The organism is Paracholeplasma morum, assembly GCF_016907055.1.
Lineage (GTDB): Bacteria > Bacillota_I > Bacilli_A > Acholeplasmatales > UBA5453 > Paracholeplasma > Paracholeplasma morum.
In genome coordinates this window covers 1-57,671 of sequence record NZ_JAFBBG010000004.1, presented here as the reverse complement: position 1 = coordinate 57,671, position 57,671 = coordinate 1, and the positions used below count along the sequence as shown (strand labels likewise).

Sequence of the window (57,671 nt, the reverse complement as noted above, 5' to 3'; positions counted from 1 at the left end):
GCAATGGTTTAGAATGAATGGATGAAACATAAGGCGTTTCATAGAAGTGATAGAAAGGTTTTGACCAATCATCAAATCGGTTTTGATCAATACTTGATCGGAACTTAGAATGGATGAAAATCGAAGAACCACCACTTCTCCAAGGTCTTCCTAGGATGACTTTGAAATCCCCTTTTGATTGAAATATACAGTCATTAAATACCAGCCCGAACGATGATTTGGGATGTGTAGATGGTGCTGTAATATATCCGTTACCATTCGAAATGATCGTACAGTTGTCAAAGAAAGCATCGCTTGAACCAAAAATGAAATCAATATCACCTTCGATGGTTGAACGGAATACAAAGTGTTTAAGAGGTCGTAATGAAAGCTCTTCTTTGGCCAAAATGTGAGTATATCGTTTGCATAAATCTTCTGGAAGCGGACCGAAGAAAACCGTATCCTGAGTGGATTTAAGCACACAGTTATCAATTACCGTGTTATCACCATAGGATGAAAGCGCTATCGCTTGACCGATTTTCTCACCCTTGCCACTGGTGTTGAGAATGGTTAGATTTCTCAAGGTAATTGAGTCGCCTAATACTAAGACAGTTTGAGTTCTAAAAGTGTTCATTAATAGGCCATCTTGATGGAACTTAAGTGCATGGTCATCGTGAGTGATGATTGCATCGTGTGATTCACCTTCAATAATCATGTTTGGATGTCTTAAGGTTAGTTTTTGATAGTAGAAGCCATCAGCTAAGTATAGATGAATGGTTTCAGATAATGGAATTTGATCTAATAAGTTTTGAATGTTGTCATTTGGTGTAACAGAAAGTTTCATATAAATGTCCTCGTTTCAAACCTATTATATAAAGGAGCGGTTGGTTTGACAATAGCTAAGTACCGAAAACTAGATATCTTAGTTTGGAGCATCCTCTGTGTGCTCATCGATCTGATTGGTTTTTTTGCCAGTCAAAAAGAGTTAATATTCTTCTATGTCACCTTATCGACTCCAATCCTATTGATTGTTTACATAAGATGGGGGAAATGGGGGTTAATCCCAACTGCCGCAGTGGCTGTATTGCACACGATATTATTTAAGAATTTCGAGTTTTTACCGATGATATTGTATATCACTTCGATATTTGGATTAACATTATCAATGATTTGGTTTAAAATCACCCGAAGAAATTACATTAGGGATGAACCTTTATTAATTATCTTATACTTTATCACAGGGTATATCGGATTATTTGGGTTTCAGATACTCTCGCAATTTATACTGTTTGACAAAGTAGAGTGGAGTATTATGGCGACCAGACATGCGCTAAATATAGTATTAGGTCTAGTTGTATTAATGATTGCTAGACGACAAGAAGATTTTTTGGTAGATATGGAAAAATATCTGCTTAAGCAAATTAAAGAAAGACAACAAGAGGGACAAGTATGAGAGCAAATCGAGACGTACAATTGATGAGTCATGATGAGTTGAAACACGAATTATTACTCGAGGAACTTGAAAGAAAGAAATGGCATCGCTATTGGCAGGCAATTAAAAAAGACTGGCCACTATATGCAATGTTAGTTCCAGTGCTCATTTATTTCTTCATATTTAGGTACATGCCTATTTATGGGATAATGGCGGCTTTTAAGAACCAAACTGACTTAACACTAAGCGTAGGCGAAGCGCCATTCTCTGGGTTTTATGCATTTAGATCACTAATTGCTGGGGATTACGCTAAAGAATTCTGGCAAGCTTTTAGAAATACATTCGCGATTTCTATGTATGGGCTAATCTTTGGATTCCCAGTTCCAATCATTCTTGCATTGTTCTTCTCAGAAATTAAGAGTGATTTATACCGTAGTATTACACAAATTTTAACGTATCTACCTAAGTTTATATCAACAGTCGTTATCACTTCAATCATTACATTAATGTTATTTGAAGGTAACGAACCACACCAATCTGCTGGTATTCTAACGACACTCTTTCAAAATCTCGGGTTAGTTAAAGAAGGTACACGTATCATGCGTGAGCCACAATACTTTAGATCCATTTACATCATTTCTGGTATTTGGGAAGGCGCAGGTTATGGTTCTATCGTATACTTCGCAGCGATTATGGCAATTAGCCCAACTAACTATGAAGCCGCTCGTATCGATGGTGCGAATAAGTTAGCACAAATTCGTTATGTTACATTACCAGGTATGGCACCAACATTAACCATAATGTTAATTCTAAGAATAGGTGAAATTTTATCAGTTGGATATGAAAAAGTGTTATTGCTATATGACACAACAACTTATTCAACGGCTGACGTTATTTCAACATTCGTTACAAGAATTGGTGGGTTGATGGGTGGAGCTACCGTATCACTTAATACTGCAGCATCCGCCGATTTATTTAACTCAATTATCGCGATGTTCTTAGTACTTGGTGCTAACTTCATCTCAAGACGTGTTTCTGATACGTCATTGTTCTAAGGAGAATAACTATGCAAAGATTAGACAAAACCGAATTAATATTTAAAGTCATTGCTTATACGTTAGTCACCTTATTTGCAATTGCTGCACTATATCCGTTCATCTACACCGTTTCAGCCGCATTATCTAGTAAACATGCATTTGAACACGGATTAGTCGTCTTATTTCCAGTAGAGTTTCAATTGACTGCCTTGACAGCAGTAATGTCCGATAAAGGATTTTGGATTGCTTATACAAATACGCTATTCTACACATTCTTCGGAACATTATTCTCAATGGCAATGTCTATTATGGCAGCTTATGCACTGTCTAAACAACGATTGGTATTTAGAAGTCAAATCAACTTCCTAATCGTATTCACTATGTGGTTTAGCGCTGGAATGATTCCAACATTCTTAAACTATAAGATGTTCGGAGTTGATTTCAGATGGGGAATCATTTGGGGATTCGGCGTTCAAGCCTTTAACGTTATCCTGTTAAGAAACTACTTTAGTGGCGTTTCAAAGGAAATTGAAGAAGCAGCAATCGTTGATGGTGCGAATGAATTCCAAGTTTTATTCAACGTATACTTACCAATGTCAAAGAGTGCACTTGCAACCGTAACGTTATTCTATGCGTTATCCCGTTGGAACGGTTATTTCTGGAACATGATTCTAGTTAACTGGAATACTGAACATCCACTTCAAGTATTCTTAAGAAGATATTTAACTGAGTATTTAATGGATGAAAACGCATCTATCACTCAGTTACCATATTCACCATATTCATATATGTATGCAATGATTGTTATGTCCATTATCCCGATCATCATTGTCTATCCTTATCTGCAGAAGTATTTTGCAAAAGGTGTCAATGTCGGTGGGGTTAAAGAATAGGAAAGAGGAGGAAACAAAAGTATGAAAAAAATGTTTGGGATAGTACTAATGGTATTATCACTATTCGTTTTAGCGGGTTGTATTAAAGACAACGGCGGAACAAAAGAAGAAAAGAAACTTGTTTCGATCGCAGTTAAAGTAGTACCTACTAAAACATCTTATCTAGTTGGTGAATCACTAGACTTAGCTGGTATGCAAGTTGATGGCATCTATAATGATGGCTCAAGTGTCATTATCAATGCAGGAACCGGCGAAAATCAATACCAAGTATCTGGATTTAGTTCAGCTGCTGCAGGTTTGAAAACAGTAACTGTAACTGTAGGTTCATTAACAGCTTCATTTAGCGTTGTTGTTGCTGACCCAGAAGCTCCAGCTACATTATTAGCTATCCAAGTCGTATCACTACCTAACAAGACTACATATGGTCTAAATGGTGTGTTAAGCTTGAATGGTATGGTTGTTAAAGCACTTTATAGTGATGGCACAGAAGAAACTTTAACAACATCAGACTACACTGTTACTGGTTTTGATTCATTAACAGCAGGTCTTAAGACTTTAACAGTTACTCATGAAGGTAAATCAGCTACAATCTCTGTAATGATTAGCGATAAGTTCGTTGAAGATGATCCTTCTAAAGCGGTTACTGTTAACTTTGCATACAACTACCAAGGTAGAGGTATTAGTTTCCAAGAAACTACTCCATACAAATCATTAAATGGTAAAACATATAATGAAGGCGATTTACTACCTGTATGGGAAGCATTACAATCTAAATTAAACATTAAATTTGTTGACAAGAAACAATCAGACAACACTGATAACCAATTCAAAGCTTATCTAGCATCTTCATTTGATGGTGTTGATTTAATCAACTCAACAGGTGCTAACTTAACTGAGTATGGTATCAATGGTAACTTCGTTGATATTTCTAAATACTTAAACTCAATGCCAAACTTAAATGCATTCTTAACAGCTAATCCAGCTGTAAGAGCATCTATGACTGCGGCAGACGGTGGTATTTACTATACACCTTACTTCGATGGTTTCGGTGAAATCGAACAAATGTTCTTAGTTCGTATTGACTGGGTGCAAGATATTCTTGATGAAGTTTCTCCAACTTTCGATGCAGAAGCTTATGCAGGAACATTCACAGTTGAAACTACTACTCCAGAATCATTAGACGTTAACGTAACAGTTGCTAATGCTGATGGTACAACTAGAGTAGTTAAAAAAGCTCACACAGCAAACATTTTAACTACACTTGAAGCTATTCAAAACAAGACTGGTGCTTCATTAGCTGAAGCATTCAGAACTTACATGCAAGCAACTTATGGTAACCAAGGTTATGCAAAACTTTCTGACGTATTTGTTGGAACTGATGCAGCTTACGATGTAGATGAAATGTTAGCATTAATGCACGTTGTTAAAGCAAACCCTAAATACTTAACAAGAGAACACGCAACACCTAAAACAGCAGTTGAAGCTATGTTCCCAAGAACATCAGAAAACTCACGTATTAGAAACCTATTCCGTTCATTAGAAATGTTCGGTCTACGTGGTATGTTCTCAAGATACCAATGGGTATACTTCGATCAAGATGGATCTATTAAAGATGCAAGAGCTGAAGAAGCTACAATCGATGGTGTTACTCAATTATCAAATATGTTCAAAGATGGCCTAATTAACCAAAACTTCGACGCTTCAACTAAGACTGACCACAGACAAATCTTACTTGAAGGTTCATACGGGTTCATGACTTATGATTTCAACGCATCATCAACTCCACAAGGTTACATTAATAAAGCCAAAGAATTAGACCCAACATTCCGTTTTGAAGCAATTTTACCTCCAGTAAACAACTGGTTAGGTGATGGTCAATATTTCCACTTCTCAGAAGGTGTTAGATCCCTTAAGAATGAAGCTTGGGGTATTGTTAAATCAGTTGAGAATGATACAGCTAAACTAGCTAGAATATTAACTCTAGTTGATGGTATGTATGATTATTCTTCAAATGATTCAATCGGTAACGTTCATTTATATGGACCTGCTGGTTACATCGATGGTCAAATCTCATACAATGGCGAAATGATTCCAAAGATTTCTGATGCAGCAATGGCAGAAATGACTACATTAGCTAAAGGTAACATGATTAACTACCTAAGAAACTTTGTTGGTGCTACAATGGCAATTGGTCACATCCGTGGCTTAGGCTTAGAGTATCAAACATTATCTGATCAAGGTATTGCAGGTATTGAAAGAATTAACGTAGCAGTTAACGCTGGTACATTCAGACTTGCAGGTCAATACGAAAGTACAAACCCTTGGTACAGACTTGCTCCATCTCTATTTGCATTAACTAAAGACCAAAGCCAAGACATGGCAACATTAACATATGACGACCTATGGGCAGATGCTGAACTTAAGAAATTAGTTCGTAATGCATTCTCAGGTGAAGGATTATCAGTCACTAAAGAAGTCTATTTCTCAACTTATGTAAATAAGACAGTTGGCGATGCAACAGTTAATACGTACAAAGATATTTATCAAGCTGCTCTAGAAGAAGCTTACAATCGCGTTAATAAATAATTAATAAAAAGTCTCTATCGGAGGGGGTAACTCCTCCCTAGAGCAACATTAAACTGATGAAAGTAGAAGTGATTTTATGAAAAATATAGTTAAAACAATCGGACAAGTATTTAAACAAATTGGTCATTGGATTATTGATCACATACAAGGCATTACTTTTGCCGTCTTTATTGTTGTTATGGCAGGTTTTTATGTATACACATTAGGGTATTCTACAAACTGGGCAACCATTGTCTCTGAGACTAGAGAAAAGGAATTCTTCCTTGCTTCACAACAAGTAAACCGTACCTTGTCTCAAATCGGTTTTATTGGTGTAGTCTTAATGCTCTTAGGGATTGCCTCACAATCTCACAAGCGTAAGACGTATTTCTTAAGTAATATTGTTTTAAGTATATTTTCCAGTATTGTATTATTGGTATCATCAGCTCTAACACTTTATTACAATAGTGTTTTAGAACCTATGTACCGTAATGCTAATATTCCGGACACATTGTACATTATCAGACGAACCACAAAGAACTACAAAATATTTGATATTGGAAATACCTTATCAATCGTGATGATTGTAGTTGCAATATGGATGATTTTGTTCTTAGTATATAAACTAAAAGTTCAAAAAAATCGTGCAGTAGAAATTAAAAAGGCGGTAGAAAACTATGAACATTAAAAACATAAAAGCAGACAAAATGCGCTACCAAAATAATAGTTCTGCTTATTGGCTAGTGCTATTGGGTATGGCTATTTCTGTACATGCATTGTTTTCAATTATTACGCCTAAAGCGGTTGTGCCTGGTTTGACAACTGCTGTGGAAATTTTAGTGAATATTGTTTTACTATTATTTACATTCCTTGCTGCGGAAAAGTGCAAAACATATAATCGTGATTGGGGCATTTACTTATTTGTGATTGCTGGGATTCATGTCTTAAGAATATTCTTTGAACCATCCAATTTACTTAGAAATAAACAATTAACAGGCTTTCAATTTAGCGTCATTGTCACAGAACTTGTCGTGGTCGCTGTATTGTTTGTAATTGCGGGTATCATCACAATTAAAAAACATGATACATTAAAAGCTCACTTGAAGGAAATAGGTGAATAGTATGTCGACAATGGCACTGAGAAATGTAAATAAAATCTATGCTAATGGTGTTCAAGCCGTATTTGACTTTAATATAGAGGTTAAACATGGTGAGTTCATCGTTTTAGTAGGTCCATCAGGTTGTGGGAAATCAACCACACTTAGAATGATAGCAGGTCTAGAAGATATTTCTACTGGAGAGTTGATTATCGATGATAATGTCGTTAATACAATGGCTCCAAAAGATCGCGATATAGCAATGGTTTTTCAAAACTATGCATTATACGCACACATGACTGTATATCACAACATGGCATTCAGCTTAACATTAAGAAAAGAATCATCAGACTACATTCATGAACGTGTTATGTGGGCTGCTAATATTTTAGGGTTAACACCTTATTTAAACCGTAAACCAAAAGAATTATCTGGTGGACAAAGACAAAGAGTAGCTTTGGGCCGTGCAATTGTACGTGACCCTAAAATATTCTTGCTAGATGAACCACTATCAAACCTTGACGCTAAACTCCGTGGTGTTATGCGTAAAGAGTTAAAAGAACTACATCACCGCTTAGGTGCGACTATGGTCTATGTTACTCATGACCAAATTGAAGCACTAACTTTAGCTGATAGAGTCGTTGTTATGAAAGATGGTTATGTACAACAAATTGATAGACCAGTAGACTTATATCAAAGACCTAACAATCTATTTGTTGCAACCTTTATCGGTACGCCACCTATGAACGTATTTGGTGGGAAATTAGACTCTAAGGGACAACTTTTGATTGATGATGTCATTATTAACATCGAGGATAATAAGAGCTATAAAGCGTTAAAAGAGAAAAACTATTTTTGTAAAGAACTGGTTGTTGGCATTCGTCCAGAAAACTTTAAAGTTGCTTTAAAATGCGATAAAGAAGAATCAACCGGGTTTGTTACCACTGTTCAGTTATATGAATTACTTGGATCTGATGCACTTGTGCATGTGAAGATTTCGGATAAGAACGTTATTATGAAGATTAATGCTAGACAAGTATTCCATCCAGGAGATGAAGTAGTTGTTGAAGTTGATCAATCGCATATTTACTTCTTTGATAAAGAAACGGAGATTTGCATTTATGAATAAAAACAACGCGAACGAAGGAAAACAAAATAAGTTACGTACATGGATGATCCGTTGGTATGAATACAATAAGTACAAAATTCCTGTTATCTTTACATTAATCGGATCATTATTATTCACATTATTTCTTGACTTTAGAACTGATGGGTTCACCTTTAAGTCACATTTAGCTTCAATCCAACTTGTCACATCAAACATTATTGGTTTCTATCTATTTGCGATTTATTTGATTTCTATGGTACAACTGTTTAACAGTATTTCATTTTCAAGAAAAAGATCACCGGTGTCATTTTTCTTGTTCATCATTTTGAATATCATTCAAGCGCTGCTAGTGTATTCTTACACAGTGATTTTCTTTCAAGAAGCTGCAGCAAGACCAGATTATACCATCCCACAATTCACATATATGTCAATTGGAATTATGATTGCAGGTATTGTATTCTATGCGATTGCATCCATATTTGCGACCTGTTATGTTAACTGGAAATATGTCAAAATCGAAGAATAATCCTAATAAAAACGATGGTTTCAATCCATATGGTATTGATAAACTCTCGAACATTAAACCGGGTGTAAAAATAGGATTTATGAAGTTTTGGTTATCAGGTGCAGTATTCTTTATGTCTTTTACGGCATTGAGTGCTTCTGTATACGATGTATTAGACCGTATGTTGTTTCTATTCCTACTATTAGGATTAGGTATTGAATACATTCTAAACAAAGTCATCATATGGATGAACAATGATAATCAAAAAACACTTAAGTACTTACCATTTCATTTAAAAAGAAGCTCAATGTTATCATTGTTTGCTTCTATGGGCTACGCCGCAATTATGATACTTGCAAGTTATTTCTTTATCGAGTTCATCATGTCTATAGGCATTCCTTCCATTGGAATGATCATGTTTGGATTTGATTATAAAGCTGTAGATGCAATTTCATTTGGATTAGTCTATCTAGGGTTTGATTACATTTGGGTCCTAGCCAAGAATTACTTACTACTTAAATTAAAAAAATAGGGGGCATTATGTTTGAATTGATTTTTAGTTCATCCCGAAGTGCAACGTTTGAATTAGATAATAAAGAGATTTATTATTCAAAAGAACCGTTTGATGTATTTTTGAATGGCAAACTTACGTTAAAGGATGTCAAAACAAATGTGTTTTCTATCTATGACTTAACGCCAAATACAGCTTACACAGTGGAAGCATTTGGACATAAGCATACTTTTAAAACCGAGTTTGAATCTGTTTCCTTGAATGTCAAAGATTTTAACGCTAAAGGAGATGGTAAGCAAGATGATACCATGGCAATTCAAACTGCTATCTTATCTGCGCCAGATCATGCAAGAGTTTATATACCAAAAGGCACCTATTTAGTGGGGCCTATCTTTTTGAAAAGCAACATTACCATTGAGCTAGATAAGAATACAATACTACTTTATTTAACTGATAGAGAAGCTTATCCAATATTACCTGATCGTTTTGTAAAATCAGATGGTTCATTTTATGAATTAGCTTCATGGGAAGGTGTACCAGCTAAGCAATATGCCTCCATGATCACAGGAATTAACGTCGAAAACGTGAAAATAATTGGACAAGGTGTCTTTGATGGCAATGCACAAAATGGCGATTGGTGGGTAAACCATAAAGTCATGCGTGGGGCGTGGAGACCAAATGGATTATTCTTAGTTCACTCTAAGAATGTAGGTTTACAAGGTGTAACAGTTAAAAACACACCATCTTGGAACCTTCATCCATATTTCTCTGATGATCTAGCATTCATCGATATCAAAATCGAGTCTCCAAAAGATTCACCAAACACAGACGGTTGTGATCCAGAGTCATGCAAAAACGTTGATATCATTGGTGTAGATTTCTCAGTAGGCGATGACTGTATTGCGCTGAAATCTGGGAAATATGAAATGGGACGTCTCTATAAGAAGCCATGCGAAAATATTACAATTCGTAACTGTATAATGAAATATGGTCATGGAGCAGTAGTGTTGGGCTCAGAAATGTCAGGGGGCATGAAGGACATAAACGTGTCACAATGTTATTTCCTTGATACAGACCGTGGATTACGAATCAAAACACGACGTGGTCGTGGGAAAGATGCCGTTATTGATGGTATAGTCTTTGAAAACATTTATATGAAAGGTGTATTAACACCACTTGTTATGAATATGTATTATTACTGCGATGATGATGGAAAAACGGAATACGTTTGGTCAAAAGAAACATTACCAGTAGATGATAGAACACCGTATTTAGGCAGTTTCAAGTTTAAAGACATGGTTTGCGAAGATGCGCATGTTGCTGCAGGATTCTTTTATGGATTACCTGAACAAACGATAAAGTCTATTGAATTAGAAAACATTAAAGTCACATTTTCAGAAAAACCTGAAGCTGGAATTCCAGCCATGATGAGTTTCTTAGATCCAATGACGAATAAAGGATTCTATTTCAATCAAGTTGACCATGTATCTGTCAAGAATGTAGCAATCCATGGCCAAAAAGGCGAAGCATTTGAGTTCCATAATGTTAAAGATAAAAAAATTATATAGTAATTGAAAATTAAGTAAAAATAGCATAATATAGAATTAAGTGTCTATCATGCTGAACGATAGGAGGCTTTCAATGAAAAATCCAGTATTAAATAAGCTTGTTGAATCAGGGGTAGTGGCTGTTGTTCGTGCACAAACGAAAGACGAAGCTACAAAAATTGCTTTAGCCTGTATCGAAGGTGGTTTAAAAGCAATTGAACTAACGTTTACAGTTCCAAATGCTCATGAGGTTATTCGTCATTTACGTGACGCAATTCCTGAAGAAAAGTTGATTTTAGGTGCTGGTACTGTATTAGATAAACAAACCGCACAATTAGCGATTGAATCGGGTGCTACATACATTGTTAGCCCTGGATTCGATTTAGAAACAGCTCTTTACTGTAATGAGGTTAATGTACCTTATATGCCAGGCTGTTTAACCATAACTGAAATGTTGACTGCGCTTAAAGCAGGTGTAGAAGTTGTTAAACTATTTCCGGGATCCGCATTTGGACCTAGTTATGTGAAAGCTGTAAAAGGGCCACTTCCTAACATCAATATCATGCCTACTGGCGGTGTATCGCTAGATAACGTTGGCGAATGGATAAAAAATGGCGTTGTGGCTGTCGGTGTAGGTGGAGAATTAACTGCACCAGCTAAACATGGCGATTTTGATGGTGTTAGAGCGAATGCGAAAGCGTTTGTGGATGCTGTTAAGAAGGCAAGAGGATAAATATGATTGTTGATCATATCAAAAATCTGCACAAGTATACTGGACTGAATCGAAACATTCAAACTGTGATTGAGTTCATTGAAAGCAATGATTTAAGAAGTATCGCTGTTGGAAAACAAAAGCTTACAGACGAAATCAATTTATTAAGAGAAGATTATATTCCAAGACCACTAGACGAATGCTATTTTGAATCACATAAGGTATATGGTGATATTCAACTAGTAGTGGATGGAATTGAATATTTTGGTTATTTAGAAGCCAATGATCCAAAATTTATCGTAACATCCCCTTATGATTCTTCTAAAGATGTTACAAAAGGACAATCAACAGGTGATTTTTCGAAAGTACTTTTAACAAAAGGTATGTTCGCAATGGTTTTGGAAGATGAACTTCATATGCCGAAGCTCTCAGCCAATGAACCGGTTGAAGTTTTAAAAGCTGTATTCAAAATTAAATTATAAGGAGAATTAGTTATGAGCAAAATCGTTACACTAGGTGAAATTATGTTGCGTTTATCTCCAGCAGATAAGCAACGTTTTGTACAAGCAGATAGTTTTGATGTAGTTTATGGTGGCGGAGAAGCCAACGTAGCAGTTAGTTTAGCCAATTATGGTCACGAAGCGTACTTTGTAAGTAAACTTCCTAAACATGAAATTGGTCAATCTGCAGTGAATAGTTTACGTAAATATGGCGTTCATACCGACTTTATTGTTAGAGGCGGAGAACGCGTTGGTATATATTATTTAGAACATGGAGCATCCATGAGACCATCTAAAGTGATTTATGATAGAACTGACAGTGCAATCGCTTTAGCTAACCCAGAAGAGTTTAACTGGGATGAAATCTTCCAGGATGCAAAATGGTTCCATTTTTCTGGAATTACTCCTGCAATTTCTAAACAAGGCGCATTAATTACTAAAGCAGCTTGTATCGCAGCTAAAAAACATGGTGTTACAGTCTCAGTAGATTTGAACTACCGCAAGAAACTTTGGACACCTGCAGAAGCTCAAGCCGTTATGAAAGACTTAATGCAATATGTCGATGTATGTATCGGAAATGAAGAAGATGCAGAACTTACATTAGGATTCAAACCTGGTGGAGATGTTACTAAAGGTGAGTTAGATCATAAAGGTTATGAAAGAATATTTGCTGAAATGCAAAAGCAATTTGGTTTCAAATATGTTGCAACAACCTTAAGAGAATCTCATTCCGCATCTGACAATGGTTGGAGTGCATTAATCTATGATGGTAAAGAATTCTACTATTCGAAGAAATATGAAATTCGCATTGTAGACCGTGTTGGTGGCGGGGATTCATTTTCAGCTGGCCTAATTCATGGATTATTGACTAAGAAAACGCAAGGTGAAGCTCTAGAGTTTGCTGTTGCGGCAAGTGCATTAAAACACACAATCTTTGGTGATTATAATTTAGTTGATGAAAAAGAAGTTGAAACACTAGCTAAAGGGGACGCTTCAGGTAGAGTTCAACGTTAAAATAAGAAAGAGGTTTTATGTTATGAAAGATAATCGTTCTGTTAATCGTATTTTATCAATTCTCGAACTAATTTCTAAGCACCCAGATGGATTGACATTGGGAGAAATATATCGTGAGTTAGATATGCCAAAAGCAACTGCATATGATTTTTTGCAAACACTGTATAAGGCTGATGCCATTTATTACAAAGATCCATTTAGAAAGACGTACGTTATTGGATCCAAAATGTATGCTATAGGCTCTGTTTATACAAAAAATTCAAACTTTATTACGACGAGTGCGCCATTACTTAAGAGTTTCTCTGATGAAAATGGTTGTAATGCATTTGCGACAAAACGCATTAACGGCGACAAAATTGTCTTCGTACATACATACCAAGCCCCTCAAAGTCAAATTATGAGCCATTTCGAAGTTGGGATGGTTACCACTAATTTCTTAGATAATCCTATCGGAAAATGCTATGCGGCATTTGATAAAAAATTAGAAAACACAGTCAAACTAGACGAGAATGAACGTCAATCTATTATCAGTAGAGGGTATGCGTGTGACTTAAGTGGTGAGCTTAACCATGTTATGAACATTGCAATCCCAATTTACAACTTTGAAAATAGATGTTGTGGTGTGGTTTCAGTCGCTTCCTTACATACTTCTTCGGAAGATACTCAACGAATTGCAGAGAAGTTTATTGAGGTAGGGAAACAAATATCTGTTCGTTTAGGGTACTTAGGTGATTTATAATGATTAAAATTGGGATTAGAGCACATGATATGGGGAAAATGGATGCAAAATCATTGTTTGAAGAAGCAAACAACTTTGGTTTTGACGGCATTCAACTGGTCGTTAACAAGGCACTTGTGCCTGAACCCCAGTTAACTAAAGAAGCATTTGAAGAACTCAATGCTGTAAAAAACACGAATGTATTTTTACTTGGAAGCTATTTTAACCCAATTCATAGTGATTTACAGAAAATAGAAACGGGAATGAATCGATTTTTCAAGCAATTAGAACTTGCATCTATTTTGAACACTGAATATGTTGCAACCGAAACTGGTTCTTACAATGATGATCAATGGACTTATCATGTAAATAATCATACAGAGGAAGCCTATCAAAAAGTACTATCTAAGATGCGTATTTTAGTAAAGAAAGCTGAAGAAGTGAATAGGACCGTGTTAATTGAAGCAGCATTTGGTCATGTTATTTATAAAGCAAGTGTATTAAAACGACTTGTACTAGATTTAAATAGTAAGCATGTCGGTGTAATTGTAGACTTATACAACTTGCTCAATTTGGAAAACTATACCGAACACGAAAGTATTCTCGAAGATGCTTTAATAACCCTTAAACCCTACATCAAGGTATTTCACTTGAAGAACTATATTTATCAAGATAATAAATTGGTTCAAACCGGTTTACATAGGGGTGAAATGAATTATCAACGACTACTACCTTTGATGGTAAAATCAAATCCTAATGCCTACTATATTTTCGAAGGCATCACGGGAGAAGATATCAAAGATAGTTTATGTTATATCAAAAAAATATTGGAGGAAAAAAATGAAATTTAACGTAAGGTATGCAACAAGTCCAGAAGACTCAAAAAGCTATGATACGGAAAAACTCCGCGAATCTTATTTAATCGAAAGCGTGTTTGAAGCAGATGAAATTTGCTTAACATACTCACATTTCGATCGCATTATTGCCGGTGGCATCATGCCAATCCATGAAGTTCTGTCACTAGGCGCACCAAAAGAAGTTGCCTCAGATTTCTTTTTACAACGTAGAGAACTAGGGTTAATAAACGTTGGTGGTGCAGGCGTCATCCATGTGGATGGTGTTAAATACGATATGGCTCACAAGGATGGGTTATATTTAGGTAGAGGTGTTAAAGAAGTAACGTTTGAAACCGTGGATAAAGCAAATCCGGCTAAATTCTATATGAATTCAAGTCCTGCTCACAAAACTTATCCTAACAAACACATTCCATTTAGCATCACAAACCCACGTGCAATAGGATCGGTAGAAACGATGAATAAACGCGTAATCTATCAATATTTACATCCAGCTGTACTGGAAACTTGCCAACTTCAAATGGGATTAACTGAACTTGCAGAAGGATCAGGTTGGAATACAATGCCATGCCATACGCATGAAAGAAGAATGGAAGTATATTTCTACTTCAACTTAAAAGAAGAACATCGTGTATTCCATATGATGGGTCAACCACAAGAAACTAGACACATTGTAATGGCTAATGAACAAGCAGTCATTTCACCAAGCTGGAGCATCCATGCAGGTATCGGAACATCTAATTATACGTTCATTTGGGGTATGTGTGGCGAAAACCAAGCATATGACGATATGGACTTTGTAGAAACAAAAAATCTTAAATAGGAGAGAAGAAAAATGTCAATTTTAGATAAATTCAGTTTAGCTGGTAAAGTAGCAATCGTAACAGGTGCGTCCACAGGCTTAGGTCAAGGAATGTGCTATGGTTTAGCAGAAGCTGGCGCTAATGTTGTCGGTGTCGATTATGTTGATATGCCTGAAACAAAGAAAAACGTTGAAGCAATGGGTAAAAAATTCCATGGCATCAAGATGGATCTCATTCACGCTTCACAAGAAGATTTAGTAAATTTGGTTGCTGAAGCAGTTAAAGTTATGGGTCATGTAGACATTCTCGTTAATAACGCAGGGATCATTAAACGTCAAGATGCATTGGAATTCTCAGAACAAAACTGGGATGATGTTATGGCAATTAACTCACGTACTGTTTTCTTCTTGTCACAAGCAGCTGCAAATCAATTTGTGAAACAACAAACAGGCGGGAAAATCATTTCTGTAGCCTCTATGTTATCGTATCAAGGCGGCATTCGTGTCCCTTCATATACAGCATCTAAATCAGCTGTTAAGGGTATTACAATGGCTATGGCAAACGAATGGGCTAAGTATAACATTAATGTTAATGCGATTGCACCAGGCTATATGGCTACAAACAATACACAACAACTAAGAGACGATGAATCAAGAGCCGGTCAAATCCTAGAAAGAATTCCTGCAAATCGTTGGGGATTACCTTCAGATATGATGGGAACTGTTGTATTCTTAGCAAGTGAAGCATCATCTTACATCAATGGCTTTACAATCGCTGTTGATGGTGGATGGTTAGCAAGATAATTATTGGAACCTTAGGGTTCCTTTTTTCTTGCATATAGAAACGAAAAGTTTTATAATAAAAACGTACTTATGGGACCCTTAGTGGCCTAAAAAGGAGAAAATATGAGAGATAAAAGAATTTTTCAACTTACACTTACTGCTGTGTTTGTGACAATTGTATTAGTAATGTCGCTTTTACCACAAGTTGGCTTCATTACAATCATGCCTGGTGTATCGGTTACACTGGTTCACATTCCTGTTTTAGTTGGTGTTTTTTTATTGGATCGAAGAAACTCGATCATTTTGGGATTATTCATGGGTTTGGGCTCAATGATAGCTTCGTATATCTATGGTGCAACGCCATTTGACCTTGCATTTCAAATGCCATGGATTTCGGTACTACCAAGAATACTATTTGCATGGTTAGCATTTGAAATTGCACATGTATTCAAAAAAATAGACCAATTGAAAGTTGGTAAACTGATATTATTCGCAATAGTATCGTTATTGTCTTCATTTGCATTATTTTATGGAACAAAATCTATTGTTCATGCAAATGCGTTCAGTACTTATCAAGAAACACAAACAAAAATACAAAAACTAACTGCTGAAGCAGATAACCCAGATACGGATCCTTTGACGGCAATTGCAAAAAGATTAGAAGCTACCGGACTAGAGCTTACATTACCCGGTTTATATGATGACGCCGTAGCCAAAGAAACAAATGTGCTAAAGGTAGTTACGCCAATCGTATTGTTGCTAATTGTTGGGTTTATTGTTGTTTATTATTGGTATATCGAAAAGAACAAAGGACAATTCGTCTATATACCATCTGTTTTAATTGTTTCAACCGTTGTTCATACAATTTTGGTTCTATCGACAGTTGCATTATTCAAACCAGCAATATTCAGTGCTGGGTTCACGGATACAATTTCCATCATTTATGGGATTGCGATGTCAAATGGGTTAATCGAAGCTTTAGTTGCTGTGCTGGTTGGATCGCCAATATTGGTTGGTATTCTTAACTTCACAAGAAAGGAAATCGCATGATTCTCTTATTTGATGTAGGAAACACGGAAATTAAATTGGCATTTAGTGATGGTGTAGATATACTTGAGAAGTATCGTATTTCAACGGATAAGAACTTATCCTCAGATGCTTATTTTTTACAAATCAAGCCATTTATCGACAGATATGCTTTTGAAAGAGTCGCGATTGCAAGTGTTGTTCCGATTGTCACAAAAGCTTTAAAAGACCTTTCTGTCAAATATTTGAAGATGACACCATTAATCGTTGGCCCAGGCATTAAAACGGGTGTTAACGTTAAAACTGACTATCCAAAGGAAGTTGGTGCAGATTTAATTTGTGCAGTAGCAGGTGCAGCTAAATATGAACAACCTGTATTGGTCGTCGATTTAGGGACTGCTACCAAATATATCTATACAGAGAAAAATACCATTAAAGGCGTCATTATTACCCCAGGTGTAATGATCTCTATGCGTGCAATGGTATCTAATACGGCATTGTTACCGGAGTTTGATCTAGAAGTACCGCAAAATGTATTAGGTACTAATACGATTGCTTGCATGCAATCTGGCGTTACCTACGGGGTTGCTGCACAAGTAGATGGCCTTGTAAAACGCGTGCACGATGAAGTTAATAAAGAACTTCTAGTCATCATGACTGGTGGATTATCTGAGATCATTAAGCCGCTTTGTGAAACAAAAGTGATTAAGGATGAAAATCTTGTAGTCCGTGGTTTACTTGAGATATTGCTTAAAAACTAACAGCGAAAGCTGTTTTTTTGATGGTCATAAGGGCTTAAATGCGTTATAATGGATACTGTAGGGGGTATTAAAATGACATATAAAACACAGTATAACAAATGGATGAACTATCCTAATCTAGATAATGATGTAAAAAACGAATTATTAAGCATGGACGAAAATCAAATTAAAGAATCCTTTTACATGGATATAGAGTTTGGAACAGGTGGAATTAGAGGATTAATGGGACCTGGAACAAACCGTATGAATGTATATACGATTATGCGTTCAACCTTAGGTTTCGGACAGTATATTTTAAGCCTTAATGGCACAAGGAAAATTGCTATATCCTATGATAATAGACATAATTCATATGTATTTGCGAAAAGAGCTGCTGGAGTTCTTGCCAAACTTGGCATTAAAGTATATATTACCAAAAACCTTAGACCAACCCCGTATTTATCCTTTATGACACGTCATTTTGGGTGTGATGGAGGCATCATGATTACAGCCTCTCATAATCCGAAAGAATATAACGGGTACAAGGTATACGATAAAGAAGGATGTCAATTGGTTCCTGATTTAGCGAATATCGTCATCGATAACATCTCCAATATCCATGATTTCTTTGAGATTGCATTTGATGAATCCTCTTCACTTATTGAGTGGATAGATGAGAGTTTTGATCAAATATACTTAGATAAAGTCAGAACAATAGAACTAGAAAATATCGCTAACAAGCCATTAAAGCTTGTGTATTCACCATTGCACGGTGCTGGTGGAACATTAATCCCGAATTTACTTTCAGGAATGGGCTATCAAGTTTTCCCACTAGAATCTCAAATGACTGTTGATCCTGATTTTTCAAATACTAAGTCATCAAATCCAGAAGAACCAATCGCATATGAAAAATCGCTAGAATATGCTAAAGACATTAACGCAGATTTGATTTTGGTCACTGACCCAGATGCCGATAGATTGGGTGTAATGGTAAAACACAAAGGAAAATATCAGTTCTTAACAGGAAACCAAACCGCAAGCTTAACGGTACACTACGTTCTATCTCGTAGAAAAGCTCAAAACATCTTGCCGGATAATGGGTATGTATTTTTGACAAACGTTACTACACCATTAATCAAAAAAATCGCATTAGGTTTTGGTGCACAAGTAGTAGAAACACTTACCGGGTTTAAGTTTATTGGTGAACAAGCAAAGAAAATTGAATCTACGGGTGTTTATCTGTTTGGCTGTGAAGAGTCCTATGGGTCGCTGATTTCAGATTTTGTTAGAGATAAAGATGCCGTTCAAGCAGTATACATGCTAGCAGAAATGGCTACTTATTATAATCAATTTGGCAAAACTCTAATAGATGCACTTAATGATGTGTACGCTGAATATGGCTTCTTTGTTGAAGAAACCTTAAACCTTAATTTAAAAGGTATTGAAGGCAAGGAAAAAATTGAAGCAATCATGTCTCATTTTAGACGTTACCGTCTGTCGATAAAGAACAAAGAACTCGTCCAAATCGATGATTGCTTACAATCTACAAGATGGACTAAAGTAGAAACCACTTCTTTAGATTTACCAAAATCCAATGTTATAAAATTTTATTATAGAGATGGCTCTTGGGTTGTCTTTAGACCAAGTGGTACTGAACCAAAACTTAAAATATACATCTCTGTAAAGGGAGAGTCGAAAGAAGACTCATTGTCCATTATTGATAACTATAAGATTATTATTAATGGGTTGGTTTCACAAATATAAGGGTTAATCCCAGTGAGGAAGATATTATGTACAAAATGAATCGCAAAAACCTATTTAACCACATGGAAAATCAAAGTTTTGCCTGCTTCTTTAGTGGCACTTCACCAGTTCGCACGGCTGATCAAACTTATCCATTTGAAGTCAACAAGAATTTTTTCTATTTGACTGGCATTAAGGAAGAAAATGTCGCCTTAGTGATGATTAAAGGTGCTAACATGGAAAAGAGTTTCTTATTTATTGAAAAGACTGATCCAGTAACTGCGTTATGGGTCGGCGAAACGATGTCCATGGAAGAGGCTAAAGCCATTTCGATGGTTGATGAGGTATTCGAAAGAAAAGACTTTAGAACCGTTCTATCCAAGTTTTTACAGGATTCACGTCAAGCAGTTTTTGGAGCACTTAATGCTTTATACTTAGATTTAGATCGTAGAAGTATGGATGCTTTAGAAACCGAATCAGATCGTTTTGGCAATGAAATGCGTAATTTGTATCCAAATCTAGTAATTGCATCATTACATCCTAAATTAGGTGAATTACGTTCAGTTAAACATACTCATGAAGTTAAAATGATGCAAGAAGCCATTGAAGTAACCAGACTCGGTATTGAAGCATTAATGTCAAATGCCAAAGCTGGCATTAGAGAATATCAACTTGAAGCGTATTATCATTTCGTTTTAAACTCAAATGGTGTAACTACCTCCTTTAATACGATTGCTGCAAGTGGCAAGAATGCGACCATTCTACACTATGAGAAAAATAACGCAGTCATTCAAGATAATGACTTAATCTTATTCGATTTAGGTGTGAGAAAAAATGAGTATTGCTCAGATATTTCAAGAACGTTCCCAGTATCAGGTAAGTTTACAGAAAGACAAAAAGCTTATTATGAACTGGTATTAGAAACCAATAAGAAATCGATTGAAATGCTTAAACCAGGCGTTACATTCCAAGAATTTAATGAATTTGGTAAGAAAATCTTAGCAGAGGGACTGGTTAAGATGGGCAAAATTAAAGATGTAAGTGAAGTCTCAAAATATTATTATCATTCATTAGGCCACTTCTTAGGACTAGATGTTCATGATGTTGGAAACTACACAAAACCATTTGAAAAAGGCCAAGTCATTACAGTTGAACCTGGATTATACATTGCTGATGAAGCAATCGGCATTCGCATTGAGGATAACATTCTATTAACCGATAACGGACATGTTAATCTATCAGAATCAATCATAAAAGAAGTTAAAGATATCGAAAACTTCATGAGTAAGAAATAATTAAGTAACTTATAAATCAAAGACTAGAGATTATTTTGATATGATCTTAGTCTTTTTTTTCATCATTTCAAAGTAAATTTGCGTTATACCGGTATGTATAAAGTGGAGGTATTAAGATGAAAAAATACATGATTGTGCTTTTAGTACTGATAACAGTAAGTTTTAGAGGTGTCACACTTAACGCTGATGCAGATTATGAATCGTTTGAATCTATAGAAATGCCTGAGGGTATATTTCTAAAAGATTATACAAAAGAAAACTATAAAGAATATTATAAAAAAGTCACGAAAAGGCGGTTTGCAGGCTGGAATGTTTTTATTGTCACAGAAGATGCCAAAGTAATCTATAGGACGGAAACCATTTTTTCCTATCATAATGATGGTTCGACAGCCATTGATTATGAATATAAGTACGATGGTACTAAGTCTACTTCAAGAAGCATTACCGCTTCAGGAACCATCGGAATCAATGCTTCAGGGACAGTGAAGAAATTCAAAGGGGGGCTAGAATCGTCCATTAAAAAAACATCTAATGTAGAGACCTCATCCAAAGAAAATGAGACATGGAAGATCAAAATGCAAGTTGATCCAGGAACCATGGCCAATCTATACATCCATGGAGAGGGGAAAATTACCAATGGGGTTGCTGCAAAATATGCATTTTGGATTCTACTAGAAAAAGGTGGATTCGAAGTATTTGTTGTCACAACCCAATATTATCGACTTGAGAAGGTGAAAATATGAAAAAAATAGTCCTAGCAGTATTCATTGTCTTGTGTGGAGTAATTGTCTATGTGAATATAAGATCCTATGATGAAGAGACATCCAAAAAAATACTTGTTGTACAAACGCTTTTCAGTAAGACCACCAAAGATGATGCTCTTGAAGTAAGAGTTCACCTTAATCAATCACATGCAATTGTCGATGCTGATGCAATTAAGTCCATTCATCTAATCAATGAAACAGAAACAAATAAACTCTCCATTCAATCATTTGATATAGAGAAGAAGTCACCTAAAACATATTTGAATGAAACATATCAGGAATATGCATTCATATTAAGGATTCCTGAACTCACTATGGATTATAAGATGTCTGAGTGTTATATGGTTGTCATATTAAAAAATGACCAAAAATACAGTCTTAAGATAGGGTCCCTGTCGATCATGTTTTACGAGGACACACAAAAGGTCAATATCATCAATCAATATGGTAATAATCCGGTAAGTGAGACGTTTTTGTCGAGTATTACACTTGAATATCAAGCTTCGGAGGCGCTAAATGTAATCGATGTTTATTACGCAGCGGATCGCTTTACTAAAATAGAGACATCCTACGATAGTCTTACAAATACTGGTACAATCCATATCAATGTTCCGATTGAATCTTTTGATTATAATGAAACCGCTTTAAGACTTATTTTTGATAACAATGGCACGACAGAATCGATAACACTTCATACTTTTAAATACTTTGAGAGAATGACAATGTCTCTTGATGAAAGTAGGCATATGATTTATGTCCTTGATTGAGATTAAAGAGGCCAGTAAGCGCTATGGAGACAAGATAATTATCGATAATTTTACCAAAAGCTTTCAAAGAGGGTCACTTACAGTCTTAAGAGGAAAAAACGGTTCTGGTAAAACCACTTTTTTGAAAATATGTATGGAGCGAGTAAAACTTGATAAAGGCTATATCAAAACTGCTGGTAGACTTAAATGTAGATATATGCCAGACTATGTGGAATTGCCTTATCAAGAAAAACCAATGAAGTTTATCGAATGGATGCTATCTATTTTAAAGATAGAATTGGATTTAAAGTTTCTTTCAGAGTTAGAAATCGATTTAACACATACTGTGGATATCCTTTCTAAGGGTAATAAACAAAAGATATTACTCTATTTCGCATTAGTGGGATGCCCAGATCTCGTTTTTTTAGACGAGCCCTTCACAGCATTAGATGCCAAAAGTATTAAATGCATCGAAAAAAGATTAGGGGAATTAATAAAACAAGGGGCTTGCATCATTGTCTCGTCACACGAAAAGAACTTGTTTAAAAGCATCGATCATGAGGTGATTAACATTGATGAGTTTAACGCTTTATGACTTCCTAAAAGAGTCAAAGAAAAAGGATTACTTGATGATAGTAATCACTTTACTGATATATGTCTTGTTACTGTTGATGTTATCCGGTTATTTTGAGCCTAGAGTTGAACGGATGCTTAATCACATAAATAATCAAAGTCATTATATTAATGAGACAAAAATGGTTTTATGGTATTTCTCTGTGATTCTATTGATTCATAGGGTTCAACAACTAATAAACGACCATGAACTATTTTTAGTAATTGGACTGAAGACAAAATACTACATATCAAAGTGGATTTCGCTTATGATTTCCTTAAGCATAATTTCTATCACAGGGTATGGAATTTTTCAAATAGTATTTTGGATTGCCTTTGATTCATACGTAAAGATAAGTGTTTCTTTTGGAATATATTTGACAAATGCTTTTGTTTACGCGAGTTTTATGGTATTATTAATGAGTGTTAAAAGTAAGTTCAAATGGATATTTCTGTTGATGTTGGCTGTGTTTTTACCAATGATGCAGACGGATACGAATCCATTATATTACTTAATTCCACATTTATTTGATTTTAGTATCACCCGTTTTGTTTATACCATTTCGTTAGCATTGCTATATAATGCGATTGGTTTGACTGGGTTGTTATTTAAATCAAAGTAATTTATACTTTTGGGTTGACAATAGATTGCCCATTAGGTATAATACATAAGGAACTAGAAATAGTGAAAAGAAGAAGTACCTACTTCTCGCCTGATTGATAAGTCAGTAGGCAAACAGTCACGTATTTAATATGCATATATTAATAACGTTAAGTGGGTACAATGTACACACTTTTTCTTTTATAAAAACACTTAGGAGGTGGAGCATATAAAGAGCCCCGTAAAAGGTAATAAAACAGATGCTTTAGTCAATGAAGGCATCATGGCTAGAGAATTATTGGTTATCGACGATCAAGGTGAAAACTTGGGTGTGATTAAAATCCAACAAGCACTAACTGAAGCTAGAAGAAGAGAACTAGATTTAGTTGTCGTATCACCAGATTCAAAACCAGTAGTAGCGAAAATAATGGATTACTCAAAATTCCGCTACGATCAACAACGTAAAGCACGTGAAATGAAGAAAAACCAACATGTCGTTGAAATCAAAGAAATTCGTTTGTCTCCAGTAATTGACAAACACGACTTAGAGACTAAAGTAAAGAGTGCTACTAAGTTCATTAGTAAAGGCGACAAGGTAAAAATCAGTTTGCGTTTTAGAGGAAGAATGATTGTTCATAGCTCACAAGGCTACAAAGTTATGGAAGATTTCATTCAAGCCTTAGGTGATTCAATTGTGGTTGAATCAAGCATTAAAATGGAAGGTCGTCAATTAAGTGCGACTGTAGCCCCAAAAACGAAATCATAAGGAGACTATATAAATGCCAAAACAAAAGACTCATAGTGGTTTAAAGAAAAGAATTAAAGTAACTGGTACTGGTAAATTACAAAGAGGCCATGCTTACTCAAACCACTTAGCTGCAAGCAAAACAACAAAACAAAATAGACAATTAAGAGGCGAAACAGGTGTGTCTGCATCAGACTACAAACGTATCAAACAACTGATTTCGAATCTTAAGTAGGAGGATAACATGCCAAGAGTTAAAGGAAGCGTACAAACACGCGCAAGACGTAAAAAAATCTTAAAATTAGCCAAAGGTTACTTTGGATCCAAACGTACTCTTTTCCGTACTGCACATGAACAAGTAATGCGTTCATTAGCATACGCTTACAGAGATAGAAAACAAACAAAGAGAAACTTCAGAAAAATCTGGATTTCAAGAATCAATGCTGCATGCAAACAAAATAACTTCAAATATTCATTGCTAATCAATGGACTATTAAAAGCTGGTGTAGTAATTAACAGAAAAATGTTAGCTGATTTAGCTGTTAACGATCCAAAAGGATTCGCTAACATCGTTGAAGTAGCTAAAAAAGGCTTAGCTGGCGAAGTTAAACCAGTAGTTGCTGAAGTTGCTGTTAAGGCTCCAAAAGCAGAAGTTAAAGAAGCTCCAAAAGCAGTAGAAGTTGATTTGGGAAAATTAACTGTTGCACAACTTAAAGAAATGGCACAAGAATTAGGCTTATCAGGTCTTTCAGGCATGAAAAAAGCTGACCTTGTAGAAGCTATAAGAGCTGCACAAACTAAATAATTATTAATGAATAAAGAATGGACTTACCATTCTTTTTTTTGTATAATGAGACTAGAAGAGGATGAAATATGTCTAGACGTTTATTAATCGCAATGATTATGGCCTCAAGTATTATTGTAGCTTTGGTCATTGCTTCTAGCTTTTTACAACCGAATCATCAAACCATTTATGCGCTAGTGAGCGTTTTATTTTTACTGTATCTGGCACTGTATGTGTTTGGCGGACTTGCAAAACTAATCGTATTCTTTATATACGGTGTTTTAATTGCGATTGTATTGGCATTAATCCCCGAACGATTCAGTCTAGTTGTCATATTCATTGGGTCACTAATCTTCGTTTCTAATCCGTTAGCAGAGTTTGAAACATATTTGGCTAATACTTTAAGTGACGCTGAAATAGAGCCGTTTAGACTAAAAATGATAGGTAAATATGAAACTTTTTATCAATATCGTCGTGAGATGAAAGATCATTATCATTTGCCTCAAACTCGAAAACTCTACACAAAAGCTTGGTATCATAGAGCACGTACGCTTACTGTATTAGTTTTATTTGGGATAGATATATTCATTTTATTATTCGTAGCTAACGATATTGCCTATTTCCAAGTAGTATCCTTAAGTAACATCTTAGGTATTTATTTCTTAACAATTGTGTTCATCATGATGATTCTGCTTCAAAAAAAGGGATTTACTACTATGATGAGAGCAGTAAGATTATCTGTATTTATCCCGATTATCTATATTATTGCATTAATAGATGATGTCGATCCGATGATAAAAGGGCTCTTCATGGCACTGGTTGGAGTATTTGGTTTATCAGTTGCTATCGTTGAATATGTAAAGTACTTTTCACGCGTAAGCTATAGTGCATACACTTATTATGATAGCGATAGACAGGAAATAGTATATGCGAATGCCTTATTTGAATCTCTAGTATATAATGAACAAACCACTGAAATTGGCCACTATGGAATCGAAGTACCATTGGAGACATTCCAAAGTCACTTTGATGAAATACTTGTCTATGCGAACTTTCATAAGTTTATTATCACTGCTTACACACATAATAAAAAGTATACATACGTTTTTGCTGAATTCATTAAGGGCCAGGAAAAACGAATGGAGAAATTCAAAATCTTTTTAGAAGGGCTATTTAAAACCCACGTTGGTCTGAGAGAATATAATGATTCTAGTCGAAAGTTTTATGAAACTAGATTCTTTCATAATCCGGAATACATTGTTGCTAGAGCCCTCAATTTAGCTCATTTACTGAATGAGTTAGAAATAAGAGGCGAAGTTATCATTAGTGTGGTATTATATTTTAAAACCATGGTGGACTTACAAAACTATCAGAAGAAGTATACATCAAGACGACTAGAAGAATTGGATCAAGAAGGCGTATACACAATTCAGACAAATCTGAAATGCCGTAATCTCGATTACTTAATTGAGACATCGGTTAGAGATATATTACTAGAGTCTATGCGTAATAATGGCACGTTTGTTCGCATCATGCTCTATTATTAGAAGGGAGAAGCTTTTATAAAAAAGCTAACAGAAAATATGATAAAGAAGGCAGTTATTCCAGCTGCAGGGTATGGCACAAGATTTTTACCTGCAACAAAAGCATTAGCAAAAGAAATGTTTCCAATTATTGATACCCCTACAATCCAATATATTGTAGAAGAAGCCATTGCTTCAGGTATTGAAGAAATTTTGATTATTGTTAGTGCTAATAAAAATGCCATTATGGATCACTTTGATCGCAACTTAGAATTAGAAGGCATCTTAAAAGAAAAAAACAAAACTGAGGAACTCAATATTGTCACAAGAGTATCTAATTTGGCTAATATTCACTATATTCGTCAAAAAGAACAACTGGGCTTAGGCCATGCGGTATTGTGTGCTAAAGCATTCATCGGTAATGAACCATTCGCACTCCTTTTAGGAGACGATTTGTATGTAGGCAATGAAAAACCCGTACTACGACAATTAATCGATAAATATGACCAATATGGCGGATCTTTCTTGGGAACGCTGGAAGTGGATTTACAAGATACCTCTAAATACGGTATATGTAAGCCAGAATCTGTGTTAGAACCAGGTTTATCACTATTAAGCAGTGTTGTTGAAAAACCAAAACCTGAAGTAGCTCCATCAAGAAGTGCAATCGGTGGGAGATATGTCTTATCACCAACGATATTTAAATACTTGGAGAACCAAGAACGTGGAGCTGGTGGAGAAATACAACTGACTGATGCAATAAAACGTATGATGACTGAAGAAAAGGTGTTTTCATACGATGTTGATGGTAAACGTTATGATATCGGATCGAGAATCGGATACATCGAAGCTACACTGGATTTTGGGTTGAAACGTGATGACGTTAGACCACAGGTTATTGAACTACTAAACAAGAAACTTAAAGAGTTAGATCAAAAGTAGTCAATTTGACAAACAACGTTTTCTAATGATAAAATATAAGTGCCTAGAAGGTAAGCTGTGGAACCCAACCATCCGAAACGGGATTTGAGAGTATGTGGGGTTGAAAGCCTAAATTATAGTTAGGAATCACAAAACATCACTTGATTATACCCACTGTAACAATTTTTTGTTCTCACACCTTTCTAGGTATTATTATGTATTTTAAGTCCATTTTTTGGACTTTTTTTAATGATTGCTAGGCTTTTTGTGAATGTTATGAATTCATTTTGCTTGAAAGCACTTTTATTCACATATATAGGCAAAATGATTAGGAAATAAGATATATCTATGATATAGTATTTAAGTATTAATTAAGAATTGAGGAAAAACATTGATTACATTTAAAGACTTAGATTTACTACCTGATGTTCAAAAGGCGATTGACCAATTAGAGTTCACGCATCCAACTGAAATTCAGGCAGCATCCATTCCAGTCGTAAGAGCTGGGAAAGATATGATTGGACAAGCGCAAACCGGGACAGGCAAGACATTTTCATTCGCGATTCCAATTGTAGAGAAAATTGATTTGGACAACCCAAATATTCAAGCGCTGATATTATTACCTACCAGAGAACTGTCTCTGCAAGTATATGCAGAGTTCTTAAAACTTATAAGATATTCGCGCAAAATCAGAGCTACCGTGGTTTACGGTGGACAGTCTATCGACAGACAAATTAGAAGTCTAAAAGATAGACCACAAATTATTATCGGAACACCTGGTCGTATTATCGATCACATGAACAGAGGCACATTGAACTTCAGTGATTTGCAAATGCTTGTTATGGATGAAGCCGATGAAATGCTTAAAATGGGCTTCCAAGAAGACTTAGAAACTATTTTAAAAGATACACCAAGAGAAAGACAGACTGTTTTATTCTCGGCTACTATGCCACCATTTATCAAAAAGGTTGCTTCAAGCTACCAAAAAGATCCAGTACACATTAAGATCGAAGCTAAGACATTAACCGTTGAAAAGATCAAACAAGTGTATTATGAAGTGAAAAAAGACTACAAAGATGACCTACTAGTCAGATTACTAGATTTTTATCATTTTAGATCGATTATCATTTTCGCTAATACCAAGAAAGGTGTCGACGATTTAGTCAGCTACCTTCAAAACCTTGGTTATAATGCTGATGCTTTACATGGAGATTTGAAACAACTTCAAAGAGACCGTGTAATGAACGCGTTTAGAAATAATCAAGTGAAAATCTTAGTTGCTACTGACGTTGCAGCACGTGGGCTTGACATCAATGATGTTGAAGCCATCATAAACTACGATATTCCACAAGAATTAGAAGTTTACGTTCACAGAATTGGTAGAACTGGACGTGCAGGGAAGAGCGGTTATGCAATCACTTTATCTAATGCATGGAACAGACGCAGAATCAAAGAACTTGAGTACTTCACAAAACAGCCGCTAGAATTGAAGGAAATTCCTTCAATCGACGATATTCATGCAGTGAAAATCAAAGGTATTTACAATCAAATCGTAGATATGATTACTGCAAAACGTGAAAATCGTTATGAAATAGTAATTCAAAAGCTATTATCCGATGGATACGATGGCATTGACATCATCAATGCGTTAATGACTTTAACGATTGATGAAACTGAAAAAGTTTACCGTGAAATTCCAGCAGATGTTAAGCCAAGACGTGAATTTGATTCTAAATCCAATGGACGTAGAGAGCAAAATGGTGCACCAAGAAGACCACAATCTTCAAATGGAACCTCAGGAAGTGGAAGAGTACGCGACTTTGTCGAATATGAAATCAACTTCGGTAAGCAAGATCAAATTAGAGCAGTTAGTCTAATTGATTTATTCAAGAAAGAAGCCGACTTATACTCAGGAAATATTGGCGATATCACGATTGGAGATACTAAAACAGTATTCCAATTAAACAGAATGGCTTCGAATAGAATCCTTCAGTTAGCTGGTAAAAAGTATAAAAACAAAGCAATCAAACTACGTAAACTATAAAAGGCATATTTATGCCTTTTTTGTTTGTTTTCTTTGCTTTTTTAAGCCATTTTATGTATAATTTTTATAGGTGATAATATGCTTGGAAATTACGAAAAAAAACCTTATGGACTAAAACAAATCAATGTGTTTATACCTTATACCTTAAACGGGTTATTAATAACATCCAAAAAAGATGAATCATGCGACGCCTTAGTAAAGGATATTGAAGCGGCTTTACCTGTTGAAACGCCTGTAAATAGATCTTTCTATAGACTGATTCAAGATAAAGAAATGCTCGATAGCATGAAATATACGATAGGTGATTATTCACTTTCGGATTTATATGCACCAAGCGGATTCAACCTTTTTTATTCGGATTTATTGCATTTTCAAGAAGTATATGACGAAGCACCTAACCATATTAAAAAAATTGGCTATGCTAATAGATTCTTAAAGGATCTTCATTTTGCATTATTTCAAAAACACCAAAATCACTATCCAGGTGAGTTCAGACGTACTCAGTCTTTTGTCGGAAATTCAATAGAACAAGCGACATATATCCCACCTGATGCAGAATCCATGAATATTTTAATGGAAGAAATGGAACTGTTTATGTATAGGGACGATGTATCTGTATACATAAGAAGTGCCTTATTGTATTTTCAGATAGCTACATCCTTACCATTCTTAATAGGTAATCTTGAACTTGCTAGATTAGCCTCAATTTTGTATCTAATAGAGTTTGATGGTATTAAACACTATATACCACTTTCAAAACATTTAGAAAACATTGAGGGAATCAGAGTAAAGGCTATTCAAGATGGAGATATCAATTTGTTTGTAATAGCGTTTCTAAAAGCCATTTTGCACGCAATTAAAGATACTAAAGAAATGATTAATGGCTATAACAAGCTTAAACGTAAACAAGAAGATAAGATTGAGAAAAGCGATCATACCATTTATCAAAAAAGACGCCTAACAGAAATGTTACACGTCAGTCACCGAATAATCTATTTGGAAAGTGAACCGCTTCAAGCACAATTTAATGTATTGCCGAAGACAATTATGAAGCGATATCGAGATTTAATGGATCTGGATATTGTTGGAAAGAAAAGCACGTATTTCTCTAACATCTTCTATAATAAAGCGATGTTGAAATTATTCGAATGAAAAACATCCAAGTAAAAATCATCTCAGGCAAATACAAGAACCAATCTCTAGTTAGTTTGAGTGAGCAAACAAGAGAAACCTCTCACGTCGTGAGGGGAGCAGTTTTTAATATGCTTTACAGCCTCTCAGGTAGTGGGCTTGATCTGTTTGCTGGTTCAGGCGCATATGGGTTTGAAGCTTTATCTAGAGGGTTAGATAAAATCACGCTAAACGATGTAGATAAACTTGCATTTCAGTCACTTAAACAAAACAATCTCAAGCTTAAAACAGACGCAAGACTTTACAATATGGATTACCAAGAACTGATTATAACACTGGTTGCTTCAAAAGAGGAATTTAATTATATCTTCTTAGATCCTCCTTATCATCTAGATATCAATCCAATCATTGAACTCGTTTCACCTTTACTGGCTTCAAATGGCGTTATTATCGCAGAAATGGATAAAAGTACTAATGTGAGTTTAAGTACGAATGATCTTTCTATTTTGAAAGAAAGAGTTCATGGTATTAAGAAAATAGTCATTATAAAAAATGTTAAATAACTCTAATAAAAAAAGCACTTAATGTGCTTTTTTTATCTTTCTGAAATTGCTCCTACAGGGCAAACTTCTTGACAAGCGCCGCAATCGATGCAAACATCTTCATCGATAACGTAGATATCCCCTTCAGAGATACAATCAACTGGACAAACTGCTTGACATGACCCGCATGCAATACAAGTGTCATCAATCCATCTTGGCATATTATCACTCCTTATGTTTATTTTATAATATGTCAAGCAAAATGTAAACACACAATCTAACTTAAACATGATTTATTGTTGCATTTGATGTATTTTTTTAGTACAATGAGATTGATATTAAAGGAGTGATTTAAATGGGAACATTAGGCGAAATTTTATCCATTGTTGGTGCCTTAGTATTAGGACTTATATTGGGTTTCTTCCTAGCAAGAGCGTGGTTTAAGAAGTATTTAAAGAAAAATCCACCAGTTAACGAACGAATGATTCGTGAAATGATGAGACAAATGGGCAGAACTCCATCTGAAAAACAAGTAAGACAAGTCATGAGTTCAATGAACCAAACAAAATAGTAAGGTGTAAATACACCTTTTTATTTTATTGTGTTAAAATAAAAATAAGTGAGGTATACTATGAAAAATTTCTTGAAAATATTAATCGGATTAAGTATATTATCCTATTTCAACGTCTTATTGATAACATATCAAATTAGAACTGATGGTCTTGATTCTATACAGCCGATTTGGATTATTACTATAGCTATTCCTGTGTTACTCTCCTTAGTGGGCTTTTCAGAAACATTTAAGCAGTATAAACGCTACACGTTCTTGGATATCCTTTTAAAGGTCACAATCATCGTCATTGTGCTTAGATCCAGTGGCTTAGCAGAAAAGTGGTATTTGGTTTTCAACTTATTGACCATTCCGTTGTTTATTGCCAATATCATGACTGAATTATTCCTTTATGCAGATTATAAACGCTATTTGACGGACCACAAAGAAATAGAGGTTTCATATTATCAATTGTTTGAAGAGAGCCTTAAAAACCCTGAAGAAAGCCTTGAGATTCAAGAAAAGTTTATCCATGCGATAAGGTATTCAAGGACATTACTGCAGTTCTTAATTGCAGGTGTGTTTTATATGTTATCGATTATATCCGTACTTACTGTTCTTCAAAAACATAGTACGCTCGAGGGCGTTATATTTGGCATTCTTGCGATTGCATCGATGTTAACTTTTGCTTTTTTGGTTATTCATACCGTAAGAATCCATTGGCGTCTTGGAAATCAAGTAACTCATAAACGTAAAATGATCAATACAATTTCCATCGTTATATTATTCTTAGGTATCGCAGTCACTACTGTATTGATATCTGTATTTGAGTTATCGATTGAACTATACGTTCTAGTACCGTTTTTCTACGTATTTGCAATTCCGATGGTCGTTTCAAACAACCACTTTGCTCAAATATGGACGGATAGTCTTTCGACAATCATCACAAAGAGAAAATTAAAGTAATGATAATAAAAAGGTAAACCGAGCGGTTTACCTTTTTGATTAGTTATTGCGTTTTCTTCTTGAAAGACATCTTATTTTCAGTACCGTTAAACAAACGCTTGTAGTTTTCTATGTGTCTATAAAAGATGAATAGAATCATTAAAGCATAGATAATGATTACAAACAAATTATCTAGAAGCGATTTATCAGGAAGATAAAATTCAATGAGTGATACGATGAAAACCGTTAGAGCAGCAAAAGTAGAACCAAGCGAGGCATACTTTGTAATAGCAACCACTGCAATGTACACAAGTATGCATGCAATACCAGCAAATGGTGTTAATGATAATACGATTCCAGCAGATGAAGCAACTGCTTTTCCACCTTTTAATTGATTAAAAATCGGGAATGTATGACCAATAACAGCCACTACACCAAACAATATCGCATAGTCATAAGCGCGGTTAAAGATCTCAATAGTAGTCTCTAAGTCATTTGTTCTTCTCAATAAATAAACGAGTAGAATTGGTAATGCACCTTTCAATGCATCCAATAAAAATGTCAGTATTCCATACTTCAAGCCCATTACTCTAATGGCATTTGAAGTTCCAATGTTTTTTGAACCGAGTTGTCTAATATCAATTCCTAAAAACACTTTACCTATCCATAGTCCATTCGGTATAGAACCGACAAGATAAGCAACAATAATTAAACCTAATTGTAATAACATATTCTCCATTTTGTCACCTCGGTACTAAAATATTATATCACAAGTCATTAAAAAGCAAATAAAATACGGCAAATTTAAAATCTGACTATATTTTTCATTGTGTAACCGTTAAAATGTTGATATAATATAGTTACAAGTAGGGACTGATTTAATGGAAGAAAATGAAAAAAAATATTCCGAAGACTCGATTCAAATATTAGAGGGTCTGGATGCTGTAAGAAAGCGTCCTGGAATGTACATCGGATCAACCGATACGAGAGGATTACATCATCTGGTTTGGGAAATCATCGATAACTCAATTGATGAAGCATTATCTGGATATGGTAACGAAATAATCGTAACGATAAAAAATGATAATAGCGTTGAAATTTGCGATTTTGGCCGTGGATTACCTTATAAGACACATAAGTCAGGTAAACCAACGACGGAAATCATTTTTACTGTTTTACACGCTGGCGGTAAGTTCTCAGCAGAAGGCGGATACAAAGTTTCTGGGGGATTACATGGTGTCGGCGCATCCGTTGTTAACGCCTTATCACAGTTTTTAGAAGTAACGATTTCAAGAGATGGTTCTATATTTAGACAACGTTTTAGTGAAGGCGGGAAAGTCATTAGCCCACTCGAAGAGATCGGAAAAACTAAGAAGACTGGGACAACAGTATGGTTTAAACCTGATCCAAAAATCTTCTCTACAACTCTTTTTAACTATGACACTATCAAAGATAGATTACGCGAAAGTGCATTTTTAATTCGAAATCTAAAAATAACTCTAAAGGATGAAAGAACGAACACTCAAGATATATTCCAATATGAACGTGGTATTTCTGAATACGTAGAGTATATAAATAAAGGCAAACAAGAATACCATGCGGTTAAGGACTTAATCGGCGTTTATAACATCAATAGTACTAATGCAATCGAGGTTGAAACGGCATTTCAATTCACTCAGAGCTATAGCGAAACAGTAGTTTCTTTCGTCAATAACGTACGTACACGTGATGGTGGTACGCATGAAACGGGCTTTAAATCTTCGATGACAAGAGCTGTAAATGATTATGCACGAAAATATGGATTCCTTAAAGATAAAGACGGTAACCTCGATGGGGTTGATATCCGCGAAGGTATCACCGCAATTATCTCCCTCCGAATTCCGGAAGCTTTCTTAGAATTTGAAGGACAAACTAAATCAAAACTAGGGTCTCCTGAAGCTAGAAACGCGATGGAATCTGTTATTTATGATCAACTTACTTATTACCTTGAAGAAAATCAAGAGTTCTCAAGTGGTCTTATTAAGCGTTCTTTGGATGCTTATAAAGCTAGAGAAGCTGCTAGAAAAGCCCGTGACGAGGCAAGAAGTGATAAGAAACGTAATAAGAAAGAAGTTACTTTATCTGGGAAGTTAACCCCTGCACAAGGCAAGGATAAAACTAAGAATGAACTGTTTTTAGTAGAAGGTGACTCTGCAGGAGGATCTGCAAAACAAGGTAGGGATCGTCGATTCCAAGCCATTCTTCCACTTAGAGGTAAAGTTATTAATACAGAAAAAGCCAATGTAGATGCTATTTTGAAAAACGAAGAAATCAATACAATTATCCATACGATAGGCGCGGAATTTGGCGCTGATTTTGACATCGAAAAATGTAATTATGACAAAATCATTATCATGACCGATGCCGATACCGATGGGGCACATATTCAAGTATTACTAATCACCTTTTTCTTTAGATACATGAAGCCACTTGTAGAAGCTGGTAAACTTTATATTGCATTACCACCACTTTACAAAGTATCCTACAAAAAATCAGGCAAGATTATCTCGCAATACGCGTGGACTGATGAGCAACTTAAGGAATATACACAATCCGGATCTTACACGCTTCAACGTTATAAAGGTCTTGGGGAAATGAACTATGATCAACTATGGGAAACAACCATGAACCCTGAAACTAGAACGCTTATAAGAGTCCAAATCGAAGATGAAGGCGAAGCAGAAAAACGCGTTTCTATACTAATGGGGGATCAAGTCGCGCCTCGTAGAGAATGGATTGAACATAACGTGGACTTCGTAGACGAAGATGACTTCCAAATTAAGGAGGCAAGCTATGAGTAAAAAAACGATTGACAAAAAAATAGATGCCTTTATTGAAGAAAAAATTAAAACTGAAAAACTTGAAGACATTATTGGAGAACGTTTTGGTAGATATTCCAAATATATCATCCAAGACCGTGCACTTCCAGATGCAAGAGATGGCTTAAAACCTGTTCAAAGACGTATTTTGTACGCTATGTATAAAATGGGTATGTTTAACGATAAACCATTTAAGAAGAGCGCTCGTATCGCTGGAGAAGTAATGGGGAAATACCATCCACACGGGGACTCCTCGATTTATGATGCGATGGTTAGAATGAGCCAAGGCTTTAAAGTTGGGGTAACGCTCATTGAAATGCATGGAAACAACGGTTCAATTGATGGCGACTCTGCCGCTGCAATGCGTTATACAGAAGCCAGATTATCAAAAGAAGCTGAATACTTAATCGCAGACATAGACAAAAGAACAGTTCCTTTCGTTCCAAACTTTGACGATGAAGAACTAGAACCTACCGTTTTACCAGCCAAGTTTCCTAACTTACTTGTTAACGGTGCTAATGGTATATCTGCAGGTTATGCAACGAAAATCCCACCACATAATTTGAAAGAGGTTATCAAAGCCACTATTGAGCGAATTGATAAACCTGATTTAACCATAGACAGATTGATGAAAATAATTCCTGGTCCAGATTTCCCTACTGGAGGAATCGTACAAGGTAAAGAAGGCATTAAACAAGCTTTTGAAACAGGCTCAGGAAAAGTTATTATCAGATCAAAAACATCCTTTGAAACGTTTAATAAAGATCAAACAAGAATTGTTATTAACGAGATTCCATATGAGGTCAACAAGGCTGAACTTGTTAAATCTATAGACTTACTGAGAATTGACAAGAAATTAGAAGATATTCAAGAAGTAAGAGATGAGTCTGACCGTGAAGGGCTTAGAATCTCAATTGAGTTAAAGAAGGACGCCAATCCTGATATTTGTTTAGCTTATTTACTTAAAAACACAGATCTTCAAGTAAACTACAACTACAATATGGTTGCAATTCATCATCAAAGACCAGTTCAAATGGGTGTTATTGAGATTATTGACGCTTATATTAATCACCAAAAGGAAGTTATCACTAACCGCTCAAACTTTGATTTAGATAAGGCAGAGAAGAGACTTCACATTGTTTCTGGCTTAATTAAGATGGTCGATGTCATCGATGAAGTTATTCATATCATTAGACAATCCAAAAACAAGCAAACCTCTAAAGAAAACATCATCAAGAAGTTTGGCTTTAGTGAACTTCAAGCTGAAGCGATTGTAACACTTCAACTCTATCGTTTAAGTTCGACTGATATCAACTTATTAATTAAGGAATCGAATGAGTTAGAAGAAAAAATCGAATGGCTAAAACAAGTATTATCTGATGAGCAAATGCTGCTTGGCGTGATTAAGAAGGAACTCAAGGAAGTATCTTCAAAAGTCGGAACACCAAGAAAGACTGTTATCGAAGAAGAAATCGAAACCATAAAGATTGAGAAAGCAGATCTTATTAGCGATGAACGTGTTCGCGTTGGCGTTACTAAAGATGGCTATATTAAGCGTTCAAACTTAAGAAGCTATACTGCCTCAAAACAACCAGGGCTAAAAGACCAAGACGGAATGTTATTTGATCAAGAAGTTTCTACAAAAGATGTCTTGCTAATGTTTACCACATTGGGAAATTACATATACTTACCAGTGTTCGAACTTGAAGAAATGAAGTGGAAAGACTTGGGTGCGTTTATCAATAATATCGTCCCAATAGAAAAGAATGAGTTTATCATAAAAATATATGCTATCTCAAACTTTAATGTGGATACGAATGTGTTATTAACCACTGAACAAGCCAGAATTAAGCAAACTAAGCTAATGGATTTTGAAGTATCTCGTTATTCAAAGACCATTCGTGCAATGAAGATTCAAGAAAATGATGAATTAACCAGTGTTGATCTATATACAAAGAATAATATCATTGTCTTTACGAAAGAAGGCAAAGCCCTTCGTTTCCACCAAAACGATGTACCCGTTTATGGTACTCAATCGAATGGTATATCTTCAGTGAAATTAGATCCTACAGATAAAGTGGTTAAAGCAATCTATGCTAAATCAAGTGATGATATCCTTATTCTTACTTCACTAGGCAATATTAAACGTGATAAAGTGGATAATATTCCGATGTCAAAACGTTTAAAAGCAACCACAGAGTTGATTAAGCTGAGAAAACGCAATCCACACTTCATTCGTGACGTTTCGAGGGTATCAATTGAACAATTTAAAGAAAACGTCGATGTTTTAGTAACTGCAAAACAAGGGTCTTTATTGCTCAAAATTGAAGACTTAAAGAGTAATGCTGAATATGGTAAACCATTCTTAGATACAGCAGTTTTTGGTAAATCTCTATTCATCACTCTTAATCCTGCAAGCACTGAAGCAGACGATGAAGAATTAATTGAAAAGGGCTCAGTTGTGCTAACAACACCTAAAAAACAACCTGTTGTTAAGACACCAAAAACTATAAAAATTGTAGAAACCAAAGAAGAACCGGCAAAAACAGTAGAAATAAGTACGCCAGTCGTTTCTGAAACTAAAGAAACGGCTGATTTAGAGCACACAGACGACAAGAAAATACATATTAAAAAATTGTCTCTATTTGAAGATGACGATTGGAAGGAGTAATATGATAAAAATAGTAGTAAACAAAAAGCAGTACGAAGTTGAGTCTGGTACAACACTAGAACAACTAAAAAAGCAGCTTAATCTTGAAGCTTATGCCGCAACTGTCAATAACAGAATTCGTGAATTGACTTTCCCTCTAACAAAGAACTCAGAGGTTCAATTCTTGGATTTAACCGACAGAGATGCCGTAAGAATCTATGAGTCGACATTAAGATATGTCATATCTATGGCTGTAAAAAACTTGTATCCTGAAGTGAGTGTTAAATTCAACTACAGCGTTTCAAGAGCGATTCTTGGTATATTAGATAATTTAGATCATAAATTAGACCGAAATACCATCAAATCCATTGATTCTGAAATTCAAAGAATCATTGAGCAAGATTTACCGATTGAAAGAAAAACAATCGATTTAGATGAAGCAATCGAGATGTATAGATCTCATGGCTATCTAGACAAAGTGAATATCTTAAAATACCGTGATGAAGACAAAGTAAACATGTACACATGTGAAGAATACTTCAACTATATGTTTGGTTACATGTTACCTTCTACAGGCTATCTAAAAGAATATGCACTATCGCTTTACCACCCAGGTTTTATTATTCAATACCCAAGAAGTGAATTGGGAGGTATCATCCCACCATTTGATGATGCACCAATCTTCTCAAAAACCATTAAAGAAGCAACCAAATGGGGGAAGAATATTGATGGCGACTACATTCATAAGTTAAACCAATACGTTGAAAAAGGCTTAACTGTTGAACTTATTAACATGTGTGAAACAAAGCATAACAGACAAATGGCTGAGCTCGGAGAACGCATTTATCAAGACATCGATTCAATCCGTTTAATCGCAATCGCAGGCCCTTCTTCAAGCGGCAAAACAACATTTAGTACACGTTTGAGAATTGAACTGTTATCTCGCGGTATTAAGCCATTAATGATTTCAATTGACGATTATTATCAACCAAAAGATCAAGCTCCGAAAGACCAATTTGGTAATCCGGATTTAGAACACATCGAAGCACTAGATATTAGCTTATTCGATGAACAAATGTTGGCACTTATTCAAGGTGAAGAGGTTACATTACCACACTTCAACTTCAAAACAGGCCGCAGAGAAGCTGGTAGAAAAGTTAAAATTAGTGAAGCTACACCAATCATCATTGAAGGTATTCATGCCTTGAACGACAGATTGACTTCATCTATTCCACAACATCAAAAATTCAAAGTATTCATTGCGCCACAAACTCAATTACACATTGATGACCAAAATCCAATTAGCTTTACAGATTTAAGATTATTAAGACGTATTGTTAGGGATCAAAAGTTCAGAAACTCACCTGCAGATGAAACCATCTCAATGTGGGCAAGCGTAAGACGCGGAGAATTCAAGTGGATTTATCCATATCAAGAAACCGCAAACTACGTATTCAACTCAGAATTAACTTATGAATTGGCTGTATTAAAGAAACATGCATATAGAACTCTAAACAATATCTCTAGAGAGTCTGAGCATTTCATCACAGCTAACAGATTACTGAAGTTCTTAAAGTACTTCATTGATATTGAAGATGATTTAGTTCCAAACAACTCATTATTAAGAGAATTTATCGGTGGATCAGTATTCCACGTATAACCCTTTAAGGAGGTGCTAATTTGAAGTGTCTAGAATCCTTAGAACGAAGAGCTCAAATACCCAATGATTTAATGTTAAAACTGTTTAAATTATACGAGTCTAAAGGTCAATCGTTCTATTATAAAGATTTGTTTTCAAGAGATGACGAAGTCATGTCACGAAACACGTTAGAACAGGATACACAGGCATTGGCCCAGTATTTGGACCTAAAATTAACTCTGCCAAGAATCAAGCTTCTAAGTGATCCAAAAAAGGACTTTGCTGCAAAAAACAAAGACGAAGTCCTACTAAAGAACTTAAAAGACATACTACAAAGGATTCAGTTGTTAGGAGATACGTTCTACCTTTCAACTAACGAAGTAAAAGATTTAGCATTTAGCCTTGCTAGAGATTACTCTGACATCAGATTAGTCAAGAAAAACAATGCTAAATCCCCAAAAGTAACTGATAATTTTGATGATTTTCCTACTGAAGAGAAACTCATTAAGCTTGTAGAAGCTTTTAATAAGACCTTTAGAAGCAAGAAATATGAGACCATTCAAATCATATCTAACTTCTATATCGACTTTATTAAGCTTGAGTTATTTACTAGTCATAACGAATTATTAGGCTTAATACTTATCTATACGGTCATTTCTAATCAATTTAAAGTATGTAGATATGATTCATTCTTTAAGGCCTTATTACCACTAAAAGAACAGTTCTCAAATGCATTTATTCAAGCAGGATACAACTGGAGTGAAGGCTATTCACAAACAGAATCCATCGCAAGAGTGTTTGTTGCAGTATTAGATGAACTTCATAGAAATGTAGAGATAAAGGCTCATGAATATGAGTTTGATCGTAAGATGAATAAATCAGATAGTATCGAAGGTACAATCTTGAAAGGGTCAACTACCTTCAGCAAAAATGATATTAGAGATAAGCATCCATACTCAAGTGATGCAACCATCAATCGTACATTAATGAGTATGAAGGAACGAGGATTAATCAGACCACTTGGAAATGGTCGTAGTGCAAAGTGGCAGAGAATTGCTCCTAAGAGTGAAAAATTCAATCCACAGCAACTCGAATTATTTCCAACTAATAATGACTAGATTTATAAAACCAATCTAAGCACAGTCTAAAACGGCTGCGCTTTTTTTATACATAAAATCTGAATTAATATTCATATTATAGAATTGAATTTAGATGTTAAATAGATTTCATACGGTCTGGTCGATTACGAGAAGTTGATGATTATAGAAACTTAAAACGATTAGATGCAAGACTACTTTGATACACACCCCATGAATGAAAGAAGAAGAGGAAGTAGTAGCCTTATGATCGAAACTCTGTCTTGGAAGGTCAAAAGCAACGAAAAATGTCCCAGATAGAGAAAGTATAAGCATCTTCGTAGCCGTTTTGTCTACAAACTTCTCTCGAGATGCTTTAAATACATAATAATCATTTTATGAGTACGATTAAAACAGTTAATAAAAGCTCTTATGGTTCAATAAACACACCAATGATTGTTTTATTGATATAATTTAACCCGAAGAAGATGACTATTTTATTTCTACGTTTGTTCCTATAATGTATATTATGTTAACCGTTTATAATTGCGATAGTGATGAGATGATAGGGTTTTGTGTGGGTATGTTGGTATGTTGGTAACTGTAAACTTTGGCCTTCTTCAAGTATGGTGTGTCGTTTTTATCGTTTTTAAGAAACGTATTGTGCCTTCACAACCTTATTAACGAGCCATTGATTTTTCTGTTCGTTTGTTTACTCACATTTGGCATTTCCATGATAAAATATTTCCGGAGATGATCTTATGATGCAAAAAATACTTATCTTATTTACTGGCGGTACGATTTCAATGACTACTGACCTCTCTACAAAAAAAACTGTCTTAGATGATTCAAATATAGATTTGATATCATCAATTAGTAAGCGCTTTCAAAATAATGAGTTAGTTCCATTAGTTTTCTCTATGAAACCTTCTCCCGCAATGACTCCTAATGATATGTGTCGTATTGGCCAGTTGATTGATGAAAAACTTTCACAAGATGATTACGCAGGTTGTGTCGTTACTCACGGTACAGATACCTTAGAGGAAACTTCCTACTTCTTGGATTTATTTTTACAAACTCGTAAGCCTGTCGTTGTAACGGGTTCTATGCGAAACTATTCTGAACTTGGGTATGATGGATTCTCAAACCTTGTTAGTTCAATTTTGGTTGCCGGAAATCCTGCTTCAATTAATCGTGGGGTTCTCGTATGTTTGAATGATGAAATTAATTCTGCCTCTGAAGTTACTAAGACACATACATTAGCTTTAGATACATTTAAGTCTATGGAGTTTGGTCCTTTAGGGATTGTCGATGAACAAGATGTGATCTATTATCGCGAATCGGTTAAGCATAAATACCACTTAACACCTTCTCAATTGACCGCACGTGTGGACATTATTAAGGTTACAACTGGAATGGATTCATCTTTGCTAAATTATTATGTGGAATCTAAGCTTGTTAATGGGATTGTCCTAGAGGCCTTTGGTCGTGGAAATGTACCTCCAACAATGGTCGATGGTATTAAAAATGCAATCAATCATGGCATAAAAGTTGTTGTTACTTCTAGATGTCCGAAAGGTCGAGTTAGAGATACATATGCATATGCAGGTGGTGGAGCTCATTTAAAGGAGCTTGGCGTATTGTTTTCTGGGGATCTATCAAGTCAAAAATCAAGAATCAAATTACTATTGGCATTGAGCCTAAATAACGACAATATAGACCAATATTTTGAAATTGCATAAATTCAGTCTAGATATTCTAGGCTTTTTTTATTATGAATTTTTCGGTTCTAAAATCATTTTAGTATAATTTGATAAGAAAGCCATTTAAAAGATATTTATTAATGCGTTTTCATTGATTGAAAATGAAAAAAGCATACGCTTACATATCGCATTTCATACTTTTTGTGGTAATATAGTATTGTATGTTTATTCTTATTACACGTGATTTAAAATTAGAGTTGGAGGGATGTTTGTGAAAAGAAAAACAAAGATTGTATGTACAATTGGTCCATCAAGTGAAAGTGAAATTATGATCGAAAAAATGATCGAAGCTGGAATGAATGTAGCTCGATTGAACTTTTCACATGGTTCACATGAAGAACATAAAGCGCGTATTGAAACAATTAGAAAAGTCGCCAAGAGAATGGAACGCTTCGTTGGTATTCTTGCCGATACAAAAGGTCCTGAGATTAGAACAGGCGTATTCGAAAATGGCTTTGCCACTTTCAAAAAGGGCGATATTGTAAGAGTTCACAAAGAACCTATTTTAGGTACTAAAGAAGCTTTTCATATCGATTGTAATGAACTGTATGACGATATTAAAGTTGGTGATTTCTTATTAATTGATGACGGCAAAATGCGTCTTAATATCATTGAATCAACTCCAACCATTTTAACATGTGAGATTGTTAATAATGGGATTATCAAAACCAAAAAAGGTGTGAATGTACCTAACGTAAAACTATCAATGCCATTTGTATCTAAAAAGGACAGAGAAGATATCGAGTTCTGTGCTCAAATGGAAGTTGATATGATTGCTTTATCCTTTGTTAGACGTAAAGACGACGTATTGGAAATTAAGAAAGTATTAAAAGACTTAAATGCACCTAAAATTGAATTAATCGCGAAGATTGAATCTCAAGAAGGTGTTGATGAGTTAGATGGCATCTTAGAAGCTTCTGATGGCGTAATGGTCGCAAGAGGTGACTTAGGTGTTGAAGTATCAACTCAACTAGTTCCATTATATCAAAAGAGAATTATTGCGAAAGCAAATGAAAAAGGAAAACCAGTCATTACAGCAACACATATGTTAGAGTCAATGATGAGCAACCCAAGACCTACTCGCGCTGAAGCTTCTGACGTCGCAAACGCGATTTTAGACGGTTCTGATGCTATTATGTTATCAGGTGAATCAGCTGCAGGTGAATATCCAGTTGAATCGGTTCAAACAATGGACATTATTGCAACTGCAATTGAAGAAAACATTCCTTACTATGACAAGTTACAAAAAGCAATTACTACTTCTCAACCTACAGTAAACGATGCGATTGGTATCTCAGTTAGCCAAAGTGCACTAATCCTTCCTGAGGTAAAAGCTATTGTGGCATTTACTGAAACAGGTGGAACACCTAAACGTCTATGCAAATTTAGACCATCGGTTCCAATCATCGGCGTTGCAAACAATAAAAAGACTTGTACTCAACTAACTTATTATTGGGGAGTTATACCTGCTTACCGCAAAGACTTCACTGATATGGGTTCATATGACAGAGTGGCTGTTGAAGTTGCTCAAGAATTCGGATTAGTTAAAGGTGACAAAATCATCATCACATCTGGTTGGGCTCAAAAACATGGATCAACCAATACACTTCGTATTATTGAAATATAAGACAAAAAAAACTATCAAAATTTGATAGTTTTTTTTATAGTTGTTTATTGAATTGCATCCTCAGGTTGATCGATTGAATCCGTTGTTTCTACGACGGGTTCATTTACCTCAATTTGAGATTTTTTCTTGCGATTTTTCTTTGGCTTATCCATTACTTCAGGTTCTAGAGTGACCTCTTCAGTTGACTCATCAACTGGTTCTGACACTTTGATAGAATTTGATGCTGTAGTTTCAACTACTGGATGATGCTCATGCTCAGTTTTCTTTGATTTCTTAGAATGTTCCACAACATTTTCTGACTTTAGTTGCTCTTTTGCAACTTTATCAGTATTGATTGATTCAACTTCTGAAATTGCATTTGTGAATTCAGCTTTAATTGTTTGAAGTTTGATTCGTTCGATTTCCAGTTCTTTGGCTTTCTTCAACGCTTCAAGTTCTAATTCTCTAGTACGGTTTTCCTTGATCGCTTGTTCACGGATACGAATCTCGTTAAGTTTAAACTCATCTTGATCGAGTTTATATCTAATCGCATCGTGTTCTTTCTTTTGTTGTCTTCGAATTTCTGATTCCCTCAATGCTTTATTGGTTGATAAAGCCATATGACGTTTGAGTTTTGCAAATGGTCTGAACAGTAATCCAATGATAAGTCCTGTACGCTCAATAAGATTATATTGGCCGCTTTCAAAACGTTTTTTCTTGCGATCTAGTTTTTCAGCATGCATAATCTTCCTAAACTCTTTACGCATAAATTTGTTGTTTACACGAGGTTTAATGGCTTTCCTTAGACCTATTTCGTTTTCTACATAAATCTTGAATTTACGATATTTTTTGCGATTATTGAAGACGAACGGCTTAATCTCATTTAAATCAAAACGAGTTTGATATTTACTTCTAGGAGCAATCATAACAACTTTTTCTTCAATTGGGTGTGAAATATTCCCCAGTTCGACACCAACCACATTGATATGGTTAGTTGAGAAGGCTTTGTTGATAATGGTTAAATTGATGTATTGAATCCCATCAATTTCTAGCAACGATTCGTTGATGTAAAACTCTTGTTCACCTACACGGCTCGCTATACGTTTTAGTTGGTTAATAATTACCAAAAGTAACACTAAAAGTAGGAAAAGTGCGGAGAAGATGATGATTGTTTCAGGGGTTAATTCTTTTAACCATTCAAGCATATTATGCCTCCTTTAGATTTTTGAGGAATGACTTACCATATTCGGTTTTATCGACTTTAAAGTTTTCAGAAATTGTAGCAGCGATATCAGCAAATGTGAACATTGCTGGTAGAGCTTTACCTGGTTTACCTTTTTGGTAAGCAAGTAGTGGAACATATTCACGAGTATGGTCGGTTCCATGATGGATTGGATCGTTTCCATGGTCCGCTGTAATCATTAATAAGTCGTTTTCATTTAAATTAGCAATTAAATCTGGTAATTGACGGTCAAAATCCTCAATAGCTTTTCCGTATCCAATTGGATCTCTTCGATGGCCATATAATGCATCAAAATCGACTAGATTTAAGAAGCAAAGCCCTTTAAATGGATGATTTTTTGCAATTTTTGTGATTTTATCCATGCCATCATCGTTTGAAACAGTACGTTCATAATTATTGATACCTTCGCCAACGAATATGTCATTAATCTTTCCTAAGGCGATAACATCGAATCCAGCTTCATCAAGATAGTTCAGTGTTGTCTTTCCAGTAGGTTTTAATGCATAATCATGTCTGTTAGGTGTACGTTTAAAGCTATTCTTGTCTTTTCCAACAAATGGACGTGCAATAACTCTAGCTACTTTCCATTCTTCTTTCATTGTAATTTCACGAGCAATTTCACAAATACGATATTGTTCTTCGATTGGAATGATATCTTCGTGCATTGCGATTTGTAATACTGAATCAGCAGAGGTATAGACAATTAAGTCACCCGTCTTCATGTGTTGTTCACCAAGTTCAACAAGGATTTCAGTACCTGAAGCAGATTTGTTACCAATAATTCCTCTACCTGTTTGTCTAGAAAGTTCGTCTAATAGCTCTTTTGGAAAACCAGTATCAGTGAACGTTTGGAAAGGTTCAGTGATATAAAGACCCATCATTTCCCAGTGACCAGTCATAGTGTCTTTTCCTTTAGAAGCCTCCTGAATCTTAGTATAACTTGCTAGCGGGTTGCTAACTGCAGGAACACCTTTGATTGGAACTATATTTCCATAACCAAGTTTTTGCATGTTTGGTATTCTTAAGTTCATTCTTTCTGCAATGTGTCCGATTGTGTTTGATCCTAAATCGTTGTAGTCTTTAGCATCAGGTGCTTCGCCACAGCCTAAACTGTCCATGACGATTAAAAAAATTCTTTTATACATTTTATTTCTCCTTTGCGCGTGGATGCGTTTCTAAATAGACATCCTTCAAATGTTTTTGACTAATATGAGTGTAAATCTGTGTGGTTTGTATATCTTCATGACCCAATAAGGATTGTAATGTCCTTAAATCAACGCCAGCCTCAAGCAAATGAGTAGCAAATGAGTGTCTTAAAGTATGAGGAGATACTTCTTTATTTATGCCTGCATTTTGAGCAAGTTTTTTCAATAATTTAAAGAATCCTTGACGTGATAGTCTTTGTCCGTATTGATTTACGAATAAATAGTCTACTGTACTATTAATTGTAAGTTTATTTCGTGCTTTTGTCAAATACTGTCTCAATGCAATTACAGACAATTCTCCAAGTGGAACTTCGCGTTCTTTATTTCCTTTGCCAATTACTCTAACATGACCGGCAGTTAAGTGAATATCTTGGATTTTTAAGTCAAGTAATTCAGAAACACGTAAGCCAGATCCGTAGATTAATTCCAGTAATGCTTGGTTTCTTAGTGCTAGAGGATCATCACCCTGAATGGCTTGCAACAGTTTAACGACTTCATCAACAGATAGCACTTGTGGAAGAGTTTTTATCGTTTTTGGAGATTCAATTTCGATTGCTGGGTTATTATCAGTCTCTTTTTCAATATATAAAAACTGATGAAACCCTTTAATTGCAGTTAGTTTTCTTGAACTAGACTTACTAGACAACTGTTTGTTCTTGAGTGTTTTTAAATAGGCTTCAACATGTTTCTTCTCAATTTTTCTGACATTTTTGATTGAATGATACTTTTCTAAGAAGCTTCGGTATTGTTCTAAATCTCTTAGGTAAGCCATAATTGTGTTTTGAGATAAGCCCTTTTCACGTTTTAAATAGTATTCATAGTCTTTTAGCAAATAGATCATACAAACACCTCAAATACTTGATTGCCTAATAGAAAACCTTTTTGGGTTAGTTTTAAATAGTCCTTTTCGATTGTAATCAGTCCAAGTTCAAAGAACTTAGATAAGTCAGGATAGGATTCAATCACATCGACATTATATTTTTCTTTAATCTCTTTTAAGTTAACCCCACTGGAACGTCTTAAGCCAAAGATGAGTGAGTCAGACAGTCTTTGATAATCTGTTTCAACATAACTGCCTTGTCTTGGCATGTGATAATATTCGGATAAGTGTCGATGATTATAATATCTGATCTTACCATCGTATCCATGAGCACCAGCCCCAATAGCATCATAAGGTTCCATTGTCCAATACAGTTGGTTGTGCATGGAATACTTGTGATCTTTTGCAAAATTAGAGATTTCATATTGCTCATAACCCTGTTCTTTCAGTTTTTGAACAATCATCTCATACATATCTGCTTCTAGGTCGATATCTGTTTGATTGAATTCTTTCTTCAAATACTTATGATAGAAGACTGTTTTTTCTTCTAAAATGAGAGAATAATAGGATACATGAGGGACATCGAGTTTCTTTAACAGTTCCAGATCGTTTTCAATTGAGTTAATGGTTTGTCCTGGTATTGAGAAAATTAAATCGATGCTAATGTTGGTAATACCAATTGATTTTAACGAGTATACTGTGTCGAATACTTGCTGATTAGAGTGCTTTCTTCCAATATATTCAAGAATAGGTGCTTCGAATGATTGAACACCTAAACTCACACGGTTTATTCCGTATTCTTTAAATAACAACCCTTTTTCGTGCGTATAGGATTCTGGGTTGACTTCAATTGTAAACTCAGTTGGGTTATATCGACTTAATAACTTAAATAGTGTCTTTAGTTGATCAACCGAAAGCATTGATGGTGTCCCACCACCTAAGTAAATCGTATCGTAGAATGGAACATTATCAGTTATGGTTAAAAAATCTTTTTCTAGGTATGCTAAATATTCATCAATCATGGATTGATTTTTTGCAACCCTTTTTGCAAAATCACAGTAAAAGCAAATGTGTTCGCAAAAAGGAATGTGTACATATAAACCTCGCATTATTAATCACCTATTTCATTATAGCATAGGTTTACATAATGTGTTTGTAGAAATCATTTCAATCAATAAAAAAGGAGTCAGGAAATATCCTGAATCCTATTACTCGTCTGAGTTTGATAAGATTGCCATAAAAGCTTCTTGTGGGACTTCAACAGAACCTACAGCCTTCATTCGTTTCTTGCCGGCTTTTTGTTTTTCTAATAATTTACGTTTACGAGATATATCTCCACCGTAACACTTAGCTAATACGTCTTTTCTCATCGCTTTAATGGTTGATCTTGCGATAATTTTGTTCGAAACAGCTGCCTGAACAGGGATTTCAAACATTTGACGTGGAATCAAGTCTTTAAGTTTATCAGTGATGGCTTTCCCTCTTTGGTATGCAAAATCTCTATGAACGATAATGGATAATGCATCGACTACTTCACCATTTAATAAGATATCCATCTTTTGAAGCTTAGATTCTTTATATTCACCAATTTCATAGTCGAATGAGGCATAACCCTTCGTAGATGATTTTAGTTTATCGAAGAAGTCATAGACAATTTCTGAAAGCGGTAATTCATAATGAATTAAAACTCTTGTTTTATCTAAATATTTCATATCACCGAAGATACCACGTTTTTTCTGGCATAAATCCATAACAGCTCCAACAAATTCTGTTGGACACATGATTTGTGCTTTTACATAAGGTTCTTCAATGGAATCAATTTCTTGAGGCGTTGGCAATTTTGAAGGGTTATCAACTACAACCATTTCACCATTGGTCAAATTCACATGATAAATAACGGAAGGTGCAGTTGCGATAAGTTCAATACCAAATTCTCTATCCAGACGTTCTTGAATGACTTCCATATGAAGTAATCCTAAGAATCCTGTTCTAAAACCAAATCCTAAAGCTTGTGAAGTTTCTGGTTCATAAGCTAATGAGGCATCATTTAAAGCAAGTTTTTCTAAAGCGTCTTTTAAATCGTTATATTTTGAGTTATCAATTGGATATAATCCGCAGAATACAACAGGATTGAGTTTTCTATACCCTGGTAAAGCACGTTTTGCAGGATTATCTTTGAGTGTAATCGTGTCCCCTACACGCACGTGTTCTATATCTTTAATGGATGCAGTTAGGTAACCTACATCCCCTACAGCTAGAAAATCGCGTTTTTCTTCTTTAGGGGTATGAACTCCAACTTCAATGACTTCATAACTTGAACCATTACTCATCATTTGAATGGTATCGCCTTTCTTCAATATCCCATTTTTAATTCGAATATAAGGAATAACGCCTCTATATGAATCAAATACTGAGTCAAAGATTAATGCTTGAAGAGGTTCATCAATCGATCCCTGTGGAGCAGGAACATATTCAACGATTTGATCAAGTATTTCTGTAATCCCTATTCCAGATTTAGCACTCGCTAAAACGGCATTTTCAGCAGGAATTCCAATGATATCTTCAATTTCATGTTTTACCCTTTCCGGATCGGCACTTGGTAGGTCAATTTTATTAATAACTGGGAGAATTTCCAAATTATTATCCAAAGCCAAATAAACGTTTGCTAGTGTTTGAGCTTGGATACCTTGTGCGGCATCAACTACTAGTATAGCGCCTTCACATGCAGCAAGTGATCTAGACACTTCATAGGTAAAGTCTACGTGACCTGGAGTGTCGATTAAGTGGAAAGTATAATCCTCACCATCTTTGGCATGGTATATGATTTCAACAGCAGTTAACTTAATGGTTATACCACGTTCGCGTTCAAGATCCATACCATCAAGTATTTGAGCTTTCATTTCTCTGGAAGTTAAGGTTTTAGTTTGCTCTAAAATACGGTCAGCCAATGTTGACTTACCGTGATCAATGTGAGCTATGATTGAAAAATTTCTAATTCGCTTCTGTCTTTCTAAAATTTCATGTTTGTTCAATATTTGCACATCACTTTCTAACCGTTAAAATTTTATCACTTTATGGCTTTATTAGCAAGAAATTTCGATATTTGAAGAGGATATAACAGAAAAACGTTTTCACTATAGCCTATACGAAAATTATGTTGCATTTTTGTTGACAAATCTTTATAATATTAGTGTACAAGATGATTTCAAATTAAATAGGAGGAAAAATTAATGAGAAAATTCTTTTTAGTCGCTCTCACATTCGTTGCTGCGCTTGCATTAGCTGCATGTAATGGTGATAAGAAGGCAACCGCTTATGGACTAGTTCATGGGCATTATGTAGGTGAAGTAACTGTTACAGTTGCAAACAACAAGGTGAAAGATGTAAAAATCGAAGAATACTTCTTACCTTATAGCTGGGCAAAAGTATCTAACGAAGCTGGCGATTTAGTCGTTGTTGTTGATGGAGCAAGAGGCGCATCAAACTATGCAAAATACATCAAAATCGGTGACAAGTTATTTACTGCTGAAGTTTTGGGTGAAGCTACAAAGCAAACTATCAACTATAAAGCTGATGGTATCGCAAACTTAGAAGAGTATGTTAAGACTCATGACAATGCAAAATGGTATGTAGATCAAGTCAAAGCTGACAAGTTCTTCGTTGCTAATGCTTCAGGTGTTAAAGAAACTACTTTAACTCGTAATGATGCGACTTCAAACACTTCAATGAAGAAATCCGAATCTGGTTACTGGCCAAAAGGTGACAAATATCCACTAGGTTGGTCTGGAAACGTTGAAGCTATGATCGAAGCTTTCGTTGGTGAAAAATTAACTGCAACAGAAACTACTAAAGATGCAACTTCTAAAAAATGGAGCTTTGGTACAGTTGAAACTGGTGCAACATTAACTGACTTCGCTGATTACTACAAATTAGCAAAAGCTGCTTACGAACAAGCAAGCAAATAATCATTAATCAGATAAACTACTTCTCAATTGAAGTAGTTTTTTTTTAGTGAAATAAAAAAACAGCAAAAGCTGTTTTTTAAATGGGTGTCAATATGCATAAGCCATGTTCTGTCTCTTTCGAGTGTAATCATTTATCTCTATTTCTAGCTCCAAAATGCATTCAGTTCTGCTTTTAGAGTGCCCCTACCAAAATTTGGGTTACTAGCTTGTGGGGTTTACCGCGTTTCATTTACTCATTTCTGAATAACTCGTCTCTGTGGCACTTTAAGGTTCATTCATAGTTTCCCTTAGAATGAATACCTGCCGTTATGCCGAAGCATACCCTAAGTTATTGTTTCCTTAGGCGCAAACACTACAGTCATCGCAGACTGTGCTAGCATGGACTTTCCTAACCATTTCTGGCTCGATTACCTTCTATTGACTCACTCATTTTAGACTATTTTCTATTATTTGTCAACCAAGTCAAAAAAAGCACCATCATTTCTGATGAGTGCTTTTATTATATATATTAGTTTTCTTCTAAAGCGTCTTTTCTAGATAGGTCAATTCTACCTTTGTCATCGATTCCAATGCACTTAACTAGAATAACATCGCCAACTGAAACAACGGATTCAACTTTTTCAATGCGTTCTTTAGCAAGTTTTGAAATATGTACTAGGCCTTCAGTACCTTTCCATAATTCCACGAAGCATCCGAATTTTTCAATTCTTACGACTTTACCTTCATAAATCTTGCCAACTTCAGCAACTTTAGTTAAGTTTAAGATCATTTCCTTAGCTTTGTTTAACCATTGTGTATCTGAGTGCATAATGAAGACTCTACCATCTTGTTCAATATCAATCTTAACTTGATTACAGTCTTCGATGATTTGAGTAATGATCTTACCACCTGCTCCGATAACATCTCTGATCTTGTCAGGATTGATTCTGAACATTGCAACTTTTGGTGCATATTGTGATAGATCTTCTCTAACAGCTGGAATGGTTTCTAACATATGTTTTAAGATATGTAAGCGGCCTTTTTTCGCTTGGTGTAGAGCTTCTCTTAAGATATCTTCAGTTAAACCGTCAATCTTGATATCCATTTGTAGAGCCGTAATACCTGTTTCAGTACCAGCTACTTTAAAGTCCATATCTCCGAAGTGGTCTTCTAAGCCTTGAATGTCGGATAAGATTGAATAGTGTTCACCTTTTTTAATTAAACCCATTGCAATACCTGCAACTGGAGCCTTTAAAGGAACCCCTGCAGCCATTAAGCTCATTGTACCTGCACAAATCGAAGCTTGTGAGGTTGAACCGTTAGATTCGAGAATTTCCGATACAACTCTAATAGTGTATGGGAATTCTTCTTCACTTGGAAGTACTTGCAGAATGGCTCTTTCACCAAGGGCGCCATGTCCGATTTCTCTTCTTCCAGGTGAACCGTAACGACCTGTTTCACCAACTGAAAATTGAGGGAAATTATAATGTAACATAAAACGTTTGGAGTCTTCTGGGCTTAAACCATCGATAATTTGGTTTTCTCCAAGAGATCCTAATGTTGTAATAGATAATGCTTGGGTTTGTCCACGAGTGAATAAAGCAGATCCGTGTACACGAGGAAGAACGTCAACTCTACTTGAAAGTGGTCTAACTTCATCCAAGGCACGTCCATCAGGACGAACTTTATCTTCAGTAATTAAACGTCTGACTTCATCAATTTCGATGTTTTCAAGCGTTAGTTTTACAGATTTCATATATTCTTTGTGTGCATCAGTATCTAGTACTTGAACACCGTCAACTTCTTTCCAGAAAGTTTTAGCACCAAATTTTTCAACTGTTTCATCGATAATTACATTTAAAGCATGTTGTCTTTCATGTTTACCTTTAACAGATACAGCTTCGATCATTCTTGCTTCTGCAAACTCTTTAACAGCTTTTTCGATGTCTTTGTCAATTTCAAATGAGTCAAATGAGGCTTTTTCTTTGCCAATTTCTTTTTGAATCATTTCTTGGAATTCAACAATTTTCTTGATTTCAGCATGTCCAAACATTAGCGCTTCTAACATTTCGTCTTCAGAAACTTGTTTAGCACCGGCTTCAACCATATTGATTGCATCTTTTGTACCAGCAACCGTTAAATCAATATCACTTTGTTCCATTTCTGCAACGGTTGGATTGATGATTAATTTCCCATTAACACGGCCGACAATTACACCTGCGATGCCCATCTTAAATGGAATATCAGATAACATTAACACTAGTGAAGAACCAATCATTGCGGTCATTTCTGGTGTTGCATCATGATCTGATGACATAACTGTGTTAATGATTTGAACTTCATTTCTGAATCCGTCTGGGAATAAAGGTCTAATAGGTCTGTCAATTAAACGTGAAGTTAAGGTTTCATGTTCAGATGGTCTACCTTCTCTTCTTAAGAACCCTCCAGGAATTTTACCTGCGGCATAAAGTTTTTCTTGATAAATCACCATTAATGGAAAGAAATCCATTGGTGATGGTTCATCCTTTGAAGCAACTACTGATAATACAGCAGAATCTCCATAATATAGCATTGCTGCTGCATTGGCTTGTTTCGCTAATTCGCCGATTTCGACTCTTAGCACACGGCCACCAATCTCCGTTTGATACGTGCGTTTTTCACTCATAATATAAAAATCTCCTTCATTTTATATTTTCTTTCTTATATATTCGCATACTCTTATTATTATACAATAATAGTTTAGTTTTTACTAGCAAAAAAAAAGATTGCAAAGTGCAATCTTTTAGCCTCTTAATCCTAATTTAGCGATTAAAGCAGTATAGCTTTCTAAATCTGATTTCTTTAGATAAGCCATTAGACGTTTACGACGTCCGATTTTTTGGAACAAGCCTCTTTTTGAGTGGAAATCGTGCTTGTGTTCGATTAAATGCGCATTTAATTGATTGATTTCTTCAGTCAATACAGCGATTTGAACTTGTGCAGAACCAGTGTCTTTGTCATTGATTCTGTAAGCTTCTATTAATGCTTGTTTTACATCTTTTGAAATTGCCATGTTTTTATTCCTTTCTCGATAAACTAAAGATAGGGAGGCACCCACAATCCTTGTTTTCGCCATTACTATTTTAGCACATTTGATTAAAATATCAAGTGTTATAGTTTAATAAATTGTTCAACGTTGATTACGAACACGGTTGCGCCACCAACTTTGACTTCAACAGGTAATGAAGAGAACATACCAAATTCACTGATAATCGAATTTGGAACGAGTTTTGCTCTTGTTTTACTGTGTTCTTCAATGATTTCTAGGATTCTTGGTACTTTTTCATCGTTTGTACCAATCAAAAATGTTGTATTTCCTGTTAATAGGAATCCCCCAGTTGTCGCAAGCTTCGTTACGAAATAGTTTTCTTTAACCAGAGCCTTTGATACTTTATTTGCATCATCATTTGAAATAATCGCTAGTACGAGTTTCATATGAACACCACCTTTATTTAATTATATCAAAGGTTTAATCTGATATCAACGATTTATTCGAGAATCTCTTTACGTCTTCAATGTCTTTCATAAGTTGCACTATGAGCTTTTCTTTAGATTCAAATTGCTTTTCTGGTCTTAAATATTGTCTAAAAATGATTTCTAACTTATCTCCATAAAGGGTTTGATTAAAGTTTAGAATGTAGACTTCTACACGTTTCTTGATTGAATAGTTGATGGTAGGATTGTAACCTATATTTAATGCGCCAGGATACATAATCCCCTTATGGATAACATCTACATAATACACGCCATTTGGGGGTAACACATACGATTCTAGATCCAGGTTTGCGGTTGGCATACCAAGTGTTCTGCCGACTTTATCGCCATGAACGACAACACCTTCGATACTATAAGGGCGTCCTAATAGGAGTTCCGCTCGAGCTAGTTCTCCTGAATAGAGTAAGTCTTTTATATAGGTTGTCGAGATTCTAGTTTCTTGATGGACAACGTCATCTAATACGATAACTTCGAATTCCTTCCTCAAATCCTCGACATGACCGGATGCATGACTTCCAAATCTGAAATCAACACCAAGTACTAATCGCTTCACGTTTAGTCTCTTTAACTGATCAATGAAAGCTTCCTTGGAAGTTTGAGCCATTTCTTTGTCAAACTCTGCGATAAACATATGGTCAATGCCTAAAGACTTGACGATTTCTATTTTCTTTTCTAATGACATAATGATCACATGATCTTTCATGTTCCTTAACACTTTCATTGGGTGAGGAGCAAAAGTTAACAATGCACTTTCGGTGTCCGGATACTTCGTGTTCATGATTAATAATTGATGTCCGCGATGCAACCCATCAAAATTCCCGATTGTAAGCGTCAGTGGTTTATCATTTGTCATGTCTGAAAAACGTTTATGTTGTAAATCCATGGTTATTCTCCTAACTGAATTATCGGCTTATAATTCGTCTGATCTTTCTGATATAAAGCCAATAATTCTCCTGTTTTTGATACTGCGACGAATGGTCCTTCAATAGTGGTTTGACGTTCATCTAACCGAATGCCATTCTTAATTAAGGGAATCATATAGTCTTCCACAACAACTTTATCCAATGTTGTCATGAAATCACTTAATGAAATCGATGGTTGTGTTTGTTCTGTAACCTCATCCAATCGATAACTATCTTCGATTCTAAACGAACCACTTTTTATTCGTCTTAAAGCCGATAAATGTGAAGGAATTTCAAGAAGCAGACCTAAATCATGCGCTATTGAACGAATATATGTCCCTTTAGATACTGATAAAAGCGCTTCAAAACAGTTATTTTTAAGTGGCTTAGTAATCACGAATGTTTGGATGTCTATTGGTCTTGATTGAATTTCTACTGCTTCGTTGTTTCTTGCATATTCATAAAGTTTCTTACCGTCTACTTTAATTGCTGCGAATAGAGGAGGCATTTGCTCTTTACGCATAGTCAAAGTCTCTATCCCCTTACTAAGTGTCTCATTTGTAAGCGTAAAAAGGGACTTTTCATGAACTATTTTCCCTGTTTTATCGAAAGTATCTGTTGAAAAACCAAATGTTATTTCAGCAACATAAGTCTTTTGTTTTTCTAATAATAAGTTTGATAACTTCGTGGCTTTTCCAACTAGAACCACAAGTAAGCCAGTTGCCATTGGATCAAGGGTTCCGGCATGACCTATTTCCTTATTTTTTAGTGTTTTTCTTAATTTTCTAACAACATCAAAAGACGTTATGCCTTCTGGTTTATCTATAAGATAGATACCTTCCATGTAAATCACCAAAACTATTATACCTCATAAATAGCTTAATCCTGTAAAAAACACGTTTTTCGTGTATAATCTTTCTTGAGGTGTAATATATGAATGCTGTAATCTGTCAAAAAACGTTTGATGAACTAACCAATCAGGAACTGTATGAAATATTAGAACTGAGATCTCTTGTATTTGTTGTAGAGCAAAATGCCATTTATCAAGACCTAGATGGAAAAGATCAAGCTTCCACACATTTCTTTATTAAAGAGAACAATAAAGTGGTTGCCTATATTAGAACATTACCAAAAGGCATCAAATTTGAGGATTCTGCTTCACTCGGCAGAGTCGTGACCAATAAAGATGTTAGACATTCTGGTTATGCAAGATCCCTAATCAATAAAGGTATTGAGCATCTTCTTAATACTGAGTCTAGTATCGTTATTGAAGGCCAGGCATATCTAAGAGCCTATTATGAATCTTTTGGATTTAGAGTGATTAGTGATTTATACTTGGTTGATGGTATTGATCACTATAAAATGATACTTAATCGATAATGTAAAAAAAAACTGACGAGTGGTGAAGAGTGTTGGTGAAATCACCGATGCTTCTCCAAAATGTCAGTAATGCCTTTATCATTTAAAAACGTTTGATAGTTAACTTGCTTTGTTGATTTTTGTATCCGCTTATACAGATCAGTAATCAAATCATTCTTTGCTTTTAACTGTTCTTTCTTGTTTTTCGAGTCTGCTAAGATTAGTTGATTGTGCCTGTATGTGAAAAAGTTAAGGTAGTGTTGAAGATACTTCAGTCTAAACCCGGCATGTTTGAATAGATAT

Annotated in this window: 57 protein-coding genes, 1 other RNA gene and 1 pseudogene (1 of these 59 running past the window's edge); 44 read left to right on the top strand and 15 right to left on the bottom strand. The window is 35.3% G+C overall.

The window, feature by feature from the left end:
• On the bottom strand, window positions 1-823 hold the 5' portion of the coding sequence (locus JN09_RS02960; protein WP_204432490.1) for a pectinesterase family protein. The gene continues 50 nt to the left of window position 1, outside the view; 823 of the gene's 873 nt are visible here — the first part of the coding sequence; the start codon lies at window positions 821-823; its stop codon lies beyond the left edge, outside the window.
• A gap of 45 nt (window positions 824-868) precedes the next feature.
• Here JN09_RS02960 and JN09_RS02955 point away from each other — a divergent pair, with 45 nt between their 5' ends.
• The 34 genes and pseudogenes from JN09_RS02955 to JN09_RS02795 all read left to right on the top strand — a co-directional run bounded on the left by JN09_RS02955 (window position 869) and on the right by JN09_RS02795 (window position 31,295).
• Complete coding sequence (locus tag JN09_RS02955) at window positions 869-1,432, top strand: hypothetical protein (RefSeq protein WP_204432489.1); 564 nt, start codon at window positions 869-871, stop codon at window positions 1,430-1,432.
• Window positions 1,429-2,466, top strand: coding sequence for an ABC transporter permease (locus JN09_RS02950; RefSeq protein ID WP_204432488.1), 1,038 nt, complete (start codon window positions 1,429-1,431; stop codon window positions 2,464-2,466). The genes JN09_RS02955 and JN09_RS02950 overlap by 4 nt, the downstream gene beginning before the upstream one ends.
• Before the next feature lie 11 nt (window positions 2,467-2,477).
• Window positions 2,478-3,341 (top strand): carbohydrate ABC transporter permease, encoded by an 864-nt coding sequence (locus tag JN09_RS02945; RefSeq protein WP_204432486.1) that lies wholly within the window; start codon window positions 2,478-2,480, stop codon window positions 3,339-3,341.
• 21 nt (window positions 3,342-3,362) lie between these two features.
• On the top strand, window positions 3,363-5,927 hold the full coding sequence (locus tag JN09_RS02940) for a bacterial Ig-like domain-containing protein (protein WP_204432485.1): 2,565 nt from the start codon (window positions 3,363-3,365) through the stop codon (window positions 5,925-5,927).
• A gap of 76 nt (window positions 5,928-6,003) precedes the next feature.
• Window positions 6,004-6,594 carry a hypothetical protein gene (locus tag JN09_RS02935; RefSeq protein ID WP_204432484.1) on the top strand — a complete coding sequence of 197 codons (591 nt, stop codon included), beginning with the start codon at window positions 6,004-6,006 and terminating at the stop codon, window positions 6,592-6,594.
• A 67-nt stretch (window positions 6,595-6,661) separates the two neighbouring features.
• Window positions 6,662-7,027 carry a hypothetical protein gene (locus JN09_RS02930; protein WP_204432483.1) on the top strand — a complete coding sequence of 122 codons (366 nt, stop codon included), beginning with the start codon at window positions 6,662-6,664 and terminating at the stop codon, window positions 7,025-7,027.
• A 1-nt stretch (window position 7,028) separates the two neighbouring features.
• Entirely contained in the window at window positions 7,029-8,132 is a 1,104-nt protein-coding gene (locus JN09_RS02925) for an ABC transporter ATP-binding protein (RefSeq protein ID WP_204432481.1), read from the top strand.
• Window positions 8,125-8,637, top strand: coding sequence for a hypothetical protein (locus JN09_RS02920; RefSeq protein ID WP_204432480.1), 513 nt, complete (start codon window positions 8,125-8,127; stop codon window positions 8,635-8,637). The genes JN09_RS02925 and JN09_RS02920 overlap by 8 nt, the downstream gene beginning before the upstream one ends.
• Window positions 8,618-9,148 (top strand): hypothetical protein, encoded by a 531-nt coding sequence (locus JN09_RS02915; protein ID WP_204432478.1) that lies wholly within the window; start codon window positions 8,618-8,620, stop codon window positions 9,146-9,148. The genes JN09_RS02920 and JN09_RS02915 overlap by 20 nt, the downstream gene beginning before the upstream one ends.
• An 8-nt stretch (window positions 9,149-9,156) precedes the next feature.
• The gene (locus tag JN09_RS02910; RefSeq protein ID WP_204432476.1) at window positions 9,157-10,695 is read left to right on the top strand and encodes a glycoside hydrolase family 28 protein; all 1,539 of its coding nucleotides are present in this window, start codon (window positions 9,157-9,159) and stop codon (window positions 10,693-10,695) included.
• Window positions 10,696-10,768: 73 nt separating this feature from the next.
• Window positions 10,769-11,407 (top strand): bifunctional 2-keto-4-hydroxyglutarate aldolase/2-keto-3-deoxy-6-phosphogluconate aldolase, encoded by a 639-nt coding sequence (locus tag JN09_RS02905; protein WP_204432473.1) that lies wholly within the window; start codon window positions 10,769-10,771, stop codon window positions 11,405-11,407.
• A gap of 2 nt (window positions 11,408-11,409) precedes the next feature.
• A complete protein-coding gene (locus JN09_RS02900; RefSeq protein WP_204432472.1) occupies window positions 11,410-11,868 on the top strand; it encodes a NanQ anomerase/TabA/YiaL family protein in 459 nt (152 codons plus the stop codon).
• Window positions 11,869-11,880: 12 nt separating this feature from the next.
• Window positions 11,881-12,900 (top strand): sugar kinase, encoded by a 1,020-nt coding sequence (locus JN09_RS02895; RefSeq protein WP_204432471.1) that lies wholly within the window; start codon window positions 11,881-11,883, stop codon window positions 12,898-12,900.
• A gap of 22 nt (window positions 12,901-12,922) precedes the next feature.
• The gene (locus JN09_RS02890) at window positions 12,923-13,639 is read left to right on the top strand and encodes an IclR family transcriptional regulator (protein ID WP_204432466.1); all 717 of its coding nucleotides are present in this window, start codon (window positions 12,923-12,925) and stop codon (window positions 13,637-13,639) included.
• Window positions 13,639-14,469, top strand: coding sequence for a sugar phosphate isomerase/epimerase family protein (locus tag JN09_RS02885; protein ID WP_204432464.1), 831 nt, complete (start codon window positions 13,639-13,641; stop codon window positions 14,467-14,469). Before JN09_RS02890 ends, JN09_RS02885 begins: the two co-directional genes overlap by 1 nt.
• Window positions 14,459-15,295, top strand: coding sequence for a 5-dehydro-4-deoxy-D-glucuronate isomerase (gene kduI / locus JN09_RS02880; RefSeq protein ID WP_204432462.1), 837 nt, complete (start codon window positions 14,459-14,461; stop codon window positions 15,293-15,295). The genes JN09_RS02885 and kduI overlap by 11 nt, the downstream gene beginning before the upstream one ends.
• Window positions 15,296-15,307: 12 nt before the next feature.
• On the top strand, window positions 15,308-16,078 hold the full coding sequence (gene kduD / locus JN09_RS02875; protein WP_204432460.1) for a 2-dehydro-3-deoxy-D-gluconate 5-dehydrogenase KduD: 771 nt from the start codon (window positions 15,308-15,310) through the stop codon (window positions 16,076-16,078).
• Window positions 16,079-16,180: 102 nt separating this feature from the next.
• Complete coding sequence (locus tag JN09_RS02870; RefSeq protein WP_204432458.1) at window positions 16,181-17,107, top strand: ECF transporter S component; 927 nt, start codon at window positions 16,181-16,183, stop codon at window positions 17,105-17,107.
• On the top strand, window positions 17,104-17,844 hold the full coding sequence (locus tag JN09_RS02865; protein ID WP_204432456.1) for a type III pantothenate kinase: 741 nt from the start codon (window positions 17,104-17,106) through the stop codon (window positions 17,842-17,844). The genes JN09_RS02870 and JN09_RS02865 overlap by 4 nt, the downstream gene beginning before the upstream one ends.
• A 72-nt stretch (window positions 17,845-17,916) precedes the next feature.
• Window positions 17,917-19,587 carry a phospho-sugar mutase gene (locus JN09_RS02860; protein WP_204432454.1) on the top strand — a complete coding sequence of 557 codons (1,671 nt, stop codon included), beginning with the start codon at window positions 17,917-17,919 and terminating at the stop codon, window positions 19,585-19,587.
• A gap of 26 nt (window positions 19,588-19,613) precedes the next feature.
• The gene (locus tag JN09_RS02855; protein ID WP_204432452.1) at window positions 19,614-20,861 is read left to right on the top strand and encodes an aminopeptidase P N-terminal domain-containing protein; all 1,248 of its coding nucleotides are present in this window, start codon (window positions 19,614-19,616) and stop codon (window positions 20,859-20,861) included.
• Between the two features lie 116 nt (window positions 20,862-20,977).
• Complete coding sequence (locus JN09_RS02850; RefSeq protein ID WP_204432451.1) at window positions 20,978-21,604, top strand: hypothetical protein; 627 nt, start codon at window positions 20,978-20,980, stop codon at window positions 21,602-21,604.
• Window positions 21,601-22,392, top strand: a complete 792-nt coding sequence (locus tag JN09_RS02845; RefSeq protein WP_204432450.1) for a hypothetical protein — start codon at window positions 21,601-21,603, stop codon at window positions 22,390-22,392. The genes JN09_RS02850 and JN09_RS02845 overlap by 4 nt, the downstream gene beginning before the upstream one ends.
• On the top strand, window positions 22,379-22,966 hold the full coding sequence (locus JN09_RS02840; protein ID WP_204432449.1) for an ATP-binding cassette domain-containing protein: 588 nt from the start codon (window positions 22,379-22,381) through the stop codon (window positions 22,964-22,966). Before JN09_RS02845 ends, JN09_RS02840 begins: the two co-directional genes overlap by 14 nt.
• Window positions 22,947-23,606, top strand: a complete 660-nt coding sequence (locus tag JN09_RS02835) for a hypothetical protein (protein WP_204432447.1) — start codon at window positions 22,947-22,949, stop codon at window positions 23,604-23,606. The genes JN09_RS02840 and JN09_RS02835 overlap by 20 nt, the downstream gene beginning before the upstream one ends.
• A gap of 198 nt (window positions 23,607-23,804) precedes the next feature.
• Window positions 23,805-24,350, top strand: coding sequence for a translation initiation factor IF-3 (gene infC / locus JN09_RS02830; protein WP_308699517.1), 546 nt, complete (start codon window positions 23,805-23,807; stop codon window positions 24,348-24,350).
• A gap of 13 nt (window positions 24,351-24,363) precedes the next feature.
• Window positions 24,364-24,564, top strand: a complete 201-nt coding sequence (gene rpmI / locus JN09_RS02825) for a 50S ribosomal protein L35 (protein WP_204432445.1) — start codon at window positions 24,364-24,366, stop codon at window positions 24,562-24,564.
• Window positions 24,565-24,573: 9 nt separating this feature from the next.
• A pseudogene (gene rplT, locus JN09_RS07620) lies at window positions 24,574-24,924 on the top strand (50S ribosomal protein L20); the annotation flags it as partial.
• Window positions 24,925-25,014: 90 nt separating this feature from the next.
• Window positions 25,015-25,134: a Rho termination factor N-terminal domain-containing protein gene (locus JN09_RS07615; protein ID WP_268939104.1), complete on the top strand. Its 120-nt coding sequence runs from the start codon at window positions 25,015-25,017 to the stop codon at window positions 25,132-25,134.
• Window positions 25,135-25,202: 68 nt separating this feature from the next.
• Window positions 25,203-26,660, top strand: coding sequence for a hypothetical protein (locus JN09_RS02815; RefSeq protein WP_204432441.1), 1,458 nt, complete (start codon window positions 25,203-25,205; stop codon window positions 26,658-26,660).
• A gap of 36 nt (window positions 26,661-26,696) precedes the next feature.
• On the top strand, window positions 26,697-27,578 hold the full coding sequence (gene galU / locus JN09_RS02810) for a UTP--glucose-1-phosphate uridylyltransferase GalU (protein ID WP_204432439.1): 882 nt from the start codon (window positions 26,697-26,699) through the stop codon (window positions 27,576-27,578).
• Between the two features lie 370 nt (window positions 27,579-27,948).
• Window positions 27,949-29,601 (top strand): DEAD/DEAH box helicase, encoded by a 1,653-nt coding sequence (locus JN09_RS02805; protein WP_204432433.1) that lies wholly within the window; start codon window positions 27,949-27,951, stop codon window positions 29,599-29,601.
• A 78-nt stretch (window positions 29,602-29,679) separates the two neighbouring features.
• Entirely contained in the window at window positions 29,680-30,753 is a 1,074-nt protein-coding gene (locus JN09_RS02800) for a Fic family protein (RefSeq protein WP_204432432.1), read from the top strand.
• Window positions 30,750-31,295: an RsmD family RNA methyltransferase gene (locus JN09_RS02795; RefSeq protein ID WP_204432428.1), complete on the top strand. Its 546-nt coding sequence runs from the start codon at window positions 30,750-30,752 to the stop codon at window positions 31,293-31,295. Before JN09_RS02800 ends, JN09_RS02795 begins: the two co-directional genes overlap by 4 nt.
• 32 nt (window positions 31,296-31,327) lie before the next feature.
• Here JN09_RS02795 and fdxA read toward each other — a convergent pair whose 3' ends face one another.
• On the bottom strand, window positions 31,328-31,495 hold the full coding sequence (fdxA, locus tag JN09_RS02790) for a 4Fe-4S ferredoxin (protein ID WP_204432426.1): 168 nt from the start codon (window positions 31,493-31,495) through the stop codon (window positions 31,328-31,330).
• 134 nt (window positions 31,496-31,629) lie between these two features.
• Between fdxA and JN09_RS02785 the strand changes: the two genes are divergently transcribed.
• Together JN09_RS02785 and JN09_RS02780 are read left to right on the top strand one after the other, a co-directional pair.
• Window positions 31,630-31,845: a YneF family protein gene (locus JN09_RS02785; protein WP_204432425.1), complete on the top strand. Its 216-nt coding sequence runs from the start codon at window positions 31,630-31,632 to the stop codon at window positions 31,843-31,845.
• Window positions 31,846-31,905: 60 nt separating this feature from the next.
• Window positions 31,906-32,790 (top strand): hypothetical protein, encoded by an 885-nt coding sequence (locus JN09_RS02780; protein WP_204432423.1) that lies wholly within the window; start codon window positions 31,906-31,908, stop codon window positions 32,788-32,790.
• 43 nt (window positions 32,791-32,833) lie between these two features.
• Here JN09_RS02780 and plsY read toward each other — a convergent pair whose 3' ends face one another.
• On the bottom strand, window positions 32,834-33,508 hold the full coding sequence (plsY, locus tag JN09_RS02775) for a glycerol-3-phosphate 1-O-acyltransferase PlsY (RefSeq protein WP_204432422.1): 675 nt from the start codon (window positions 33,506-33,508) through the stop codon (window positions 32,834-32,836).
• A 142-nt stretch (window positions 33,509-33,650) separates the two neighbouring features.
• Here plsY and parE point away from each other — a divergent pair, with 142 nt between their 5' ends.
• The 6 genes from parE (at window position 33,651) to pyk (ending at window position 44,382) form a co-directional block, all read left to right on the top strand.
• Complete coding sequence (gene parE, locus JN09_RS02770; protein WP_204432419.1) at window positions 33,651-35,609, top strand: DNA topoisomerase IV subunit B; 1,959 nt, start codon at window positions 33,651-33,653, stop codon at window positions 35,607-35,609.
• Entirely contained in the window at window positions 35,602-38,298 is a 2,697-nt protein-coding gene (gene parC / locus JN09_RS02765) for a DNA topoisomerase IV subunit A (protein ID WP_204432418.1), read from the top strand. Before parE ends, parC begins: the two co-directional genes overlap by 8 nt.
• A 1-nt stretch (window position 38,299) precedes the next feature.
• The gene (locus tag JN09_RS02760; protein ID WP_204432417.1) at window positions 38,300-39,937 is read left to right on the top strand and encodes a nucleoside kinase; all 1,638 of its coding nucleotides are present in this window, start codon (window positions 38,300-38,302) and stop codon (window positions 39,935-39,937) included.
• A gap of 20 nt (window positions 39,938-39,957) precedes the next feature.
• Window positions 39,958-41,034 (top strand): hypothetical protein, encoded by a 1,077-nt coding sequence (locus tag JN09_RS02755; protein ID WP_204432415.1) that lies wholly within the window; start codon window positions 39,958-39,960, stop codon window positions 41,032-41,034.
• Between the two features lie 719 nt (window positions 41,035-41,753).
• Window positions 41,754-42,734: an asparaginase gene (locus JN09_RS02750; RefSeq protein WP_204432413.1), complete on the top strand. Its 981-nt coding sequence runs from the start codon at window positions 41,754-41,756 to the stop codon at window positions 42,732-42,734.
• Window positions 42,735-42,960: 226 nt separating this feature from the next.
• Window positions 42,961-44,382 carry a pyruvate kinase gene (gene pyk / locus JN09_RS02745; protein WP_268939099.1) on the top strand — a complete coding sequence of 474 codons (1,422 nt, stop codon included), beginning with the start codon at window positions 42,961-42,963 and terminating at the stop codon, window positions 44,380-44,382.
• 44 nt (window positions 44,383-44,426) lie between these two features.
• Here the strand turns inward: pyk and JN09_RS02740 are convergent, their stop codons facing one another.
• The 5 genes from JN09_RS02740 to lepA form a co-directional block, all read right to left on the bottom strand.
• Entirely contained in the window at window positions 44,427-45,566 is a 1,140-nt protein-coding gene (locus JN09_RS02740) for a hypothetical protein (RefSeq protein ID WP_204432408.1), read from the bottom strand.
• 1 nt (window position 45,567) lies between these two features.
• On the bottom strand, window positions 45,568-46,749 hold the full coding sequence (gene deoB, locus JN09_RS02735) for a phosphopentomutase (protein WP_204432406.1): 1,182 nt from the start codon (window positions 46,747-46,749) through the stop codon (window positions 45,568-45,570).
• Between the two features lies 1 nt (window position 46,750).
• Complete coding sequence (xerD, locus tag JN09_RS02730) at window positions 46,751-47,650, bottom strand: site-specific tyrosine recombinase XerD (RefSeq protein ID WP_204432405.1); 900 nt, start codon at window positions 47,648-47,650, stop codon at window positions 46,751-46,753.
• Window positions 47,647-48,738 (bottom strand): radical SAM family heme chaperone HemW, encoded by a 1,092-nt coding sequence (gene hemW / locus JN09_RS02725; protein ID WP_204432404.1) that lies wholly within the window; start codon window positions 48,736-48,738, stop codon window positions 47,647-47,649. Before hemW ends, xerD begins: the two co-directional genes overlap by 4 nt.
• 99 nt (window positions 48,739-48,837) lie before the next feature.
• Window positions 48,838-50,661 carry a translation elongation factor 4 gene (gene lepA, locus JN09_RS02720; protein ID WP_204432402.1) on the bottom strand — a complete coding sequence of 608 codons (1,824 nt, stop codon included), beginning with the start codon at window positions 50,659-50,661 and terminating at the stop codon, window positions 48,838-48,840.
• 198 nt (window positions 50,662-50,859) lie between these two features.
• On the opposite strand from lepA, the gene JN09_RS02715 reads away from it, so the two are divergent.
• The gene (locus JN09_RS02715) at window positions 50,860-51,594 is read left to right on the top strand and encodes a hypothetical protein (protein ID WP_204432400.1); all 735 of its coding nucleotides are present in this window, start codon (window positions 50,860-50,862) and stop codon (window positions 51,592-51,594) included.
• A 92-nt stretch (window positions 51,595-51,686) separates the two neighbouring features.
• Here JN09_RS02715 and rnpB read toward each other — a convergent pair.
• From rnpB to truB, 6 genes are all read right to left on the bottom strand, one after another.
• Window positions 51,687-52,013, bottom strand: an RNA gene (gene rnpB, locus JN09_RS02710) — RNase P RNA component class B.
• Between the two features lie 89 nt (window positions 52,014-52,102).
• Window positions 52,103-54,238: a polyribonucleotide nucleotidyltransferase gene (locus JN09_RS02705; protein WP_204432399.1), complete on the bottom strand. Its 2,136-nt coding sequence runs from the start codon at window positions 54,236-54,238 to the stop codon at window positions 52,103-52,105.
• Between the two features lie 117 nt (window positions 54,239-54,355).
• Window positions 54,356-54,625, bottom strand: a complete 270-nt coding sequence (rpsO, locus tag JN09_RS02700) for a 30S ribosomal protein S15 (RefSeq protein ID WP_204432398.1) — start codon at window positions 54,623-54,625, stop codon at window positions 54,356-54,358.
• A 98-nt stretch (window positions 54,626-54,723) separates the two neighbouring features.
• The gene (locus JN09_RS02695) at window positions 54,724-55,047 is read right to left on the bottom strand and encodes a cyclic-di-AMP receptor (RefSeq protein ID WP_204432397.1); all 324 of its coding nucleotides are present in this window, start codon (window positions 55,045-55,047) and stop codon (window positions 54,724-54,726) included.
• Between the two features lie 34 nt (window positions 55,048-55,081).
• Entirely contained in the window at window positions 55,082-55,990 is a 909-nt protein-coding gene (locus JN09_RS02690; RefSeq protein WP_204432396.1) for a bifunctional riboflavin kinase/FAD synthetase, read from the bottom strand.
• A gap of 2 nt (window positions 55,991-55,992) precedes the next feature.
• Complete coding sequence (gene truB, locus JN09_RS02685; RefSeq protein ID WP_204432394.1) at window positions 55,993-56,853, bottom strand: tRNA pseudouridine(55) synthase TruB; 861 nt, start codon at window positions 56,851-56,853, stop codon at window positions 55,993-55,995.
• Window positions 56,854-56,942: 89 nt separating this feature from the next.
• On the opposite strand from truB, the gene JN09_RS02680 reads away from it, so the two are divergent.
• Window positions 56,943-57,389, top strand: a complete 447-nt coding sequence (locus JN09_RS02680; RefSeq protein ID WP_204432392.1) for a GNAT family N-acetyltransferase — start codon at window positions 56,943-56,945, stop codon at window positions 57,387-57,389.
• A gap of 41 nt (window positions 57,390-57,430) precedes the next feature.
• On the opposite strand, the gene JN09_RS02675 is transcribed toward JN09_RS02680, so the two are convergent.
• Window positions 57,431-57,671 (bottom strand): hypothetical protein (locus JN09_RS02675; RefSeq protein WP_204432389.1); only part of this gene is annotated, 241 nt, incomplete at its 5' end.

What these genes read in the sequence shown, in the direction of transcription:
- JN09_RS02815 (WP_204432441.1), top strand. Translation starts at nt 25,203, where the DNA reads ATGTCTAGACGTTTATTAATCGCAATGATTATGGCCTCAAGTATTATT.
- JN09_RS02870 (WP_204432458.1), top strand. Translation starts at nt 16,181, where the DNA reads ATGAGAGATAAAAGAATTTTTCAACTTACACTTACTGCTGTGTTTGTG.
- JN09_RS02915 (WP_204432478.1), top strand. Translation starts at nt 8,618, where the DNA reads ATGTCAAAATCGAAGAATAATCCTAATAAAAACGATGGTTTCAATCCA.
- kduI (WP_204432462.1), top strand. Translation starts at nt 14,459, where the DNA reads ATGAAATTTAACGTAAGGTATGCAACAAGTCCAGAAGACTCAAAAAGC.
- parE (WP_204432419.1), top strand. Translation starts at nt 33,651, where the DNA reads ATGGAAGAAAATGAAAAAAAATATTCCGAAGACTCGATTCAAATATTA.
- JN09_RS02840 (WP_204432449.1), top strand. Translation starts at nt 22,379, where the DNA reads ATGTCCTTGATTGAGATTAAAGAGGCCAGTAAGCGCTATGGAGACAAG.
- plsY (WP_204432422.1), bottom strand. Translation starts at nt 33,508, where the DNA reads ATGGAGAATATGTTATTACAATTAGGTTTAATTATTGTTGCTTATCTT.
- JN09_RS02950 (WP_204432488.1), top strand. Translation starts at nt 1,429, where the DNA reads ATGAGAGCAAATCGAGACGTACAATTGATGAGTCATGATGAGTTGAAA.
- hemW (WP_204432404.1), bottom strand. Translation starts at nt 48,738, where the DNA reads ATGCGAGGTTTATATGTACACATTCCTTTTTGCGAACACATTTGCTTT.
- JN09_RS02865 (WP_204432456.1), top strand. Translation starts at nt 17,104, where the DNA reads ATGATTCTCTTATTTGATGTAGGAAACACGGAAATTAAATTGGCATTT.
- JN09_RS02860 (WP_204432454.1), top strand. Translation starts at nt 17,917, where the DNA reads ATGACATATAAAACACAGTATAACAAATGGATGAACTATCCTAATCTA.
- pyk (WP_268939099.1), top strand. Translation starts at nt 42,961, where the DNA reads ATGTTTGTGAAAAGAAAAACAAAGATTGTATGTACAATTGGTCCATCA.
- truB (WP_204432394.1), bottom strand. Translation starts at nt 56,853, where the DNA reads ATGGAAGGTATCTATCTTATAGATAAACCAGAAGGCATAACGTCTTTT.
- deoB (WP_204432406.1), bottom strand. Translation starts at nt 46,749, where the DNA reads ATGTATAAAAGAATTTTTTTAATCGTCATGGACAGTTTAGGCTGTGGC.
- JN09_RS02910 (WP_204432476.1), top strand. Translation starts at nt 9,157, where the DNA reads ATGTTTGAATTGATTTTTAGTTCATCCCGAAGTGCAACGTTTGAATTA.
- JN09_RS02690 (WP_204432396.1), bottom strand. Translation starts at nt 55,990, where the DNA reads ATGGATTTACAACATAAACGTTTTTCAGACATGACAAATGATAAACCA.
- JN09_RS02695 (WP_204432397.1), bottom strand. Translation starts at nt 55,047, where the DNA reads ATGAAACTCGTACTAGCGATTATTTCAAATGATGATGCAAATAAAGTA.
- xerD (WP_204432405.1), bottom strand. Translation starts at nt 47,650, where the DNA reads ATGATCTATTTGCTAAAAGACTATGAATACTATTTAAAACGTGAAAAG.
- rpmI (WP_204432445.1), top strand. Translation starts at nt 24,364, where the DNA reads ATGCCAAAACAAAAGACTCATAGTGGTTTAAAGAAAAGAATTAAAGTA.
- JN09_RS02935 (WP_204432484.1), top strand. Translation starts at nt 6,004, where the DNA reads ATGAAAAATATAGTTAAAACAATCGGACAAGTATTTAAACAAATTGGT.
- JN09_RS02930 (WP_204432483.1), top strand. Translation starts at nt 6,662, where the DNA reads ATGGCTATTTCTGTACATGCATTGTTTTCAATTATTACGCCTAAAGCG.
- JN09_RS02890 (WP_204432466.1), top strand. Translation starts at nt 12,923, where the DNA reads ATGAAAGATAATCGTTCTGTTAATCGTATTTTATCAATTCTCGAACTA.
- JN09_RS02945 (WP_204432486.1), top strand. Translation starts at nt 2,478, where the DNA reads ATGCAAAGATTAGACAAAACCGAATTAATATTTAAAGTCATTGCTTAT.
- JN09_RS02895 (WP_204432471.1), top strand. Translation starts at nt 11,881, where the DNA reads ATGAGCAAAATCGTTACACTAGGTGAAATTATGTTGCGTTTATCTCCA.
- JN09_RS02780 (WP_204432423.1), top strand. Translation starts at nt 31,906, where the DNA reads ATGAAAAATTTCTTGAAAATATTAATCGGATTAAGTATATTATCCTAT.
- JN09_RS02835 (WP_204432447.1), top strand. Translation starts at nt 22,947, where the DNA reads ATGAGTTTAACGCTTTATGACTTCCTAAAAGAGTCAAAGAAAAAGGAT.
- kduD (WP_204432460.1), top strand. Translation starts at nt 15,308, where the DNA reads ATGTCAATTTTAGATAAATTCAGTTTAGCTGGTAAAGTAGCAATCGTA.
- JN09_RS02750 (WP_204432413.1), top strand. Translation starts at nt 41,754, where the DNA reads ATGATGCAAAAAATACTTATCTTATTTACTGGCGGTACGATTTCAATG.
- JN09_RS02925 (WP_204432481.1), top strand. Translation starts at nt 7,029, where the DNA reads ATGTCGACAATGGCACTGAGAAATGTAAATAAAATCTATGCTAATGGT.
- JN09_RS02785 (WP_204432425.1), top strand. Translation starts at nt 31,630, where the DNA reads ATGGGAACATTAGGCGAAATTTTATCCATTGTTGGTGCCTTAGTATTA.
- JN09_RS02905 (WP_204432473.1), top strand. Translation starts at nt 10,769, where the DNA reads ATGAAAAATCCAGTATTAAATAAGCTTGTTGAATCAGGGGTAGTGGCT.
- JN09_RS02845 (WP_204432450.1), top strand. Translation starts at nt 21,601, where the DNA reads ATGAAAAAAATAGTCCTAGCAGTATTCATTGTCTTGTGTGGAGTAATT.
- JN09_RS02795 (WP_204432428.1), top strand. Translation starts at nt 30,750, where the DNA reads ATGAAAAACATCCAAGTAAAAATCATCTCAGGCAAATACAAGAACCAA.
- JN09_RS02885 (WP_204432464.1), top strand. Translation starts at nt 13,639, where the DNA reads ATGATTAAAATTGGGATTAGAGCACATGATATGGGGAAAATGGATGCA.
- fdxA (WP_204432426.1), bottom strand. Translation starts at nt 31,495, where the DNA reads ATGCCAAGATGGATTGATGACACTTGTATTGCATGCGGGTCATGTCAA.
- JN09_RS02940 (WP_204432485.1), top strand. Translation starts at nt 3,363, where the DNA reads ATGAAAAAAATGTTTGGGATAGTACTAATGGTATTATCACTATTCGTT.
- JN09_RS02855 (WP_204432452.1), top strand. Translation starts at nt 19,614, where the DNA reads ATGTACAAAATGAATCGCAAAAACCTATTTAACCACATGGAAAATCAA.
- JN09_RS02760 (WP_204432417.1), top strand. Translation starts at nt 38,300, where the DNA reads ATGATAAAAATAGTAGTAAACAAAAAGCAGTACGAAGTTGAGTCTGGT.
- rpsO (WP_204432398.1), bottom strand. Translation starts at nt 54,625, where the DNA reads ATGGCAATTTCAAAAGATGTAAAACAAGCATTAATAGAAGCTTACAGA.
- JN09_RS02800 (WP_204432432.1), top strand. Translation starts at nt 29,680, where the DNA reads ATGCTTGGAAATTACGAAAAAAAACCTTATGGACTAAAACAAATCAAT.
- parC (WP_204432418.1), top strand. Translation starts at nt 35,602, where the DNA reads ATGAGTAAAAAAACGATTGACAAAAAAATAGATGCCTTTATTGAAGAA.
- JN09_RS02715 (WP_204432400.1), top strand. Translation starts at nt 50,860, where the DNA reads ATGAGAAAATTCTTTTTAGTCGCTCTCACATTCGTTGCTGCGCTTGCA.
- JN09_RS02900 (WP_204432472.1), top strand. Translation starts at nt 11,410, where the DNA reads ATGATTGTTGATCATATCAAAAATCTGCACAAGTATACTGGACTGAAT.
- JN09_RS02850 (WP_204432451.1), top strand. Translation starts at nt 20,978, where the DNA reads ATGAAAAAATACATGATTGTGCTTTTAGTACTGATAACAGTAAGTTTT.
- JN09_RS02680 (WP_204432392.1), top strand. Translation starts at nt 56,943, where the DNA reads ATGAATGCTGTAATCTGTCAAAAAACGTTTGATGAACTAACCAATCAG.
- JN09_RS02740 (WP_204432408.1), bottom strand. Translation starts at nt 45,566, where the DNA reads ATGCTTGAATGGTTAAAAGAATTAACCCCTGAAACAATCATCATCTTC.
- JN09_RS02920 (WP_204432480.1), top strand. Translation starts at nt 8,125, where the DNA reads ATGAATAAAAACAACGCGAACGAAGGAAAACAAAATAAGTTACGTACA.
- galU (WP_204432439.1), top strand. Translation starts at nt 26,697, where the DNA reads ATGATAAAGAAGGCAGTTATTCCAGCTGCAGGGTATGGCACAAGATTT.
- JN09_RS02705 (WP_204432399.1), bottom strand. Translation starts at nt 54,238, where the DNA reads ATGAGTGAAAAACGCACGTATCAAACGGAGATTGGTGGCCGTGTGCTA.